Source organism: Candidatus Omnitrophota bacterium, from assembly GCA_028707125.1.
GTDB lineage: Bacteria > Omnitrophota > Gorgyraeia > Gygaellales > JAQTUX01 > JAQTUX01.
Genome location: JAQTUX010000001.1, coordinates 1,043,132 through 1,100,802 on the forward strand (window position 1 = coordinate 1,043,132; position 57,671 = coordinate 1,100,802).

Genomic DNA, 57,671 nt, shown 5'->3' on the forward strand with positions numbered 1-57,671 from the left:
CCCAGGAATTATTCGGCCGGCAGGATAAGAACCTCAAGATAATCGAGCATGAGCTTAACGCCGTGATCAGCGCGAGGGACGATACCGTCAAGATCAAAGGGTCTAAGAAAAACGTGGACAAGGCCTGTTCTGTTATAGAAGGCCTGTTGGCCCTGGTCCGCGAAGGCCGCGGCTTAGACAAAGAGGACATACATTTTCTACTAAGGTCTTTTAAGAACCCTTCCGCGCGGAGAAAAACGGCGCATTTATCTCCGGTAGAAATAGGCGCGTCCCTTAAAGGGCGGGTGATCGGGCCTAAAACAGAGGGGCAGCGGGAGTATGTTGAGGCGATAAGAAGATACGACCTCGTATTCGGAATGGGGCCTGCCGGCACAGGCAAAACATATCTGGCAATGACAATGGCTGTTGATTCATTCAAGAAAGGCGAAGTAAACCGTATAATACTCACGCGCCCCGCCCTGGAAGCAGGAGAAAAGCTGGGGTTTTTACCGGGGGATATGGTCGAAAAGATATCGCCGTATCTCAGGCCGTTATATGACGCGCTTTATGACATGATGGACGCGGAAAAGATCGAAAAATACATTGAAACCGGCACCATAGAGGTGGCGCCCCTGGCTTACATGCGCGGCAGAACGCTCAATGACGCGTTTATCATACTGGATGAGGCGCAGAACTGCACGGTAGAACAGTTAAAGATGTTCCTGACGCGTTTAGGTTTTGATTCCAAGGCGGTTATTACTGCCGACCCTACGCAGAGCGACCTGCCCGGAGGAAAACCCATAGGGCTGCTGAAGGCGCAGGAAATATTGAAGGACATAGAGGATATTAAATTTATCTATTTCAGCGGAGCCGACGTAGTCAGGCATGAACTGGTACAAAAGATCATAGAGGCATATGAAAAAGCGGGCGCTAAAGAATAAGTTGTTGCTTTTGCTGTGGGTCGCGTTGTGCGTCTTCGGCGTATTCGCGCTGGATATAGAATCCTATTCCCTGTTGGCGCTCATCGCGCTGGCGGTTTATCTTACGGCGCTGACAGCCGGGCCCGCGCATAAAAGGCCGAGGCCGCTGCACCTTATATTCATTTTCGTGCTCTTTCTTTCCGCTGCCAAGCTCATCCTCAGCAATAACCTGCCTGTTTTTTACATACCCGTCTGCGCGGTGTCTTTTCTGGTCACCGTGCTTTTCAACGACCTGCTGCTTTCGCTTATCATGACGCTGCTTTGCGGGCTCTTTGCCGGGATAATAGCCGGCAACAGCCTGCCGCTAAGCACGTTATTTATTACAGGGGGATGTTTGGCGACATTGCTGGTGTGGAAGGCGCACAGGCGTTCGCAAATCATAAGCAGCGGGCTTATCGTCGGCCTGATCCAGGTTGTCTCGCTGTTTATTATAGACAAATTTAAATTCTATACCTTTGCGCGTTACAACTACCTTGTGCTTAACGGCTTGTTTTCCTCTATCTTTGTGGTAGGAGCCCTGCCGATATTTGAATACCTGTTCAAGGTGGTCACCAACATTAGCCTTCTGGAACTTACCGACTTTAACCATCCGCTGCTGAAAAGAATGGTGCTTGAGGCGCCCGGCACCTATCACCACAGTTTGATAGTGGGCAATCTATCTGAGGCGGCGGCTGAGGCGATAGGCGCCAACCCGCTTCTGGCCCGCGTCGGGGCGTATTATCACGACATAGGCAAAATAGAAAAAGCGGAATATTTCAGCGAAAACCAGCTTCCCGATGCCAGCAAGCATGAATCGCTCGCCCCCTCCATGAGCAAAATGATAATCATGAACCATGTTAAAGAGGGTGTTGACCTGGCAAGGCGCTACAAACTTAACCAAGCCATTGTGGATTTCATACCTCAGCATCACGGCACAAGCCTCGTATATTATTTCTACAAGAAGGCGATGGAGGGCATTGAAGGAGGAGAGGCCGTAGAAGAGGAGGTATTCCGTTATCCCGGGCCGAAACCACAGACCAAAGAGGCGGCGATCGTCCTCCTGGCTGATTCGGTAGAGGCGGCAACACGCGCGCTGTCGGAGCCCACGCCGACAAAGATAAAAGAAATAGTGCGCAAGATCATAAACAACAAGTTCATTGACGGCCAGCTGGATGAATGCGACCTGACCCTTAGAGACATGGAAAAAATAGCGGACGTATCCACTCATATTCTCGGCGGTATTTATCACGCGCGCGTAGCGTATCCTGAAGAGCATGAAGGTGCACATAAAAAACAGCCAAGGGCGGCTGCCCATCACCAGGGAAGCGATAAAAAAGACAGCCGCCAGGGTCTTTAAAGATAAGGGCCTCAACAGCAGGCATATTGAGCTGTCGCTTGATTTTGTGGGAAGGAAAGAAATAAGGCGCCTCAACAGGCGGTATTTTCATAAAGATTCCCTTACCGACGTCATATCCTTTCCCATACAGCCGCCGCCGGGCATATTGGGCGACGTGGTCATATGCGTTGATACGGCACGCCTTAACGCGCTGGAATTTAAGACTTCATTCAAATACGAAATATGCCTTTACATAGTCCACGGCATACTGCACCTTCTTGGTTACGACGATATGAGCGCGGCTGACAGAAAAAAAATGCGTGCGAAAGAAAAGGCCATACTGGGATCATTGCGATACCTATGTCCATCCACAAAACAGACGCGGTAATCCTCAGCAGGGTGCCGGTAAGGGAAACCAGCCTGATAACCACCCTGTTTACCAGGGACTTCGGCAAAATAAAAGGCCAGCTTAAAGGCATGCACGCTGAACACGGGAAGTTCGCCTCTACGCTGCAGTCATTCTCCCTCAACCAGATCGTTTTCTACAAAAGCAGGCATTCCGAATTCAACCTCATCAGCCAGTGCGACTTGAGCGATAATTTCAATAATATAAGGATGGGCCTTGAGGCGACCTACGCGGCATATTTCCTGATCGAATTGACCAATACGCTTATGCAGAATGAAGACGCTCATCCGGATATATTTGATTTCCTTGTGGAATGCCTCAGGGTTATGGATAATGGATCGCAGCCGCAGAAAATATCGGTCATTTTCCAGATAAAGATGCTTAACATCTGCGGGTTCAAACCGCACTTTGACTCCTGCGTCTCTTGCCTTACGGCATTGGATGACAGGGCGTTTTTCAGCCTTTCAATGGGCGGCATGCTCTGCCGTAAATGCCTGCACAGAGACGCTGAGGCGAGGCCGATATATAAAGGCACTATATCCACCATCCTGCATATTGAGAAAAACGGCCTGCAGGACAACCTGAGGATCACGCTGACAGGCAAGGTCAAAGAAGAGCTTTCGCTGATGCTGAGGTCGTTCCTTGATTTCCACCTGGACAGGGAATTACGTTCCAGAAGATTTATTGAACAAGGGGTGATGGCATGAAAATAGTAATAGTGGGGCCGGGGGCTATAGGCAGCCTGTTTGCCGCGCATCTGGCCAGGAAGAATACGGACGCGGAAGTAACGCTCTTTGATAAATCGCCTGAAAGGGCGGAGGCCTTAAGAAAAAGCGGCATATCCGTTGAAGGGGTATCGGGAAAATGGCAGATAAAGACCACTGTTGAAACAGACCTTAGGGCGTTCGAGGGCTGCGAGCTGGTGATGCTCTGCGTAAAATCATACGACACAAAACCGGCCATAGAAAAGATCAAGAGGGCGATACCGGAAAGCGCTTATGTCCTTACGCTGCAGAACGGCGTAGGCAATATAGAGAATATCTCCGAGGCAATAGGCCAGGAGAGGGTGATCGCGGGCATTACAAATGAGGGCGCCACGCTTATAGAGGCCGGCCGCGTAAGGCACGCGGGCAGGGGAGAGACGGTCATCGGCAAACCAGACGGAAAAATACCGGTAGAAATGCGCAGGATACGCGAGCTATTCAACGCCTCGGGGCTGGAAACCAGGATAAGCAGGGATATACACGGCCTTATCTGGTCAAAACTGATCATCAACGCCGGCATAAACGCCCTTACGGGAATAACGCGGCTTGCCAATGGAAAACTGCTTGAGTTTGAGGGCTCAAGGAATATATTAAGGGACGCTGTTACTGAAGCCGTAAAGGTAGCGAAACGCAAGCGCATAAAGCTCGCCTATGATGACCCGTTGGCAAAGGTGGAATCCGTATGCGAATCCACCGCTGCTAATATCTCTTCAATGCTCCAGGATATATTAAGAAAAAAGAAAACAGAGGTGGATTATATAAACGGCGTCATCGTAAGGCAGGCCCAGAGCATGGGGATCCCCTCGCCTGTAAACAGAATGCTGCTGGATCTGATCAAGACCATAGAATCCAGTTATGAGTACATGGTTGCATGAAAAGATCATCCATTATACTCATCTCACTCGGCATATCACTTTCTCTTATATCATATTTCTCTTTAATTCGCCGCGTACAGACGTCGTCATTTATTCTGAAAGCGAATAACACGCGAGATGCCGGCCTTAAAGAGGCGAACGTCCTTCTCAAAAAGAGAATGGATAACGAAGCGGAACTGATCTTCCTGGACATACTGCGACAGGAACCCGGCAATATAGACGCCTCCTGGGGCGCCGCGGAAGTCATGAGAAGAAGATATCAACTCGGCAGATCCAGGGAGATCCTGCAGGACATACTGGACAAAAACCCTTTTTACAATAAGGCAAAGATAAGCCTGGCTTATATCCTGTCTAAAGACGGGGACGCGGGCAAGGCGCTTAAAATGATCAGGTCGGTCATAGATTCAAGCGCCAAAAACATTACAGACGCCTCTGACCTTGCCATGGCCTATATGCTGCTGGGTAGTATAAACGCGGAGCGTTCCGCGAAAGGCGGGCTGTTTGGCAAGGTAAATTACGGGCTTAAGATAAGAGCCAATTTTGAACGCGCGAATGCCCTCGCGCCCGACCTGCCTGAAGTACACCTTGGGTTAGGCACATTTTACCTGCGCGCTCCGAAACTATTCGGCGGCAATATCGCAAAGGCGGTCAGAGAATTGAAAACAGCTGTGGAGATCGCGCCTGGTTTCGCCACGCCCTATGCCCGCCTGGCAGAGGCATATATTAAGTCAGGAGATGAAGAAAAATATAAAGAATATCTGCAAAAGGCCCTGGCGCTTGACCCGGAGAATGAAGTGGCTTTGGATTTGATAAAAGAGACAGATGAACAATAAATTAATAGCGGAGATATTCTACAACATCGCCAAGATACTGGAGATCAAAGGCGGCAACCCGTTCAGGATACGCGCCTACGAAAGGGCGGCGATGAACATTGAAAACCTGAGTGAAGATATAACCTCCTATATCAACGAGGATAAACTGCGGACAATAGAAGGCATAGGCAAAGACCTGGCAGAAAAGATAAAAGAGATAGCGCGGACAGGTGGGCTAAAGGAATATGAAAAGTTAAAAAAGGCCGTGCCGGAAGGCGTAGTTGACCTTATGAACATTCCGGGGCTGGGGCCGAAGACCGTAAAGATGCTCTACGATAAACTAAAAATAAAGAGTATCAGCCAGCTTAAGCAGGCCATAGCAAAAGGTAAACTCAGCGGCCTGGAAAAGATAAGGGAAAAGACCATAGAAAACATAAAACAGGGGATAGGCATCGTGGAAAGAGGGAGGGAACGGATGCCGCTTTCCGAGGCCGGCATGCTTACGGACGAGATATTGAATTCCCTTAAAGGCATACGCGCGATAAAGAAAATAAGCGCCTGCGGCAGCTTAAGAAGGCAGAAAGAAACCATAGGCGATATAGACATACTGGCCGCGGCCGCGAAAAGAGACGAGCCGCGAGTGCTGGATAGATTTACAAAAATACCCCAGGTAAAAAAAATCATAGCCAAAGGCGGCACAAAGTCATCCATACTTATAAAGGACGACCGGCAGGTCGACCTGAGGGTAGTTGAGGAAAGATCCTGGGGGGCGGCCCTGGTTTATTTCACCGGCTCAAAAAACTTCAATGTAAAATTAAGGCAGATGGCTATAAGAAAAGGCCTGAAGATAAATGAATACGGCGTATTCAGGGAAAACAGGTATATATGTGGCAGGGAAGAAAAGGACGTGTTTGCTCAACTCGGCATGCCTTATATTGTCCCGGAGCTGAGGGAAGACATGGGTGAGATTGAATTAGCCATGAAGGGCAGATTGCCTGATCTGATCAGCGCCGGTGACATAAAAGGCGACCTGCATACGCATTCCGCTTATTCCGATGGACAGAATTCCATACTGGAAATGACAGAGGCCGCCAGGGATAAGGGGTATTCCTATATCGCCGTTACAGACCATTCTCAGGGGCTCAAGGTCGCCGGCGGGCTTTCCGCGGCGGAACTTAAAAAGAAGAAAAATGAGATAGATAAACTCAACTCAAGGATTAAAGGCATAAGGATACTTTTCGGCGCGGAGGTTGACATTGATTCGGAGGGCGGTCTGGACTACAGAGACGACATCCTGGCTCAGTTTGACGTTGTAGTGGCTGCCATACATACGGGGTTTAAACAATCGCGACAACAGTTTACTAAAAGAATAATAAAGGCCTGCCGGAATAAAAACGCGCACATCATAGCCCATCCTTTCGGAAGGTTGTGGGGCGTGCGCGAGCCGTACCCGCTGGATTTCGAGAAGGTGCTTGAGGCGGCGTCCGACACAAACACGCATCTGGAGATAAACTCATTCCCTTCCCGGCTTGATCTAAACGATATGAACGCTCGGCTGGCCAGGCAATCAGGCGTGAAGCTGTCCATAGCCACCGACGCGCATGGCATACACCAGCTTGACGCCATGAGGTTCGGACTGGCAGTGGCGCGCAGGGGATGGCTGGAAAAGAAAGATGTCATAAATACGCTGCCGCTTGAGGGACTGTTGAGGATATTGAAAAAATAGAAAAATCAAAGCGCTAACCTATCTAAAAAGCAGGAGGTAAAATGGAAGACAAGGCGATAGGCATCTTAAATGAAAAGATCAAGAAAGAGAACGCGTTCTTAAACCCTTTAATCTCAGAGATAGAAAAGGTCATAGTCGGGCAAAAATATATGCTGGAACGCCTGTTCATAGGGCTTCTTTCGGGAGGCCATATATTGATCGAAGGCGTTCCCGGGCTGGCCAAGACACTGACGGCTAAGGTGCTCGCCCAATCCATCAACACGAAATTCCAGCGTATACAGTTCACGCCTGACTTGCTGCCCGCCGATCTGATCGGCACCCTTATCTATAACTTCAGGGATAATGCCTTCATCACAAAAAAGGGGCCGATATTTGCCAATATCATACTTGCCGATGAAATAAACAGAGCCCCGGCAAAGGTGCAGAGCGCCCTTCTTGAAGCCATGCAGGAAAGACAGGTCACCATCGGCGAAAACACCTTTAAACTGGATGAACCGTTTATAGTTCTGGCAACGCAGAACCCCATAGAGCAGGAAGGGACATACCCGCTGCCGGAAGCTCAGGTGGACAGGTTTATGCTGAAATTGAAACTCACATATCCGGATAAGGAAGAGGAGCGCAAAATATTAAAAAGGATGAGTTATACCGAACAAGGTATCCGCGTCAATCCGGTCATAGACGCCGGGCAGATAATGAGATCAAGGAAGGTGGTGGATGAGATCTATGTGGACGACAAGGTACAGCAGTATATAATCGACGTCGTGTTCGCCACCAGATACCCCAAGAATTATAAATTAGACGCGCTCGCCGGGCTTATACAATACGGCGCCTCGCCGCGCGCGAGCATCTACCTGACACTCGCGGCCAAGGCATACGCGTTCATACAGGGAAGGGGATTTGTCACCCCTCATGACGTAAAATCAATAGGCATGGACGTTTTAAGGCACCGGATAATCATAAGTTATGAAGCGGAAGCCGAAGACATGTCCTCGGAGGATATCATTAAAAAGATATTTGAAGAAATCGAGGTGCCTTAAACACAATGATCCCGAAAGAAGTCCTTAAACAGATAAAACGAATACAAATAACGACCTCCCATCTGGTCGCCGATATGTTTGCCGGCCAGTATGAAAGCGTTTTCAAAGGGCAGGGCATAGAATTCTCGGAAGTAAGAGAGTACCAGCCCGGAGACGACATAAGGAGCATAGATTGGAACGTGACGGCCCGAGCCGGCGCTCCTTACGTAAAAAAATTCGCGGAAGAGCGCCAGCTTACGTTAATGCTTCTTCTCGACGTATCCGGCTCCAGCCGTTTCGGGACAACACAAAGGTTTAAATCGGAGCTGGCTGCCGAGGTCTGTTCTGTCCTGGCATTCTCCGCCATACAGAATAACGACAGGGTGGGGCTGATCATTTTTACCGACCGCATAGAAAAATTTATCCCTCCTAAAAAAGGCGTCAGGCATGTACTGAGGGTCATAAGGGAGGCGCTTTACTTCAGGCCAAACGGCAGCGGCACAAATATTTCGCTCGCCCTGGAATATTTAAACAAGGTGACCAGAAAGCACACGATCTCGTTTATCATTTCCGATTTCTTTGATAAGGAATTCAAGAGGCCGTTGTTTGCCGCGAATAAAAGGCACGACTGCGTGGCGATAACGATCAACGACCACAGAGAAACAGATCTGCCCGATGCCGGCATAATAAACTTAAGCGACGCGGAGACCGGCAAACAGATCTACCTGGACACCTCAAGTCCGGAATTAAGAGGCGTATATCATGAAGAATCCCTGGGCCGCGTATCCAAACGCGACAAGATGTTCGCCTCTATAAATATGGACTCCGTGAACCTGATGGCGGGAGAATCGTATGTCAAGCCGCTCATAAAGTTTTTCCGCGTCAGGCAAAAAAGAATACATTGACAATGAAGACCAGGCGAAGACCGCTGTATTATTTTTCAGGCATACTTACCTTACTGCTGTTTACCTCGCACCTGATCTCCTCGGTAAAACCGGCCAGGATGCGGGCAAATATAGATAAGACCAATATTCACATAGGAGACATCGTCCAATATAGAATAACCATTGAATCGGGGAAGGCGCTTGAAGTTGAATTCCCCGATCTTTCCGCGGCCATGCCCGGTTTTGAAATAAAGCGTAGGGTATCTAAGGCCAGCCCGTTTCTCTTTTTCGCGCCGAAACGCTACTCAGCGGTCTATACCGCTTCTACTTTTTCGGTATCAGATTCCATGGTAGGCCCCATGGAAGTAAAATACAGGAGAAAAGGCGGCAAGGAATGGAAGGTGTTTAATACCCCCCAATTCATCCTTAAGGTAGAATCCCTTCTTAAAGACAACCCTCAGGATATAAAGGATATCAAGCCGCCGATAGAAGGCGCTGTCATAGCTAAAGCTATGCTGAGAAACTCCGCGGTAACAGCGGTAATAGCGTTAGTTATGATCTTAGCGGCCGGGCTCTTCTGTACTATCAGGAAGGTTATGAGGCGGCAGCCAAAAAGAGAGATCCCGCTATATGAAACCATACAGGCCGAACTCAAGAAGATCAGATCCAGCGGCCTGATCGAACAGGGAAAAACGAAAGAATATTACCTGGGGATCTCCAACTGCCTGAGGAAATACCTGGAAAAACGCCTGAGTTTACCCGCGCCTGAGATGACGACCGAAGAATTCCTTCATAACCTGCAGAATATTTCTGTAGTTCTTATGCCCGAACAAAAGAAACTCTTGGAAGAGTTTTTGAGGCATTGCGATATGGTAAAATTCGCGAAATACGAGCCTTCTCAATCCGAAGCAGAGGCCACTTTTCAATCGGCGTATAAGCTGATTGAAGAGATGCAATAATTCAAAATGAGATTTCAGAATCCTATATATCTTTTTCTCTTACTGCTGGTCCCGTTATTCGTTTATCTTTGCAGGCGGCGCACGCAAGCGGGCCTGACCTTTTCCAACATAGAGATCTTTGGGGGGCTGCAGCGGACGTTTAAACAGCGGCTCGCTAAAAACATCCCGTTGATGCGCGCGTTATCCTTAGCCCTTTTAATAGCGGCCCTGGCAAGGCCTCAGACGGCTACTTCTGAATCTACGGTAAAAAGCAAGGGCATAGACATCATACTCGCGCTGGATATTTCAACCAGTATGCTGGCAGAAGATTTTACCCTTGATGGAGAAAGGCAGAGCCGGCTGGACGTAATAAAACAGGTAGCCGATAATTTTATCAACCTGAGAGAAAAAGACAGGATAGGCATAGTGGCCTTCGCGGGCAGGGCATACACGGTATCGCCGCTCACCCTGGACCATTCCTGGCTGCTGACCAACCTTAACAGAGTTGAGATCGGGCTTATTGAAGACGGCACAGCCATAGGTTCAGCGATCGCCTCTTCAATAAACCGCTTAAAGGACTCGACGGCAAAATCCAGGATAATAATCCTGCTTACCGACGGCATTAACAATACGGGCAAGATAACCCCTGCCGGGGCAGCCGGTATCGCCGGCAGGCTGAAGATCAAAATTTATACCATAGGCGCCGGTTCAAAAGGGCTGGTGCCTTATCCGGTAAGTAACGTATCGGGTAAAAAGATCTACCAGCCCATACAGATCGACATTGATGAAGACACCCTGAGGGAGATAGCCATTGTCACCAGGGCCAAATATTACAGGGCGACAGACACAGATACGTTGAAAAAGATATTCTCAGATATCAATAAACTGGAGCAGGCGCCGCTTGAGGAAACGGCCTATAAACATTATAATGAACTCTCGGCGCACTTTATAGCAGCGGGCTTTATATTGCTTTTACTTGAAGTACTGCTGTCCAACACGATATTGGCAAGAATACCTTAAACATAAATGATCAAATTCGCCAATCCATATTTTTTCATTGTTCTCGCCTGCTACGCGGCGATCATATTTTTCCTGCTCTGGTCTGCCAGGATACGCAAAAGGCGGCTTAAGGCGTTTGCCGACAAAAACCTTCTCGACAGGCTGCTGTCGGAATTAGACGGCAAGAAACGGCGGTTGAAGATGTCCCTGTTGGCCGCCGGCGTATTCTTATGCCTGTTTTCCTTCTTGCGCCCTCAGTGGGGATTCTATTGGAAGACCGTTGAAAAAGAAGGGCTGGATATACTCGTGGCCATAGATACATCTAAGAGCATGCTGGCTGAAGACATAAAGCCAAACCGGCTGGAGCGGACCAAGCTGGCAGTAAGAGACCTGCTGAAATATTTTGATCAAGACAGGATAGGGTTGATCGCTTTCTCAGGCAGCGCGTTCACCATTTGCCCCTTAACGCTGGATTACTACGGTTTTGTCTTAAGCCTGAACGAGATCGACACGTCCATAATCCCCCTGGGGGGCACTTCGCTGTCGGGCGCGATAGAGGAGGCGCTCAGGGGAATGCAGTATTCGCAAGGCCCCCACAAGACCCTGATGCTCATTACCGATGGAGAAGATAATACGGGGGGAGCCTTAGAGGCCGCGGAAAAGGCTAAAGATGCCGGGCTTAAGGTATTCTGTATAGGCATAGGCACTCCGGAAGGCGAAATAATCCCTGTAACAGACGAACAGGGCCGCAAGACCTTTCTGAGAAATAAAGAGGGGAACGTAGTAAAGACGCGGCTGGATGAAGAGGCATTAAAGAGGATCGCCTTGATCACCGAAGGCGCGTATATCAGGGCAACCCCTACGGATTTCGGCCTGGAAGGCATTTACAAACAACAGATAAGCAAAACCGGTGAAAGAAAATTAAGCAGCTATAAAAAGAAGGAGTTCATTGAGCGTTTCCAGTTCCTACTGGGGATAGCAGTGTTATTCCTGGCCCTGGAGCCGCTGATCTCGGAAAAAAAGAAAACGCTATGAGGAAAACGATATTGTCCATAATCCTGTTTGCCGCCTCACAGATACCGGCATACCCGTCGCTTTCAGGCAAGATAAACGAAGCCAATAAACTCTATGATGAGAATAAGCGCGAAGAGGCGCTCGCGATATATAGCAAAATATTAGCCAGGCTTCCTGATTCAGGAATAGCAAATTTTAATATGGGCGCGCTGCTTTACAAAGGCGCCAGATACGAAGACGCCCTGCGGTTCACTTCCAAATGTATTAAACTTTTCAGAGATAATATTCGCGCCTCAATGGTAAATTACAATCTTGGCTGCGTAAAGTACAGGATGTCTCAAGGGTCCGAAGATACCGCGCGGGAAAACGCCCTTAATCTCTTGAAAGAATCGCTAAATTATTATAAACTGGCTATAAAAGCGGATCCCCGGGATTTAGACGCCAAGTATAACTATGAATATGTATTATTAAAAATAAAGAAGCTGGAAGAAGAATTGAACAAGCAGGAACCCGAAGAAGAAGAAACGAAGCAAGAGGAAGAAAAACGGGAAACTCAGGAAGAAAGTAAAGAAGAGGGGCCGGAGGAAGATAAGAAGGACGCGGAAGAAGAACAAAAGCAAGAACAGGAAGAGAAAAAGGAAGAAGAGAAGAAAGAAGAACAAAAGCAGGAAGAAGAAAAGAAGCAAGAGCAGGAGAAACAGGAAATAATGGAAGTAGAAAAAGACGAGCCTCCGGAACAAACGCTGGAAATAATGCTTGAAATCAATAAAGAGGATGAAGAGAACAGGAAGAAGAACCGGGAATTTATTACTGAACCCCGGGCGCTTCCAGAGCCGGAATATGACTGGTAAATCAAGAAGGGCCCTTATTGTAATATTTATTATTTGCGCTCTTTCATTTACGGCATTTGCCGAAGATGTCAATGTAGAGTTGTCTCTTGACAGAAACAGGATATCCCTGAACGACGCGGCGCGCCTTAAATTTACTTTTTATAACGTTAAAAACGCCCCTATACCCCAGTTGAATAAAATAGGGGAATTTGACGTATCGTACTTAGGGCCTACCACGACTATGTCTGTGATCAACGGCAAGGTTTCAAATTCAATATCGCATACATTCATATTAAAACCAGGAAAGGTAGGCAAATTTGACATCGGCCCGTTCTCATTTAACTTTAATAACAGGGATTATATGACAAATAAGGTTGAAATAGAGATCATGAGCGGCCCGGTAGAGCTTGGGCAAAATGAAGAAGGCGCTGCCGGGCCGGAACTTGGCAACAGGGCATTTCTTACTCTTACGATAGGAAAGAACAGGATGTACCTCAATGAGATCGTACCGGCTACAATAAGGTTGTATCTCAATGGTATCTCCGCCAGGGATATTCAGTACCCGGAGTTTGATTCGGAGTTCTTATCCATAGGGCAATTTCAGGAGCCGCGCCAGTATCAAGAGAACATATCTGGAGCGGTATACGATGTCATAGAATTCGCAACCTCTTTATTCGCCACGAAGACAGGCGAGCTTAAATTGGGGCCGGCGGAACTGCGGTGTAACGTGCTCGCGCTGAGAAAAAGGGCGGGCAGCGAAGGGTTTCCCTTCGTCTTCAATGACCCGTTTTTTGAAGATTTCTTCAGCGACTACGTAAAGTATCCGCTGACCTTGAGATCGGAAGAAATAGGCGTAAGCGTGCTCGCGCTGCCTGAAGAAGGCAGGCCGCAGGATTTCAGCGGCGCCATCGGGGACTTTAAATTCAATATGGAGGCGTCTCCTTTAACCCTCAACGCGGGCGACCCTGTCAGCTTAAAGATGGAAATCTCAGGGCAAGGGAATCTTAATTCGGTATTAAGCCCCAGATTGTCCGGCAGCGAAGGGTTTAAGGTATATGACCCTCTGTCTAAAACCGAAGACGGCAAAAAGGTCTTTGAGCAGATATTAATACCCTTGAATGACTCAATAAACAAGATCCCTCAAGCAAATTTCAGCTATTTTGATCCTGATTCCGAAAAATACCTGACGCTTGCTCAGGGGCCGTTGGACATAAAGGTAAACAAGCCGCCCGAAGAAAAGGCAACATTGGCCCTGGGCAAGACGGACTTTTTCTCCGCGGAATCACTGAAAGAACGGCTTGGTGAAGATATAATATATATCAAGGATGAGGCGCCGGATTTAAGGCCTAAAAGGCGGAAGGCCGCCTACAATGATAAGCCCGGATCATTCATCGCGATCATCCTACCCGCGTTAGCGCTTATATTCCTGGGCGCCTATGCCAGAAGAAGGCGTAAGATCAGGACAGATGCCGGATACGGGCGTTTTATCCAGGCATACGCGAAGGCCTGGAATGGGCTTAAGAAAGCGGGGGCGCTTATATCAGAGCATACCCGGGAAGGATTTTACGGGGCCATTTGTAAAACAATGAGGGATTATATCGGGGACAGGTTTCATATACCATCTGCCGGTATAACGCTGCATGAAATAGACGGCCTGGTAAAACAGGGGCGGCTTAACCGCGGTATCTCCGCGGACATAAAAGAGGTATTTTCTGAATGCGACACAATGAGGTATTGGGCGCAGAGCAGTTCTTCCGTAGAGGAGATGCGTAATATACTGATAAAGGCGCGGCAGATCATCAAGCGCATAGAAAGAAGCAGGTCACGTTAATGCGAAAACTATTACTAACGGTATTTTTATCAATTATTTTTTTGCGGCCGCTGTATGCCCAAAAAGACCCGCACATATCTTTTCGTTTCGCCAATAATCTCTATAGCGAAGCCCGTTATGAAGAGGCGGCAAAAGAATACGAAAGCATCCTGTCTGACGGCTTCGAAGGGGGCAGCCTCTATTATAATCTCGGCAACGCTTATTTCAAGGCGGGCGAACTCGGCAAGGCGATCCTGAGCTATAAGAAAGCCCAGCGCTTTATCCCCCGCGACGCGGACCTTAACGCGAATCTAAATGTGGCGCTGTCGGCAGCGGGCCTGACCCCTGTTGAGGCAGGCGGCGTCAAACGCGTATCGTTATTGTTTAACGACGGGGAACTGGCGGCGTGGCTCTATTTATCATATCTGGCGCTTATCCTCGTCCTCTGCGTCCGGCTGTTTGTCAACAACAGCGGAAACCTCAAGAAGGCCATGAATTATTTAATGGGGCTGGCCTGCCTGGTCCTGTTATCAATTTCGGCCTTGTTCCTGTCTAACATCCACAATACGCGGGTCGTAAAAAAGGCGATCGTATTGAAGGCCGGGGTAGAATGCAGGTTCGCGCCGCAAGAGAACGCGACCGTATTTTTTGAGCTCGGCGAAGGGGAAGACGTGATCGTATACGGCGCAGACGGGGACTGGACAAAGGTGGAAAGATTTGACGGAAAGGTCGGATGGGCGCAGTCGCGGACCCTGGGTTTGATCTAAAGAAAAACAGACATCTAAAGGAGAAGAAATGAACGTGAAGGAGATCACATCACTTAAGGGCAGGCGCAAGATCACAATGCTCACCGCCTATGACTATCCGATCGCCTCTTTAGTGGACAGGGCTGGGATTGACATGATATTGGTGGGCGATTCTCTGGCAAATGTCGTGCTTGGCCTTGATTCCACGACAAAGGTAGGCATGATTGAGATGATCCATCACGCCAAGGCAGTGAGGCGGGCGGTAAAAAACGCCATGGTGATCGGCGATATGCCGTACGAATCCTATCAGGTCAACCCTGAAGAATCGGCCAGGAACGCGCGAAGGTTTATTGATGATGCCGGCTGCGACGCGGTAAAATTAGAATGGTTTGATGATTGCCCTGAGGTAACCGCGAAGATAGCCGGATCCGGCATAGATGTAATGGGGCACATAGGCCTTACCCCCCAGACAGCGGATAAATTAGGCGGCTTTAAGGTCCAGGGTAAAGACGCTCAAGCAGCCAAACGCCTGATCGAACAGGCAAAGGAACTTGAGGGCCTGGGCTGTTTCGCGGTGGTCCTTGAGTGCGTGCCGGATAAGATCGCGGAACTCATAACAAAAGAAGTAAAGATCCCCACGATAGGCATAGGCGCGGGCAGCCATTGCGACGGCCAGGTGCTGGTCATAAACGACATGCTTGGGCTGTTTGAACGCTACACGCCTAAGTTCGTCAAAAAGTACGCCGACCTTTCGCCGATGATCCTGGAGGCGGTAAAGAATTATAAAGAGGATGTCCTGGCAGGCAGATTCCCGGCTCCCGAGCATACCTTCGCGATAAAAAAAGAAGAACTGGAAAAGTTATAGGATAACCCTTGACTTTTTGGCCAATATGAGTTAAAAATGGAAAACAACCCCACGGGTAAAATCATATGCATGATAATCTAATGGACAAGATCGTCTCGCTGTGTAAACGGCGCGGGTTCATCTTCCAGGGCTCGGAGATCTACGGAGGGCTGGCTAATACCTGGGACTACGGGCCGCTGGGCGCGGAGTTAAAGCGCAATATCAAAGACGCCTGGTGGCGCGCGAACGTCTATGAACGCGGCGATATGGTAGGGCTGGACGCGGCAATCCTGATGCACCCTAAGGTATGGGAGGCATCAGGCCACACGCAGAATTTCTCCGACCTTGCCGTTGACTGCAAGAACTGCAAGAAACGCTGGCGCGCCGACCAGATCAAAGGCGAGTGCCCGGAATGCGGCAGCAGGGGATTGACTGACGCCAGGGCATTCAATCTGATGTTCAAGACATTCCAGGGGCCGATCGAGGACGAGGCTAACCTGGTTTATCTTCGCCCGGAAACAGCCCAAGGCATCTTCGTAAACTTCCCGAACGTGTTGGATACCGCCCGCAAGAAACTTCCTTTCGGTATCGCGCAGACAGGCAAGGCATTCCGCAATGAGATCACTCCTGGGAACCTCACTTTCCGCACCCGCGAATTTGAGCAGATGGAGATTGAATATTTTGTCAGGCCGGAAGAGGCAGCAAAATATTACGACTATTGGGTAAATGAAAGGTTTAACTGGTATACCGGCTTGGGTTTAAAAAAAGAAAACCTGCGCGTCAGGCCTCATAGTAAAGATGAACTGGCGCACTATGCCAGGAGTTGTTCGGATATTGAATATCAATTTCCCTTTGGGTGGTCCGAGTTAGAGGGGATCGCCAACAGGGGGGATTTTGACTTAGTTCAACACAGCAAAGTTTCCGGTAAAGAAATGGCATATTTTGATGATACCACAAAAGAAAAGTTCACCCCTTATATCATTGAACCTTCCGGCGGCGTAGACAGGGCGGCGTTGGCGTTCCTGGTCGACGCTTATTATGAAGAAAAGGTAAAAGGAGAAACAAGGGCGGTCTTGAAGTTTTCGAAGGCGCTGGCGCCTGTAAAAGCGGCGGTCCTGCCTTTATTGAAGAACCGTCCGGAGATCGTGGAGTTAGCCAGGAAGACCTACGAGGGGCTGCGAAAAAATCTTGCCTGCGTTTACGACGACACGGCAGCCATCGGCAAACTTTACCGCAGGCAGGATGAGGTCGGCACATTGTATTGCGTTACGGTCGACGTGCAGTCGCTTGAGGACAGGCAGGTGACTGTCCGCGACAGGGATACGATGAAGCAGGACAGGATACCTTTGGAAACGTTGGAAAAATATTTTGGAGAAAAATTACGATAGTATAGCAGCAATAGAAAGGAGGAGTTTTCAGTAATGGCAAAAAAATATGTTTACAGCTTCGGCGGAGGCAAGGCAGACGGTAACGAAAGCATGAAGAATCTTCTGGGTGGCAAAGGCGCCAACCTGGCGGAAATGGCGGGGCATAAGGATCTGCGCCTGCCTGTGCCGCCCGGATTCACCCTCACTACGGATGTCTGCGCCTATTATTATGAGAATAAACGGACTTATCCTAAGGACCTCAAAGAAGAGGTCAATAAGGCATTAAAGAGGGTGGAGGACTTGATGTCCAGGAAGTTCGGCGACTCGGTAAATCCCCTGTTGGTCTCCGTGCGCTCCGGCGCGCGCAAGTCAATGCCCGGGATGATGGAAACGGTATTGAATGTGGGCCTGACAGAGAAGACCATCCCCGGCCTGATAAAACAAAGCGGCAACGAGCGTTTTGTTTATGATGCCTACCGCCGGCTGATCACGATGTATTCCGATGTGGTTATGGAAAAGGCCGCCGGCGTTGAACCGGAAAATGACACAGCGGGAATCCGCAAACAATTAGAAAAGATAATGACGGAAATGAAACGCGATAAAGGCGCGAAGAGCGATACGGAACTGACTGCCGAGGACTTAAAGAAATTGTGCGCCCTATATAAAGCCAGGATCAAAGAGGTATTGAAAAAGGAGTTTCCCGATGAGCCATATGCCCAGCTCTGGGGCGGCATCAGCGCGGTATTCGCTTCCTGGAACGGCAAGCGCGCGGTAAGCTACCGCAGGATAGAGAATATCCCCGATGAATGGGGGACGGCGGTAAACGTGCAGACAATGGTCTTCGGCAATATGGGCAATGATTCGGCCACCGGGGTCGCCTTTACCCGCAATCCCGGCAACGGCGAAAATAAATTCTACGGCGAGTACCTGATCAACGCGCAGGGAGAAGATGTGGTCGCCGGGATCCGCACGCCGGCTCCCATAAACGCGTATTCTCAAAGCGAACACAATAAGGACCTGGTCACACTGGAAAAGGCGATGCCCAAAATTTACAAGGAACTTTTTGATATTCAGAACCGCCTGGAAAAACATTACCGCGATATGCAGGACATAGAATTCACCATTGAAAAAGGCCGCCTGTTCATGTTGCAGTGCCGCGTAGGCAAGCGCAACGGCCCTGCCGCGGTAAGAATGGCGATGGATATGATAAAGGAGAAGCTGATCACCAAAGAAATGGCCGTAAGCAGAGTAGCGCCGGCTCAACTTGATGAATTGCTGCATCCTATTATTGACCCCAAACAAGAACTGAATCATAAGCCAATTGCCAAAGGTCTGCCTGCAGGACCGGGAGGCGCATCAGGCATGATCGTATTTAACGCGGATGATGCCGTGGAATGGGCGAAACAAGGCAAAAAGGTGATCCTGGCCAGGGAAGAGACCAATCCTGAAGACGTTGAAGGGATGCGCGCGGCGCAGGCAATACTGACGGCAAGAGGCGGCATGACCTCTCACGCGGCGCTGGTTGCCCGCGGCTGGGGCAAATGCTGCATAGTCGGATGCGGCGCGCTGCATATAGACGCCGGCAATAAAACCATTGCCGCCGCCGATAAAACGCTGAAAGAAGGCGACTGGATCACGCTTAACGGGACAAAAGGCAACGTATATGAAGGCCAGCTGAAGATGATGGACGCCTCTGAGGAGAACGAACTGCTTTTTGGATTCCTCAAGATCTGCGATTCGTTCCGCAAACTCAATATCCGCACAAACGCCGACACTCCGGAAGACGCCAGAAAGGCGCGCCTGTTCGGCGCCGAAGGCATCGGGCTGTTCAGGACAGAGCACATGTTTTACGGCAAGGGCTCGGAACAGCCGCTTTTCCTTTTGCGCAAGATGATCATTTCAAAGACGCCGGAAGAAAGAAAAAGCGCCCTTAACGAACTCTATCCTTTTGTGAAATCGGATATCAAAGGGACCCTTGAGGCGATGAAGGGCCTGCCTGTGACCATCCGCCTGCTTGACCCGCCGCTGCATGAATTTGTGCCGCGCGACGAAGGCCAGCAGAAAGAACTCGCGGAAAGCTTAGGCATAAACCATGGAGAATTCAAAAAACGCGCCGACGCCCTGCACGAAAACAACCCGATGATGGGCCACCGCGGCGTGCGTCTGGGAGTTACTTATCCTGAAGTGACTGAAATGCAGGTGCGCGCGATCCTTGAGTCCGCCGCGGAGCTGATAAAGGCCGGCCTTAAGGTTGAGCCGGAGATCATGATCCCGGTCGTATGCGCGGTCAAGGAGCTCGTTGACCAGTTGAATATAGCAAAACGCGTATATCAGGAGACATTAAAAAAATATTCCCTGAAAAAGATCCCTCATATGTTCGGCACGATGATAGAGATCCCGCGCGCCAGCCTTGTCGCGGACAAGATAGCAGAGGTCGCGGAATTCTTTTCATTCGGGACCAATGACCTTACGCAAATGGGATTTGGCTTCTCGCGCGACGATATCGGCGGTTTCCTGCCTGACTACCTGCAAAAGGGAATACTGGCCGATGACCCATTCCAGACCATAGACCAGGAAGGCATAGGCCAGCTGATCCAGATCGGTATTCAGCGCGGAAGAAAGACGCGCAAGGATCTAAAGGTCGGGATCTGCGGCGAACACGGAGGCGAACCAAAATCAGTGGAGTTCTGCCATAAAGCGGGTATGAACTACGTGTCTTGTTCGCCCTTCCGCGTGCCGATCGCGCGCCTGGCCGCGGCGCAGGCAGCCTTAAAGGATAAAAAATAATGGAAGCTATACGCAATTACCTGAAGCAGGTCCGGCGCATACCGCTGTTGACCGCCAAGGAAGAAATAGACCTGATCAAACGCATCAAGAAAGGCGACAACAAAGCGCGCCAGAAAATGATACGCTCAAACCTGCGGCTGGTCATTAATATAGCCAAACGCTATATGCACCTGGGCATGCCGCTGATGGACCTTATAGAAGAAGGCAATATGGGCCTGATGAAGGCGGTTGAGAAATTTGACCCTCGGAAGGGATTCCGTTTCTCAACCTACGCTGCCTGGTGGATCAAACAAGGCATAACCCGCGCGGTAGCCGAGCAGGTAAAAACTATCAGGATGCCGCTTTATATGAATGAGCTTATCGTCAAATGGAAGAAAACAAAGGAGCAGATGGCGCATAAGTTAAAACGCGTACCCTCGGACGAAGAAACAGCCAAAAAACTCAAGGTTTCACGAGACAGGATGGACCAGATCACCTTCTGGCTCTCCGCGACCACCTCCTCTCTTGAGGCCCCGATAGGAGAAGAGGACGGCGGCGAAGTCATGGATATGATAGAAGACGAAAAGGCGGTATTACCCGATGTGGAAATAGAACGGTTCTTAAACAAGGAGCGCCTTGGCTCTCTTCTCGAGGTAATGAACAAAAGGGAGAAGGCGATCCTTGACCTCAGGTTTGGAATGGCCGACGGCGTGCCGCATACGCTGGCAGAGGTCGCCGGGAAGCTGAAACTGTCCCGCGAAAGGATAAGGCAGATAGAAGAATCGGCGCTTGGCAAACTTAAAAAATTTATCGAACTGCAGGACGAGGAGGCCGAATGAAAACCATGGCAAAAAAAGACCTGGCTGATCATGTGCGCAGCATTCCGGACTTTCCCAAAAAAGGCATATTGTTCAGAGACATCACTACGGTATTGCAGGACGCGGCAGCGTTTAAACAAGCGGTAGAAATGATAACCTGTGAATACGCCGATAAAAAAATTGACAAGATCGTCGCGGTGGAAGCGCGCGGCTTCATACTGGGAGGCGCCATAGCGCACTGTCTTAATGCCGGGTTTGTGCCGGTGAGGAAAAAAGGCAAGCTGCCGTGGAAAACACAAAGCGTTACCTATGAATTAGAATACGGCACAGATACCCTTGAAATACATGAGGACGCTATCAAAGCAGGCGAGAGGATACTCATAGTGGACGACCTGCTGGCAACCGGCGGCACCGTGGCAGCGGTAACAAATCTGGTCAACCAGTTCAAGGGTAAGATCATAGGTATAGCGTTCCTTATAGAATTAGTTGATTTAAAGGGCAGGGACAAGCTCAAGGGCTATCCCATACATTCTTTGATAGAGTTTGAAGGCGAGTAGCGAACGACGGCTCTTTAACAACTGTCCTGCGAAGCAGGACATCGAATATTGCCGGTATGAATTGTTGTTAAAGAGCCAAAGTGGGGTTTGGGGAGAAAAACTTTCTCCCCAAAGCACTACTGTAACAATGACGGAAGGGGGTAACAGCCCCGTCATTTACCGCAGGGGCGTCATAGGGGGAAACCTATGGTTTCCCCATTGAGGAGCGAAGCGTCCTACGATACCGAGATAAGCATTGACACAACTGAAACTATACGATAGGTTAAAGAAGTATTGAATAACCTATAGCGAAGCGACGCCCCTGTAGCTCATAAGGATAGAGCAGTGGTTTCCTAAACCATGTGGGCAGGTTCGATTCCTGCCAGGGGCACTTTTATACATATATGTACGACCTACATACCCATTCATTATTAAGCGACGGCGTATTGCTTCCTTCGGAGTTGGCGCGCCGCTACGAAGAAAAGGGATATAAGGCAATAGCGATCACCGACCATTGCGACTATTCCAACGTTGATTTTGTGATCTCAGCAATAACAAATTTCTGCGGGCATTGGCCGAAGAAAGGGCACATTAAGGTCCTGCCGGGAATAGAGCTTACCCATTTGCCCGTTGAGCAGTATAAACCTTTAGCCGCGTACGCCAGGTCAAAAGGCATAAAGGTAATAGTGGCTCACGGAGAAAGCATTGCCGAGCCGGTTGCCAGGGGCACAAACCGCGCCGCGATAGAGGCGGGGGTCAACATACTGGCCCATCCCGGGCTGGTCACCGATAAAGAGGCAAGGATGGCAAAACAAAAGGGCGTCCTGCTTGAGATCACCGCGAGAAAAGGCCACAATCAGACAAACCAGATAGTCCTGGAGCAGGCGCTTGAGAACGGCGCGCGGTTGATCATTAATACAGACAGCCATATGCCGGAAGACATACTGGATATAAAGGAATTTAAAAACGTCGGCTTAAAAAGCGGGTTGACTTCAAAACAATATAAGGCGGTCATGAAGAATACCGCGGAATTTATAAAGGAGGTATTATGAAAAAGGGGCTGTCTTTCTGCCTGATAATATCCCTGTTGATCGTGCTTTCCGGCTGCGCGCCTGCCTACCGAAAAAATACCAGGGCATCACAATCATACATTGAACCATCGTTGCTGCGGAAATTTCCCGACATACCCGTGCCCTCCGGTTTCAAACCCGAAGCAGAAAGCTCATACGCGTTTATGAATTCAGCTATACGGGTGGGGCTGCTTAAGTATGCCGGCAAAGGCGAAGTTGACAGCGTTATAAACTTCTATAAAGAACAGATGCCATTATATAACTGGGGCCTCCTGAATATCATTGAATACGGCATAAGCGTGCTTAGTTTTGAGAAAGATGCCGAAGTATGCTCCGTAAACATTGAACAGGCCGGCAGGCGCTGCCGGATCGCCATCGCGGTCAATCCTAAATCCAGCCAATCAATAAAGACAAGGGCGGGGGGCGATGATAAAGAAGAGCCGCCAAAGATACAAAAGACGCAAAAAAGTCCTTGACAACAAATGGGTTATGTGATAAAAAATACACAAAGCGGTAGCAGCGTGATTATACCACCAGAGATAATTTAAATTTCAGGCGGAAAGGGGGCGAAACAAATAAGGCCTTAAGTTATTAGAACCTGGTGATATATTATATATACGGAACATTCTAGGAAACAAACCCTAGTTGATATAGTAAGACAAATTTTAATTTAAAAGGAGGCAAGTAAATGGGAAAGCGCTTAATTTTGATCTGCGCCTTGGTATTCGCGGTCGCGTTTTGCGCGGCAGCATATGCTGAAGTGCAGAGCGTAAAAGTAGGCGGCGATCTTACCATTATGGGTATAGGCCGCAAATTAGATCCGGGAGGAGATACCAGCGAACAGGACAAAGAGAAATCGTTTGCCAGTATCGCCAGGATACAGTTAGATGCAGACCTTACGGACAACGTCGCGACAACCGTGCGTTTACTGAATGAAAGGTATTGGGATAACGAAACGCACAACGGCGCTGGTACTTCTGACGCCTCAACAACTGATATAGCGTTGGATCTAGCGTACGTAACGTTAAAGGAATTTATGGACCTTCCTTTGACATTGTCTGTGGGCCGCCAGGAGATCCATCTTGGCAGCGAAATGATCATGGGTGATGTGGACACAAACAACGCGGTAAGCACAGCCAGCGCGTTCAGCGGCCGCGATCCTGACTTAAGCGCTCGCAAGGCATTTGACGCGATACGCGCTACCTTGGATTATAACCCGCTGACCGTTGACCTCGTTGTCGCGAAGATAGATGAAAACACCATCGCGGAGAGCGATGATGATGACCTCTATGCCGCTTACGCTAGCTACAACGTAGGCGATAAATATGACAGCATAGTGGATCTGTATTATTTCTTACAGCGCGAGGCACTTAACCAATTTACAGCTGAGACGGGTTTCAAAAATCGCACTGTGAATGTAATAGGTTCGCGCGTTGTAACCCATCCAATTGAAAACCTGACCTATAGCTTGGAAGGCGCGTATCAGTTTGGCAATTGGCATAACGGCACCGTCAATCATTCAGCCAATCTAAAGGCATGGGCGTTAGAGACAGGGGCTACCTACGTCTGGAAAGACGCGAATTATACCCCTGCCTTGACAATGCTTTATGCTTACTTCAGCGGTGATGACGACGATGCCGCTTTCAGCGATAATGACAGGTATAGGATGTGGCAGCCAATGTATGAAAACCAGAACTTTGGCCATATCGCCGGCGCGTTGTTAGCTCAGCAGAATATTCACATTCTAGGCGGTAAATTGTCTGTGGCGCCGATGGAAGACCTGACCTTAAGCGGTGAATATTATGCCTTCTGGTGGGCCAAAGCGTATGGTGATAAAGTAGCGGGCGTATCAGACAGCATCGCCGCAACAGCCACAACCAGCACTAGGCTCTATATGACGAATAAGAGTTTTGCGGCGCAAGAAGTTGATCTTAAAGCCACCTATAATTATACCGAAGATGTTGAATTATCATTATTAGGCGGCGTGCTTGTTCCCGGCGGCTCATTTGACAAGGGCAGCGACAGCACAGTAGGAGAATTAATAGCTTCAATGAAAGTAACATTCTAACGAATCATATGTAAACAAAAAACCCTCCGGGTTTTCAAAATCCGGAGGGTTTTTTGTTTGTCTGCTCTTTGAGATACGTTCGGCGACGCCTTATCTTACCAAGTCGCCTCAGTATCAACACCGAGATGCATACAAGGGTGTTGACACATAACCCCTTTTATGATATAAAGATATCAATTATCCAATCTTATGTACGAATATTTAGCCAAGACATATTTCGAACCCGCGGAAAAAACAAAACCAACAGGAAAGAGGCGAAGGTTTTTCTTTTTATCGGCGGCTATCCTCCTGGGGCCGGCTTTAATTTTACTTGCCATAGCAGCCAACAGGAATATTCCGGCCCCGCGGCCGGCTAAAAACTTTAACCTTGTGCTCATACCGGACTCAATAAAATTAAACTACAATTTCAACGTTGCCGGCAAGATCGAAAGCTTTGACTATGGCTTGAACAATTTAAACGCGGGTGAATTTGATTTCATTCAATTCAACGTAAAGAAGTCGGATTACAACAACAGTGTCAACCTGAGGGTGGAGGTCATAAATACTTTAAAGGAAAGGTCTGAAATATATATAAGCGGCGTACCATCCCGATGGAAAACGGTATCACTGCCGTTGAGGTCTTTTAATAAGATAACCGACTGGGGGAGCCTGAGCAACTTGATATTCTCAATTGAAGAATGGAATGTATTAAAAAAACAGGGGCAGGTCTATATAGATGACGTCAAACTCACAAAAGGCAAGGGAGGGGGAGAAATTTGATGCGTATAATATCTATATCCAACCAGAAGGGAGGCTGCGGTAAAACGACCACGGCGGTAAACCTGGCCGCGTCTTTGGCGCAGAACGGCAAGCGCATACTGCTTATAGACCTTGACCCGCAGGCGCACGCCACATCAGGGCTCAACATCAATAACGAATTAAGCGTGTATAATGTGCTCTCAAAGATAGCCAATAAGAAGGCGCGTTTTGAGGATATCATCGTAAAGGTATCCAACCTTTTTGACCTGGCCCCTTCAAATATGTTATTGGGCACCCTCGAGCAGGAACTGGCTGATGAAATCGGCAGGGAATCGCGCCTCTTTGACTGCCTCAAGAAAGTCACCCACGGTTATGACTATGTGCTTATTGACTGCCCTCCCAACCTGGGAATACTCACGATCAACGCCATAAGGGCGAGTGAAAAGATCATCATACCCGTTGAGGCAAGCCGCTTTTCGCTGGAAGGCCTCAACCACCTGATCAAGATCATAAACCTTGTAAATGAGCGCCTGGAGCACAATGTAACGTTTTCCGTGCTGGTCACCATATTTGATTCGCGCCTGAGGCACTCCTTCCAGATGCTTAACAGGATAAGAAGCCAATTCAAAAAAAGCATGTTCAATACCATCGTACACACAAACGTAAAGCTCAAAGAATCTCAGGCGGAGGGCAAACATATATTTGACTACGACAAGTATTCGCGCGGGGCCAAGGACTATTTCAGCCTTTCGCGGGAGATCATAAGCATAGAAGAATCGGCAGGCCAGGGGATACGGGAGAAAGACGCCGCTGAAGAGATACCTCTTGCCGGGCCCAGGAAAGCCACGTTTCTCCTGCGCGCGCCGGAAGCAAAGGTGGTCAACGTAGTGGGCGACTTCAATAACTGGCTCATAGACGACAACAGTAAATTGTTTAAAAGAGGCGACGTCTGGGAAAGGAACTTCTATATTAAGCCGGGAAACTACAAATACAGATTCGTAGTTGACGGTAAAAGATGGCTGGAAGACCCTGAGAACCCCCAGACCCTGGTCAATCCCTTTGGAGAACTGGATTCCATATTAAAACATGAATAAAGGCGGCGGCAACATAAAGCAAGACAGGATATTCGCCCTGTTATCGTATCTCTGGATATTATGCATAGTGCCTCTTCTGCTTGAAAAGGAGGACAGATTTGTGCTGGGGCACGCGAAGCAGGGGCTGGTACTGTTTATTGCCGAGACCATCGCCTTCATACTCAAGATCTTTCCCTTTTTCAGCCAACACATCTGGAATATGTGCCTGATGATCTTCACTGCCGTATCTCTGTACGGCATCTTTGCCGCCTTATCCGGCAGGCCTGCCAGGATAGCGATCGTATCCGGCCTGGCAGAAAAAATACATATTTAACCAGGGAGGGGTATATGGCGGTCAAAAGAAAACCATCCGGAAAAAAAGGGGTAAAGGCCCGGAAGCCCCGCGGACAAAAGAAGCCCGTCAAGAAGGCCGTAAGGAAACCAACGAAAAGGACACCGGCTAGAAAAAAGCTAAAGATCGAAGGTGATCTCATAGGTAAAGTCACTCACTACTTTCCGCACGTGAACGCCGCCGTATTAAAACTGTTAAAGCCGCTTTCAGTAGGAGATACCATTAAGATAAAGGGCCATACCACCGATTTTACTCAGGCCGTTGAAACCATGCAGATAGACCACGCGCCTCAACAGTCGGCTGGAAAAGGCGATGAGATCGGGTTAGGCGTGCGGCAAAGAGTCAGGAGAAAAGACAAGGTATATAAAATATAAGGGAGAACCATGAAATACACCTGCCAGATATGCAACAGAGAGATAAGCGATAAGATCGGCCTTACGCACATTAAGGCCGAAGAGTATATACTGGATCTGATCAAGAAAGACCATCCTGAGTGGAATCATAAAAAAGACATATGCAAGAAGTGCGTTGACTACTACCGTAACCTGATCAAGAAGGCGAAGATATAATTCAATATACAGATGCAGCGAACCCGGACCTCAGAGTTTCTATCTCTGGTTGAGGTAGAAAACTACGAAGATATTTACAGCAAAGACATCCAGGACGGCCTGTATTTCGGCATGCCGCTGGAATGCGTCATTGAAACAGAAAAACGCCTTCGCTCCAGTCCCGAACGCTCCATCGCCTATTTTTCAATGGAGTACGGCTTGGGCTCGAGTTTCTATAACTCATTTAAAACCGCCCGCGGCATACACCCTAATAACAGCAACCAGGAACATGAGGTCTTTTCAAATTTCAGGCTGGCCGACTACTTCTTTACCTTCCAGATAGAAAGCATAATGGACCTTCCTCTGTATAGCGGCGGCCTGGGCGTGCTCGCGGGGGATACCCTGAAAACAATGGCGGACTACAAACTCCCCGTAGTCGCGCTGGGAATGCTCTGGAACACCGGCTACTTCAGGCAGAGATTCTGGTTCAAATACGGACAAATGCCTGAGGCAATACACTGGGACCCTGCTTCTTATCCCGGGCTCATACCGCTTAAGAACAGGGTGAAGATCAAGCTTAAATCGGAAACCATAGAGTTAAAGCTATGGAAATACTACTGTTACAGCTACAGACATGATTATGCCATACCTTTAATACTGTTGGATTCCTGCCTGGAATCAAATACGGAAAAACTCAAATGCCTTACAGACCAGCTCTACAGAAGCGATGATGTATGGATTAAAATAATGCAGCGGGTGATCCTGGGCATGGGCGGTGTGGCGGCGTTAGAAGAACTGGGATACAACATTGGCACATACCATATGAATGAAGGCCATGCCGTATTCGCGTTTTTGGCCAAGGCAAGAGGGCTGGGAGACAAAGACATTGAGGGCCTCAAACAACACTTTGCTTATACCTGCCATACTCCGGTTGAGGCCGGGCATGACAGATTCTCCACAGGCGACCTCGGCAGGATACTGCCCAAAGAAGATATGGAAATAGCGCAAGAATTCGGCAGGGAGGGCGAAGGCGCCGTAAACCTGACGTTATTGGCGATGAACGTCTCATCCAGAATAAATGCCGTATCAAAGGCGCATCAGAAAGTAACGCACCTGCAGTTTCCCGCGTACCGGGATACGATAGGGTTTGTGACAAACGGCGTGCACACGCACACCTGGATATCGGACAGTTTTATGCAGCTATTTGAGGATTTTCGCGATACCTTCGGCGACATAAAGGCCAACCCCATGGCTTTAGCCAAGGCAAGCGATCTGAGAAAAGAACCCGGATTCAGGGAGGCGTTATGGCAGGCGCATCAAGTCAATAAATCGCGGCTCTGCGGGATGCTCTACAAATGGGGCTTGAATAAAGACCTCTTTACCATATGCTGGGCGCGCAGGGTAGCCGCGTATAAAAGGCCGAGCATGATACTGCAGGATGTAAACCGCCTGCTTGAGATCGCCGGGAAATACGGCCCGATCCAGATAATCTTTGCCGGTAAAGCGCACCCAATGGACAATATGGGATTTACCTATATAAATGAGATGCTGGATAAGGTAGACGGGCTCAACGAAGAATACGACATGCTTAAGATCATAATGCTGGAAAACTACGAGACATTCCTGGCAAAGACGCTTACCTCAGGGGTAGACGTATGGCTCAACAACCCTCTCCCGCCGTTTGAGGCATCCGGCACAAGCGGTATGAAAGCGATCTTGAACGGCGTAATACAGATGACTACGCTGGACGGCTGGGTAGTAGAAGCGGAAGATAAAGGCATAGGGAAGATCTTCGGCTACAGGAACAAAGAAGGCCATATAGGCGGCGAGCATAACCTCCATATGGAAGACGACGCCCGCCAGCTATATAAAGCGCTTGAGGAAACAGTCGCTTTATATTACCGGACTAACGCGCAAGGCAAAGTTGACGCCTCTTCTCCCTGGATAGACATGATGATAAACTGCATAGCCGCGGGAGCCGATTTCAATACCTACAGGATGCTTGATGAGTATAAAGAGAAAATATGGCAGATCAAGTGAGGACATAAGTTATGGAGCCCCATAACTGGCGTGCTCATTGAAAGGAGGGATGTATGGCGGCAAAAGGAAAGAAGGGGGGATCCAAGATATCCAAAGACCTGTCCAATCTCTGGAAAGACGTCCGCAGGGAATTCAACGCCTTATCAGGCAAGGCGAACAGATTAATGGCAAGGGGTGAGAAATACCTTAAACGCGTGCCTGCCGAAGCCAGGGAAAAGTCGGATGCGCTGGTCATGAGGGCAAAGCGCGAACAACTGTACTATAATTTAGGTAAGGCGGTAGCGAACAGGGATACGCGTAAAATAATGCTCCTGCGCAACAAGATATCTACGCTTAGCAGGAAAATCAACGTATAACAGCGCTCTATGCGCCTATATGATAAAGACCTGAGGGTAGAGTTCTATAAAAGCGGCGGCCCCGGCGGCCAGCATAAGAATAAAAGGCAAACAGCAGTAAGGATAACCCATCTGCCGACCGGGATCTCCGCGGTTGCCGCGGAAGAACGCTCTCAAGCGCAAAACAGGAATATGGCAATCGCGCGCCTGAGAGGCAAATTAAAGGCGCTGATATCAAAAAGAAAGCCCAGAATACCCACCAGGACACCGGCTGCCGTAAAACAAAGGGTAAAACAGAGAAAGATCCTGAGGTCTGAAAAGAAAAAATCCAGGGCAAAGGTAGTTATTTCTGGTCCCTACTCAGAATAAATACAGGGTTATTTTGAGTAGGGACTCATAATAAACCACTCGTTAAATATAAGTAAGTTTGAGTAAATGGACCCGCGCGGAAGGCCTAAAAAGTATAAAATAGTGCGAAATGACCCCCATATCTGGCGCTTCAGCCCCAGAGGAAAGGCAGGGAGGCCGGAAGAGATCGACCTTAAGATCGAAGAATTTGAGGCATTCCGGCTGTCTGATAATGACGGCCTTAAACAGGCCCAGGCAGCCGAATTAATGCGCATATCCCAGCAAACCTTCAGCCGGCTTCTTAAGAAGGCAAGGACAACCCTGGCAGACGCCCTTGTAAACGGCAAGATAATCAAAATACAGGGTGGCTGCTATGTATTAAGTACCCGCCAGAACAATAACCACAACAATCACGAGAAGCACGAAGCACCCAGGACCCAAGACAGAATCCCAGAATAACGCTTACCACGCCGGCTCAAACCTCCGGGAGTCCCTTAGAAACCCCTCAATTCAGCATACCCCAACTTCCTATAATATATCTTATGTTAACTTGAGCCAGCAACAAAAACATAATCTAACTAATTGTGCAATAAAGAGTTAGATATAATAAGTTTTTTCCTGTGGATAACGAATATTTCATTTACTTTGACTTACTTATATTTAACTGGGGATAGATTAACCTGTTCTACTCTAATGGCTTATAAGTAAGGCGAGGATTTACTTATATTTACGCTGACTTACTTTACCCGAAGTTCCTTAGATTTGATTAGGTTGCGGAGAGTTCCCGCAGAAAAATACCGGCCCTTTCGGAAAACCTGTTTGCGGGATAATTACTGAGTATTTGGCGGTATAACAACCGCGCTTTCTCATTTCTGCCGTAAAGATGGTAATTTCTGGCCTTATAGAGCATTCTGGCGGCCGGATCCTTGATCTTTGGCGCTGTCATGCCCAAATAGGCGTCCTGGTACACGACGGCAAACGCCCTGCCGAATATCCGGGCATATTTATTCGCGATCAAGTCAAAAAGGTGCTTTTCAGAGAGAAAATCATCGGAACGCACCGGCGCGTGCCGGATGGGATAAAGATACGCGGGAGAACCTGTCTCAGCGGTGATCTCTTCTAATGTAACTGCCTCCCCCCTATCGTTACGGTAAATAAGGTTGTGCAGCGGGTCAACAACCCCCCATTTACCTCTATAATATACTTCGGCTACTGTGTGGGGTGAGCTTGACACATCATCATTCACCATAAGGAACGCGTAGCGGCCGGATATGCCTTTCGCGGCCAGCAGCTTGCATAAAACCTTTGCCTGATAATCGCACCACCCCACCCCCTCTACCAGATAGTCAAAGGGCTTCCCCGCGTATGGCCTGCTATCGCTGAAATAATGTCCCAGGCGCGACCTCGTATAATCAACGGCGGACTGAATCGTGCCCTCCAATGAAGCTGATGACGGCAGTTCCTTCATTGCTATTACCTGAAATGAAACCTCGTGGTAGGCATGCCTGCCCAGGGAAGAATTCGCGAACAATAAAGAAATCAGCGGCGACAAGAGTATTACTGACGCCGCCGCTATAAGGAAAATGGTGAAAATTCTCAATAAAACGCGCATGCCTACTTGACCTGTTTAGTTGAAGCCGACCGTATCAGCCGACAGACCACCGCCTTTTCTTTCTTTCTCAGGCCGGTAAACTCGACGCCTACCATATTATTCCTTACCCATGCCACCCTTACGGGCAAATAAAGATATTCCTTTGACCCGGGCGCTTTCAGGCCTATCTTAAGCTGCTTCTTCATTCCAAGATCAAAAGCGCTTCTGCCGGCCAGGCGCAGCCCGCCTTCGGATATGTCTACCGTGTAAGCCGAGACCCTGTCCTCATAGGGGATGATCTTTATACTGGACCTGTAATTAAACCTCTTGAATTTCCTTACCTCAAGGCCCAGGCGCATGCTCATAATGTGTAAACATGAGATCTGCCTGACAGCAGGGCTGTCTGTATCTGAAGGAGTTGAGATCTGTATGTTTATAAAAAAGTTCTTAAGCCGGTATGACTCTAATAACCGCTTGATCTCCAGATTAAGCAAAGTATGCATGCCGCTTATTTTCGCCTCGGTCGCCTGGGGCGCTATAATGCTGAATTCAGCTCCGGGGCCTTCGTGGCTGAACACCGGGCATTGCAATTTGCCCAAAACAGCGTCAAGTTTCCGCGTGAACTCCCGGGAGGGGGCCTTTATCCTTTTCAGGAATTTACCGTAGTTAACTATGGCCAGGTGGATCAGATAAAACTGCTCGTTTTTTTCCAGCAAGCCGTTTATGTTCTCCCTCATTTGTCCAGGGAGCGGGCTTGCGCTGTAAAACAGCGGTAGCGTAAAATAGAACTTACTGCCTACGCCTAACCGGGATTCTATCTCTATTTCTCCCCCGTGCCTCTGCACCAGTTCCTTTACTATATAAAGCCCCAGCCCTACGCCTTTTTTCTCTGAGGCAGGTGTCCGGGATACCTGCACGAACTTCGCGCACAGCCGGGGTATATCCTGCTCGGCAATGCCTACACCCGTATCCAGCACCCCTACTCTGACCCTTGCCTGCAGCAGTTCCACCTCTACGCTTACCCTCCCCCCTTCTTCCGTGAACTTTATCGCGTTGTTAATAAGGTTGGATAGGGCCTGGTTGACCCTTTCGGCGTCAATAAACAGGTTTATCTGCCCGGCAGGGATGTTATAACGCAGGGTTATCTTTTTCTGCCGCGCTAATTTCCGGAAATGCGCCGAACTATCATTGATTATGCCGCATAGATCAGCCAGCGAATAATGCAGGGAAAACGCCCCTCTTTCAATCCTGGAGATATCAAGCAGCTCGCTTATGATCTTGTTCAACCGCTCTATATTATTCCTGCCGGTAGTAAGGATATCCCTCTGCTTATCGTTGAGTATGCCCCCGACATTATCCAGGATAAGCATTACCGATTCCTTGATGATCGCTAAGGGTGTCCTGAGCTCATGAGAAACGGCGGAGACAAATTCCGATTTCATCCTGTTCATTTCCTCTAACGACTCAAGGCGCTTCTCAATCTGTTCCTTCTCTTTCTGCAGGCGTTCCAGGTGGAAACGCCGAGTTATATCCCTGGTGATACCCATAAGGCCGATGATATTGCCTTTCTCGTCATGCCTGGGTATCTTGGTGGTGGAGACATAATTGTCAATGCCGTCAGGCCTCGTTGACCTCTCGATCTTGTCAATGATGGGCTTGCCTGTGCTCATCACATATTCATCGTCCCTGGCCATTATCTCGGCGCGTTCCTTCGGGAAAAAATCAAAGTCGGTCTTGCCGGCGACTTCATCCGGCTTAAGCCCCAGGCCCTTGGCGTGGGCTTCGTTCACCAGGATAAGCCGCCCCTTTCTGTCTTTAATATAGACGACGTCGGGAATATGATTTATAAGTTCCAAAAGGATGCTCTCGTGATACCTGTCGGTTTTCGCCTTCATCAATGCCTCCCGGAAAATGATATTATCAAAACCGCGCAGGACAACGCCAGGCAGTAGTAGGCAAATAAATGCAATTTCGCCTTATTGAGCATGAGCGCAAGCGCCTTTAACGCCAATAAGCCGCTGAAGAAAGCGGCGATAATACCCAAATACATGGCAGGAGACAGTGTTAAGGCGTCTGTCCCTGCCTCAAGCAGGAACGCGCCGATGACTGCCGGTATGGATGCCAGGAATGAATATCTGAATGCTCCCTGCCTGCTGAATCCCAAGAACAGCAATACGCCTATGGTAAGCCCTGAACGCGACAATCCGGGGATGATCGCAAAGCCCTGCGCTATGCCTAATATCAGAGAGTCCGATATACCTATATCCTTCAGGCCCTTGACGCCATATAGATATTTCTTTAAGCGAAAAAGCACGAGCGAAGTAAGCAATAACCCGAAAGAAACCCAAACAAGCGAATTAAACAAGGACTCAAAGAACTGCTTGCCCGCGAAGGCTACCAGGCCCGTGGCCAACGTGGTAACGGCAATATTCCTTGCCGTCTTGATGCTTTTTAAGGCCGCCAGGATATCTTTGAAAAAATAGACCAGTAAGGAAATGACCGTGCCAAGATGCAGCGCTGCCGCGACCTTCACAATTCCGCTTGTCGCGCCTAATGCCTTCTGGGCAATAACTAAATGGCCGGAACTGCTTACAGGCAGGAATTCCGTCAGGCCCTGCAATACGCCTAAAAAAATAAATTTAATTGCTTCTACCATCTTAGCTTAACCTTTTCCTTTCTTACTTCCTGGATTGTAATTCTTTTAGGACTTCGTCAATCTGAACTGATATCTTTTTCAACATCTGTAAACTCTCCTGCTGCAGCCGCTCCTGGCGGTCATACGCCTCCTTAACGGCGCCGGCGACCTTCATCATATTGCCCATTTCCTTAAAATCAAACATGCCTCCCCCTCCCTATTCGGTATTACGCTTTATATTCACACCCGCGAATCTCTGCAAGCCTCCTGATTCCTGCGCCCAGCCGTTATGCAGGCCGCGCTTCTCCATCGCGCGCCTGGCCTGTTCGTACTCTTCCAGAGCAGGCCTTCTGTTTATTTCAGGGAATTCCTCAGCATTATAACAGGGAAAATACTGGCTCATCAAACTAATATAAACATCCTGCGATAATTCCTCTGATATGAACCTGAATATTTCCTCGCTGCCGGCCTGGCCCTGCGGCAGGACAAGGTGCCTGATGATCATGCCGCGCTGAATAATACCCTCTTCGTCAAATACGCCTACCCCTACTTGACGGAACATCTCCTTTACGGCAGAGCGGTTGATCAAAGGATAGTCCGGAGCAGAGGAATACTTTAAGGCCGCCTTGTCATCGGCGTATCTCATATCCGGAAGATAGATATCAATGATGCCGTCCAACAATTCTATCATCTCGCTGAACTCGTAACCGCTGCTGTTATAGACAAGCGGGATATTCAATCCCTCCTCAATCGCGACTGTTAACGCGGACAAGATCTGCGGCAGGACATGTGTAGGCGTGACAAAATTTATATTATGGCAGCCCAATTTCTGCAAATATAGCATATATTTGGCTAACTTCCGCGGCTCTGCCTCGCTGCCCCGCGCTGACTGGCTGAACTCATAATTCTGGCAATAGGCGCATCTTAGATTACAGCCGGAGAAGAATATAGTACCTGACCCGCGGCTTCCGGATATTGCCGGCTCTTCTCCTCTGTGCGGCATATAACTGAATACACGCGCGTTAAGCCCTGTCCGGCAGAACCCCGTCTCATTCCTGAGACGGTTAACCTTGCATCCGCGCGGGCATATCCGGCAGCTCTTTAGCAGGGACGCTGCCTGCTTAGCCGCCTTTTTTAACTGCTTGAGGTTGTCCAGGTATGACGGCTGCGCCATTCGGCCTTTTCACTTTGTGGATCTCCGCTTTTATATTCTCTATCCTCTCCTCAACAGCAGGGTGCGAACTTAACAAGGTAATGTGGTAGCCGCGGCCATCCTGCTTAAGGAGCTTATTGAAAAAAGAGATCATCGCCTCGGGCTTATAGCCGGACCTGTAGGCATATCTTACAGACAACTTATCCGCCTCCCTTTCGTCCTGTCTACTGTAGCCCAGCGTGATCAGGTTCTGCATTATATTTAAGGCGTTACTCAACGCGGCCGCATTTACGTTACGCAACGCGAGCGAGACCAATAGTTGATAACCCAGGCCGGCCTGCAGCCTTTTAACGGCGTGCTTTGCCGCGACATGTCCCACTTCATGCGCGATCACGCAGGCAAGTTCATCATCCGTCGCCGCTTCCATGAGCCCGGAGTTGACGTATAAAAACCCCCCGGGCAAGGCAAAGGCATTCAAATCCTTGCTCTCTACTACCTTGAAATGGTAGGACAGGTCTTTCCTGTCCGATACATTCACCACCTTCCTGCCTACTCTCTCCAACCTTCCTGTTACCGCGGCGTCTTTTATCAGTTTCAGTCCAAACGACATCTTCTTATCCAAAACACTCCCTAAGGCTACTTCTTGCGGAGTGTTGATCAATATCAACTCTTTTCTTTCGGTCGCCGGATTATATACGGTTATGCAACCTGAAAGCAGAATACATAAGATAAAAAAACTTTTTAACGCGGATTCTCGCAGATTCAATTTGCGGAAATCCGCGTTAAACATTTTTCTCACCCTTAATCTGCCCTCTATAAATCTCTCTTATCTTATTGAATACATCAATGTATTCTTTACTCCTGTAATCCGGGTATGTCCATTCCATTGGAGAGAAACTATCCTTCTTGTAACAGAGTGTTACCTCCGCGAAGATGCCCCGCCCGATGTAGATCCTATGGCTGTAATCCTTGGTCGTTGCCAGGACCAACCTTGACATATCAAGGCAGCCGGGATCGATATTGACCTGCCGCCTGGAATTTATGGCAAACCTTGCTTCCAGCTTATTGGTAAACGCCTTTATCCCGCACAGCCCGCCGGGGTCGATCAATCTCGAAAAGCTGATAAACCGCCTCTTAAGGCCGCCTCCCATCTCAAGCCGGTAATAATCGGTAAAGTTGAAATCAATAACGCCGCTTTCAAAATCCATAGCGGAGAACCTTTTGCAAAGAAGCGCTTTCGTTGAAGAAAGCGCTTCTTCCTGAGAAAAAATTATACCGCAAACCAACTTGACTTTAGGGATTAGGGCAGGTTTCCCCATTTGATCCGAGGACTCCCGGGCTAAGTATAGAAAGTAAGATGCGGGGTGGCCTCTACTGTTGTATCATTTAAGTGCCCTGCGACATACCTGGCTATCTTCTGGGTATCCGGTCCGGATATTTCATTAAAGAAGACGGCTATATTGTAGCCGCCCCTTCTGCTCTCTTCGGTCCTGACAACCACACCCTGACAGCGCACCTTTTTCGTTACCGTCCTGTTCTTTTCCTTTATCGGCAAAAGGATCATAATGTTCAATTTAGTCATCGGCTCTATATACTTATCCACATGGCAATAAGCGCCTGACTGGCTTATATTGATCGTCTCGGTGACGGAATCAAAATCCCTGCCCTTGATTTTAAGCGCCAGCTGCTTGTCTATACGCGGATGCCTGCGCCGCTCTATAGAATCGCGTTTCATTTCTTCTCTTCCTGCTTGTCTTCAGCCGGCTGGGGCTGAGGCGCTGCCGCTTCCTTTTCCTTTGCCTCTTCCTTCTGCTTGGCCTTAAAGCTTTTATAGCACTTCCTTGAACAATAATAAATGCCGTCTTTATAATACCTTCTCACTTTTTTCAGCGGCTTGTTGCATGATTTACAGTTCTTTTGGGCCTCCTTAACCTCTTCAACCACGCTGTTTTCTCCTTTTTTAATGAGCACACGACTTACGGAGTAGTCGCTACGCTCCTAACGACGTAAGTCGTTGTGCGAATTAAACCCTTGACATCTTGGATGCGTCATCCGTGATGTCAAGGGTCAAGTTCAGTCACAAACTTATGTTCGCTGTCGCTCCATAAGTTTGGACTTCACTTGACCTTTCTAGCTGTTTAGCAGTATAAATTCCCTCAAATTCGATCTTTCTTTAACGTTCATGCCTATAAACTGTATACCGGAGTTATACCTGTCGGCATGGGGCAAACGCTGCGACCAGACCACTTGCCCGGAGGCGTATATGATCTCACTATTCAGATTAAGCTCCAAACATATTGGAGTGCAAGGCGTTAGGTAATTTTCAAATGCCGCCCTCACGCCTCCTTCGCTTATGTCAAGGGTGGTGCTTTTACCGTGAGAAGAACAATTGCTTATCTTGTAGCTTATAGCCACCTTTGAGGGGATACGCGTCCATCTCCTTTTCTCAATAAGTGAACTATCCATTATAGAGTGAGTTTAACACAGAGTTATCAAGGTGTCAATACCTTATCGCGCGCGGTAGTGGGCGTTTATTCTTTTTGCTCAGTCGCCTCTTGCAGCCTGTCCATAAATTCCTTGACGGTATGCGTGCGGCTGATAATCTTCTGCGCGACATCAGGAGGAATAGGATGCGGGCCCATGGGGTCGAGGGCATCGCCCACAATCATATTTATAATATGTATATCATTGCCGATATAGTGCATAAACATATCCCCGACCATAGGGTGCATCGGGATCTTTTCCTTGAAGTCCGGGAAGTGTGGATCCTTATCCGAAGCCGAGACTATCTTGCTCACGACCGCCTTTATATTCTTGGTATAAGACAGGATTTTCTCCGCTTCCTTCATGGGTATTTTCTTATTATCTTTAAGATAGTATTGACAGAGCAGGTTTATGGCGGTTATATCGTCCCCTATGCGGTTATAGAACAAATCCCAGATTTCATGGTCAATGGTGATTTTTTCTCTTTCTATCCGTTCGTAACACTCTTTTTCGTTGGGCATTGGATTGGCCATATATCACCCCTTTTAAAGTTTGTGCTTTTCCCGCGCCTCATTGATTACCCTGTCTATATCTTCTATGTCCAGCGGCTTCAGGAGATAGGCAAACGCGCCTAATTGTTTGGACGCATCCACTTTATCCCTCTCGGTTATGCGGGTTACCATAATGCAAATGGCATTGTTATCTATCTTCTTTATCCTTTTCAATGTTTCGACTCCGTCAATGGGAGATAAAGGCATATGCACGTCAATCAGGGTGATCTCCGGCCTTTCTTTCTCGAAGATCTCCACCCCTTTTAGTCCGTCGACTGCCCCGAATACGGCATATCCCCTCTTCTTATAAATCTTCTGAGTGTAATCGACTATGCCTTCTTCATCGTCGATTACCAGGAATTTTAAGGATTTCTGTTTATTCATAGCTCCCCCTTTTTAGAATAACCTCTTGCCTTTTGACTTTTCTTCGCGCAAGCCCGTCTGCTTCAGTTCCTCATCGGTAATATCTTTGGCAACCGGCAATTCTATAAACAATGCTGCCCCCTTGTTCTCTCCTTCTGACTCTGCCCAAATTCTGCCCTTATGCCGGTCTATTATCTTCTTTGCGTTATACAGACCCATGCCCGTGCCTTCTGTCGAGGCCTTTGTAGTAGTAAAGGATGAGAAAATTATGGGTAATATGTGTTTCTTAATGCCGTAGCCGGTATCCAAAAAGGATATTTTTATTGTATCACGGTCGGCTAATTCTGCCCTGATATTAATCGTTTTCTCTTTGGCGTATTTCATCGCATGCATCGCGTTATTGGCAAATATCACCAATACCTGCATAAGTTCTGCCTTCTCTCCGCGCACGTAAGGCAGGTCATCCGTTATATCCTGCGTAAGGCGGATATTCTCAACCTTCAACTGCGGGGCCATAAGATACTGGAAGCTGGTTATCACGTCTTCTATCTTTAGGGGAGCGAGTTTCCCGGTTGAGACCTGGCCGAATTCCCTTATAGCCTTAACCATCTTTGACACGCGCTCTGCCGCCTCCTTCATAAGATACAGGGACCTGCCCATCTCTTCCCTTTCCTCTTTAGGCAGCCGGCCCTCCTCCATCAGGGAATCCTCCATAAATGCCACATGCCCCCTTATGACCTGCATAGGATTGTCTATCTCATGGGCCAAGGAATACGAGTAGGTATCCATTTCTTGAAGCCGCGCCTTGCGCTGCCTGTCCTCTATTTCCCTCCAGAAGATACAGTTCTCAATGGCCAAAGACATTGAATAGGAAAGCGTCTCAAACACGAGCATATCATCGGTAGTATACATCTGGCCTCTGTGTTTTGGGCCCAGCACAAGGAAGCCCAATAAATTGTCTTCCATAAAACAGGGAATCAGCAGGCCGAAATTAAGGGAAAGGTCCTCCACAGCGCCTATTTCTTCCTGCAGCAGCGGCCTCTTCTGCCTGCCAAGCTCACCCACCAGGCCTGAATCCACGGATACGAATTCCTTCAATCCCAGCCCTTCGCCTCCGCGATGGCAGCACTTGAGATGATAGCTGTTATGCAGCTCATCTTTCAGATATACAGCAGCGTAGGGGATCTTAACGGTATCCACAACGGTTGAAACAATGGTATTAAGCAATTTATCCAGGTCCCTGATTCTGGTCATTGTCTCAGAGAGTTTGCGAAGGGCGTTTTGATACTTCCTCTGTTCTTTTAAGATAGCGTTTTCCGCCCGCCGGCGCAGGTAGGCGTAGATAAACGGGCCGGAGGTAGCAAGCAAAACTGCCAAAGTGGTAGAGAATAGCCATGACTTTGTAGTATATCCAAGCCAGAAAGGAACTCCCAAGACTAAAGCATAGACAATAGCAAATATACTGGCGCGGGTAACAATAATACGCACATCAAGAAAGCGATAGCGAATAATAGAATAGGTAGCAATAATACAATATGCTGAGATAGCAAAATTACTATAAGGATAGATTCTAGACCCAAAAGCCGGCAAGAAATTTATTGCTCCACCGATAAATCCGATTGCTGTTGAAAGTAATAAATAAAGAAGCTGATTTCTTTTAATTCCGCGAGACTGTCGATATGATTTGAAAAGATTGTAGTAAGCATAACCTAATATTAACATCCAGGTTAAATAAAGAAGCGGATACGCTGATCCTGTGGCAACCGGGTAATAAAAAGATCTGAACATAAATTCCAATTTGGTAAAAAATCCGGCAATGGTAGCGGCCGCTGCCAGCAAACATAATACATACGCAGCAATAAGAATGTTTTTAGAGCGAAGTCCGCATAAAACATAAACAACATGGAAGAATAAAACAGAAGTAAATATAACTCCTGCCAGACCAAACTTAAAGAAAGTTACCGCTAACGCTTCTGTCCTCGTCTGGGTTACTAAAAATCCTCCTATTCCCCATATAAGGACTGCGGTATTAAACAAAATCCACAACCAATGAAGAAATGATCTCTTGCTATAAATCAAAACAATAGCAATCACACCAACACAGGCAACAATGAGTAATAAACAGGATATCGAAAAAGGATTGAATATCATATTATTTTAAACTTTCTTTTTAAGATCTGATTTGCTACCCGCTCTCCACCCAATATTACGCCTGTGATGCCTCCTCCAAGCTGTGTCCATGCGCTGGATAAGTAAACATTATCAATCGGAGTTCTTGTTTTGAAACGACTTAGCCCGCTTTGAGAGACGATTCTGCTCCACCCATATAATGCCCCTTTATAATTGCCGGTATATCTTTCCATTGTAAGCGGCGTTGCAATAGACATTTCTTCAATATATGAAGATAAATCGGGTATAATCTTCTCTGTTCTCTTAATTAAAATGTCTGCCAATCGTCGTTTTTCTTCTCTGTACTGTTCCTTTGATAATTTTTTCCAAAAGTCATATCCCGCAAGCGTAATAATACCCATTATAAATTTACCGGTCGGAGCAATATCCGGCTGGAGATTAGAGTATAAAGTTATGACATATGGAACAGTGTCCATTTTGTTATCTTCTATATCCTTGTATTGAGTATCTAAATCATAGCTTGGGTTATAAAATATTTCATAATCTGTAAAACCTTTATTTCTTAAATCTACATTCAAACCTAAATAAATCTGAAAAGCAGAAATGGATGGCTCCATACCACCGATTCTTTTTATGGTTCTTTCAGGAAGATATTCTTTACCGATTAAGTTAAAAAATGTTTTAGTTGAGTCAACATTTGAAATGATTATATCTCCGAAAAATTCTTCCTTATCCTTCGCCCTGACTCCTTGGGCGACATTATCTCTTAGAAGTATCTTTTCTGCCTCTTTGTTTAAAATTATCCTGCCGCCTTCCTCTTTAATTGCTTCGCAAAGACCGTTTGAAAGAGATTGACTCCCGTTCTTAATATAGCATCCGCCATTATGCAAATAATCATGCCAGGCATAAGCTAAATAGAAAGACGGCAGCATGCTCGGCGGCAAACCAACATATTCCCAAAGTTGTGAAACCACGGCCTTCAAACGGCTATCCCTTAAAAAATTATCTAATAATTTCTGAAATGGCTTATTTGCATAGAGGAATAATTTTGGAAATTTTATGGGAAAATAAAGCATTTCAATGCTGGGAGGAAGATCGTTAGCATATAGAAATTTCACCACCTCATGATATATTTTGGATATTTCATTGGATAATTTTCTTAGACCGATATGCTCTGAAGGGAATGCCTTTATTAAGTCATTTAAATATTGCTGGGGATTATTCTGGGATATCCGTAAGTCAAAATCAGGGAATATTGAACGATAAAGATACGCCGATTTTAGGAAGCTGATTTTACCTATAACGCCACATCTCTTAAGTACTTTATAGGTAGCACCCTCTTTATCACAGCCACAAATCAAATGTAGCGATGCATCAAATTTAAAATCACCCCTTCTAAAATCCGCCGCATACCCACCGGCAACCGGGTTTTTCTCAAGCACGAGCACTTTCCTGCCGCTTTTTGCAAGCAGGGCAGCGGCAGTGAGACCGCCTATGCCTGCGCCTATGACGATGACGTCATACTTATTTTTCATTCCTTCTTTGGTTTAACTGCAAACGCGCCGCTGGTTTTAGCCACTACCGTATCCCCTACCATTGCTATTGTCTCTATTATGCCGCTGGTATCAAGGATTTTTACGCTCTTGGCCTCTATAGTAAGTGTGTCACCGGGATACACAGGAGAAAGGAGCTCTGTATTGACCTTTACCAGATAGTAATCAGGATGGGTATTTGCGATTTGTGGTTTTGCAGTGTAGTAAAGTATGAGGGATGCCTGGGCCATTGCCTCAATAATCAATGCGCCCGGCATTATGGGCTTGTTGGGGAAGTGGCCTTCAAAGTATTTTTCTTTTGGATCAATATATTTTTTAGCCACGATGCGCCTGCCTTCGTCTATCTCAACAACCTCATCAATAAACAGAAACGGCTCTCTGTGGGGCAGTATGCTTTTGATTTTCTCTTTATCCATCCTGCCATACCCTGATTGCTTTAGGTTCCTGGCGAGTTCAATTACTTTATTCAGAGTTCTGGCCTTTGGGATTTCTGTTTCCGGCACAGTTATCTTAAATCTCCTCTCCAGCGCCGCGACTATCTCAAGACCCTTCATTGAGTCAACCTCAAGGTCGGCAAAATCCTTGTCGGGATCAATTTTATCTGCAGGAATCTCAATAATCTCTGATACAAGTTCGGCTATTTCGTTTTCAAATTTAGCAGGCATAGCATCGTCTCCATACTTCTATATTATATTTTCTTCTCAAGATAATCCACGACATCTTTAATGATAGACATCTTCTCTGCATCTTCATCAGGAATCTCCATACCGAATTCCTGCTCTATGGACATAAGCAGCTCAATGCCTTTCAGGGAATCCATGGACAAATCCTTGTTGAAGTTTAAATCCGGTGTTATTGTATTGGGGTCACTGATCTTGAATTCCTCTGCCACTACCTTCTGTATGCGCAGGAAAATCTCCCGGCGCTTTGATTCCCTGGCGCCATCCTGCTCTTTACGCTTCTTCCTGAAAATGGCCATGACCCTGTTCTCCTTTTGGGTCAATTTTCTATACTACTCTCATTAATAATGTCTATCAAGGAGTAATTTTCCCTATCTATCTTATAGCATATCATCTGGTAAATCCGTCCTGTATTGTTCTTTAATTTCTTTAACTTTATCCCTACCCGTAAAAGTGTCATATCTATAAATCTCGTCGAACTGAATGTCTTTATTGAAATTATCTACGACGGACTCGTACCCAGCTACTAGGGAATACTGTTTACCTTTATCATTTTCCCAATCGATAAAAATATAAGCCCTGTACTTCTTCTCGTTACTCATTGTGAGGCAACGGCTCAGAGGCATGGGGACTGTCCCCGGACTTCGCGTTTAGCATTAAATGCAGCTGTCCCGTTTTTTTAGCGAAGGTTTAATCATTTATCAGTAAACACTATTGCTGTACCTGTTTCGTACATCCCCATTTGTTTTATATCTATGACTGCATCTGCCCCAACCTCTCGCGCTTTTTTTATCATATCTCTTTCATCGCTAATACGGTGAGGAGTACCACCAGTCCCAAAAAAGCTAGCGCATTTACTTATTTTAATAATACCGATTTCTTTATAGGGTCTATCGGGTTTAATTGTAGAAAATAGCGAAATCTCCTCTTTCTCAGTTTTAGGAGGATATTCAGCTTCTGTAAACTTTGTAAATCTTACTGAAGAAGAACCATACATAAGATAATTACACCCATTAATGGATACCGCTAGCGCTAATAAGGCAATAACCTTTTTCATGCTTCCCTCCTCAAGCATATCCTGATTACCTGTTTTCTATCCTTACGCCGCATTTGAGGCAAAGGTTAACTTAGCTTAGTCAGCCCAATCCTTGCATATTAAAGTCGCCTGCTCTAAGACAGTATCAGTGGCTCTTTTCTGTTTATCAGGTGGATAGCCGTATTTCCTTAAAACCCTTTTTACCATAACTCTCAATTTGGCCTGGATGCTTTCTCTCAATGTCCAGTCTATGGCTAAGTTGTTGCGGACGGTCCGCACAAGTTCTCTGGCAATCGTCCTTAGCGTCTCATCCCCTAAAACCTTCACTGCGCTGTCGTTGACTTCAAGCGCGTCGTAAAAGGCAAGCTCATCCTCAGTTAACCCTAAATCATCACCGCGCCTGCCGGCCTCACGCACCTCTTTAGCAAGCTCAATGAGTTCCTCAATGATCCTTGCTGAATCAAGAGCCTTGTTCTGATACTTTCTTATGGATCTCTCCAGCATCTCAGCAAAAGACCTGCCTTGAATGAGGTTTTTCTTTGATCTGAGCCTGATTTCATCGCTTAATAATCTCTTCAATAATTCAAAGGCGAGATTCTTATGAGGCATACCACGCACCTCTGCTAAGAACTCATCGCTTAGAATAGAGACATCCGGTTTCTTAATGCCGGCTGCCTCAAAGATGTCCACCACCCTATCAGAGGTAATCGCCTTGGATACAATCTGTTTGATCGCGGAATCAAGCTGTTCATCGGTCTTGCCTGCTCCGGTGTGGAATTTAGCCAGCCGCGATCTTACTGCCTGAAAAAACGCTATATCATCTCGGATCTTAAGCGCGTCAGTATGGGGAACGGCCAATGCAAAGGCCTGAGATAGCTGGGTGACAAATCCCAGAAATCTCTCCTTTCCGCCCTTCTGCTTTAAAAGATGCTCTTCGGCAAGCGCCATAATAGACATCTTATCCCGCGCAGAAGCAGTGAAGAATCGCTTATAATTAAACCCGTGAAACATATTTGATACCACCTCAAACTTCTCACGCATCAGCGCCACAGCCTCTTCCTGTTCAAAGGTGGGCTTGCCTTTGCCGCCGCTTTCGGTATAGTCAGCAAGCGCTCTCTTTAAATCATCGGCAATGCCTAAGTAGTCAACAACAAGGCCGCCGGGCTTGTCCTTAAATACTCTGTTGACCCTGGCAATCGCCTGCATCAGCCCGTGGCCGCGCATAGGCTTATCAATATACATCGTATGAAGGCAGGGAACGTCAAAGCCCGTAAGCCACATATCCCTGACAATAGCCAGCCGCAAGGGATCGGCCGCGTCCTTCATGCGGTCACCAAGAGAGCGCCTTTTGGGCTTTGTCCTGATATGCTCTTGCCAGTTAACAGGGTCGGCAGCAGAGCCGGTCATAATCACCTTCATAAACCCCTTATCATCATCCTTGTGGTACCACTCCGGCCTGAGTTTCTTAATCTCATTATGCAGCTCAATACAGATACGCCTGCTCATACAAACCACCATTGTCTTGCCGTCAAGCGCTTGAAGGCGTTCCTCAAAATGACTGACAATATCTTTGGCGATCCGGCCTATGCGCTTTTTGCTTCCCACAATCGCCTCAAGCCGGGCCCATCTTGTCTTGAGTTTCTCTTTTCTTTGAACCTCTTCGCCTTCGGTTGCCTCTTCAAATGAAGGATCAATCATCGGCCTTTCTGCGGATTTAAGCTCAAGCCGGACAAGGCGGCTCTCGTAGTAGATTCTTACCGTAGCGCCGTCTTTTACCGCCTGCTCAACATCATAAATATCAATATAATTGCCGAAAACCGCCCTTGTATTGCGGTCTGTAAGCTCTATGGGCGTGCCGGTAAAGCCGATAAAAGAGGCATTAGGCAGGGCATCGCGCATATGCCTGGCAAAACCGTCAATAAAATCGTATTGGCTCCTGTGCGCCTCATCGGCGATAACCACTATATTCTTTCTATCGGAAAGCCCAGGAAAGGCATCGCCCTTATCCTCCGGTAAAAACTTCTGCACAGTGGTAAAGACGATACCGCCTGAAGAAACCTTTAAAAGCTCCCTCAGCTTGCTTCTTGAAGTTGCCTGAACCGGCTTCTGTCTCAATAAATCCTGGCATCTGCTAAAGGTGCCGAAAAGCTGATCGTCTAAATCATTGCGGTCGGTCAATACGACGATGGTGGGATTATCCATAGCCAAGACAAGCTTGCCGGTATAGAAAGCCATAATCAGGCTCTTGCCTGAGCCCTGGGTATGCCAGACAACACCGCAACGCTTATCGCCCTTGGCTGCCTTCAATGTCTCTTCAACTGCCTTATTGACCGCGTGGTATTGGTGGTAGGCGGCGATCTTCTTATTCAACTTATGCTGCTCTTCCTCAAAGACGATAAAATGCCTGATTAAATCAAGGAAGATACGTTTATCAAACATTCCGCGCAGTAATACCTCAATTTGCGGAACAGCCGTAGGTTCTTTTTTCTTCCCTTCGATGGTCTTCCAGGGAAGAAAGCGTTCCCATTCAGAGGTTATGCTCCCTGCTACTGCCTCAATGCCGTCGCTTGCCACAAGGACTTCATTAAAATGAAAAAGTGCTGGAATTTCGGCCTGATAGGTATCAAATTGCTTAAAGGCAGTAAAACAGGAGGCATTTTCATCGGCGGGATTTTTAAGCTCAATTACAGCCAAAGGCAGACCATTGACAAATAAAACAATATCCGGCCTGCGGTTATGATTGTTTTCGATAACGGTAAACTGATTAACCGCAAGAAATTCATTGTTCTGCGGCTTGTTAAAGTCAAAAAGCCAGACCTTATCCCCGATAACCCTGCCGCCTTTGCGATATTCAACATCCACACCCTCAACCAGCATCTTGTGAAAATGCTGGTTATTCACCACAAGGCTGGGACTTTCAAGGCGTAGCAGTTTCTTAATGGCCTCGTCTTTTGCTTCATCGGGAATAGAAGAATTAATCTTTTGAATAGCGTCCTGTAACCGATCAATAAGAACAACCTCGGAATAATCCTTGCGCTCAGGTCTTTCGCCGTCCGGCGCAATATCGGGGCCGTAAAGGACTTTGTAGCCAAGATTAGAGAGAATATCTAAGGCGACTTCTTCAACTGAGGATTCGGTGAGGATATGAGCCATATCAATTAAGCATTTTACAACAAATATTATTTCTTCTTGGCAAAATGTCGCTTTATCTTTCCATCTAGTTCAGCGGTACGCACGCCCATAGGTATATCTGCTTTATTGGTACCTATATTTTTCCGACAGAACTTTACAAAATCATCAAAAGATTTATCGAAAATCGAATAAAACTCCTTATCTTCCTTAAGGGTCTTTAAAATCCGTTCTGATGCTGATATTAACAATGCTCTATCATAATTACCACCGATTATACAATGAAGATAAAAACAACCAATGTGGAATTTACCATACGACAACAACATATTTTTATACGGATCTACAATGCTTTTATTACGCTGCAGATATCTAATATTTTTATTTAAACGCACATCAATTTCGACTGGAATACGATAAAGCCTATAATCAACCACGCGTTCTTTCTCGGAAGGAAACACCTCATCATATTTCACTTTAAAAAGTCGCTTAGGATGGCTCTTTGCTTGAGAAGGCATATCTAAAATATATGATAAATATAGCTGAAATAACTTTTGGATACTCACAACATTTCGTTTACCTTGATTACGATAGAAATTTGTACGTCGCTCGTAATAAATACCGAAATCGAGCAAGTATCTTTCTATGTTCTTCTGAATGTCTTCACCAGCCCGCAGAGAAAAAGTTTTAATAGGCGTTTGGGAATTGGTGGCCTCCGTTATTTTAAAAATTAAATCTCGGTCCTTTGTGGCGATAATCTTAACAAGCACATGTGCCCCATCTTTTAATAATCTTAGCTGTTTAGATTCATCCAAATTTTCTCCTCGTTCAGTTCTTTCTCTATTATTTAAAGCAATATATAGAGCATTTGCTGTTTGGCAGCCATTTACAACCTGACAACCATATAATTTCAATCGATTATTTGGCATTTCATCGACATGGCGACAAATAATAGTCATACCATTATTTAAGCCCCAAAAATACTTAGAATCATCCTCGCTCGAACATGTATCAATTATCTTAGTATTTAGTTCGTTGCGTTGATAATAATCCCTAATATTAGCTTCAAATAAAGCCCCTTGCCACACTTTAACCAAATTTGCGATTTGACTACTCTTTATAATACAAATATATCCTGTTAAACTCCTATTTGCTTCAATTGGAGTGATATATTTTAAATTTGCAACATATTCAACCGATTCAATGATCTCATCACCCTTATCTTGTAAATCAACTAATTCTTGTGCGCCTATCAATTTAATATCAACATTGGCATAACCTGCGGTTTTTAAGATTTGTTCTATTTCCTGAATATGTGGGGACAATACCGGATCGTCCAGAACAGTATCTTTTACTCCAGAAAAGATAAAATAAACAATGACTTTAACTTGGTCTGGAGAATAACGAGTATAAATTTCTTCACGAACAGAAGCGATATCTATGGTACGCTGATAAAGATATGAATTAAGATTGTCTTGTATTTCATTCCGAATAAATGATTTTTGAATGCCATCCTTCATCTTTAATATAGAATCCAAATCAAGGCCGCTCCGTTTGAATTGAAAAAGATGAAAAATAAATTTTGAATCTTCATTACATTCAGAAAGATCTTCTATTGAATTAAGTATTCTTCGATTAGCTGTAAGATATAACGCGTCCACCCCATAATCATGCCCTACCTTACGATAAGAACTATCTGTAATACCCTCTTCAATCTCTACCAGTTGCAATTCTTTAAAAACTTGCTCTAATGAATATAGCATAAATTCCGAACCACGCTTTACATCATTATCTAAACCATCTGTAAAATCGCGATAAGAATCCGAAAGTGCGTTTACACGGTTATCGAGCAATGTAAAAATACTCATAATCTCCCTCCATCCTTATACAGATCACCCTTATCTTTCCTGACATCAGCTTTAGCAAAAGAGAATCGCACGCCTAAACAACTTTATTGATCACATTGATACCATTTCTCGCTCGAGATCTTCAATTCCCCAAGAGCCCCACGAATCGGCCTCTTTATTAAATTCATTCCACTCTTTGTCTAAGATCTCAACTCCTTCCGGAGAAACTAATGGTTTATCAATAAATTCAAGATGATCATATTGAGGAACTGGCAAAAAACCACCACTTCCTCCGAACAGTATATACACATTAATGAAGTCAACGACTTGACAAATTACTTTATGTGCTTTCCATAGATATCCTAGCGTGATTGAAACCTGATCGGCGTTATCATATTTTCTACTTTCCGGGGTAGCCGCGTGAGCTATATTTTTGTCCACATGAGCCTTTATATCATCAGTAGCTGATTTAATTTTCTTAATAAGGTAACTAAAAATTTCTTTGCGAATATAATCATTGGGCGTTCGCTGATTCTCTTTAATTCCGGATAAAGCATCTATCTGCTCATGCCGCATCCTCAAGAGCTGACTATCTAATTCACGTGGCAAGAAAAAAGCGCCCGAACCACTCCGCAACTTCTCCAACCTATAAGCTGACGCACGCTGCTCTACAGCCTCATAATCATACTCCCTGTCTTCAGCTAGAAATAAATATCTTCGGGTCATTAAAGAAGTCTTTGCTCTCATATCGTTTAATAATGATACCAAAGAAAATGCCCCCTTCTTCCCAGTAAGTGGATGCGGATCAATTAGGCGTCTGATAGCCAGAAATTGGCTGTCGAAAAAACATTCATCAATAAAATAATGCAATGTTCCATTAATTTCTTTATTACCCTGATGATTATCTGGCGCAATTTTTCTAGCACAATTAATCAGTCTAAAAACCGCAGCATTCCAAATCATCTGATAAACCTGATGAATAATTGAGTTGCGATCGTTTAATGCAAAGCACTCAACCCATAAATCACGTCTTAGTTTAAATTTATTGAATTGCGCATCACAAACCATATTAATTCTTAATAGAATCGACCCGTATCTTTCCTGACATCAGCCTTGGCAAAAGGGAATCGCGAACTTCAGTTAACCTGCGATTTTCCTCTTCATTTTTGCGAATCATTGCTTCAATAGAATTAATAACTATGTCAAACTGTTGCATAATAGCATCGGCTGGAATTACCACGTCGATCTTATGAAATTCTTTCTTATTTAAGCATCCAAAAACCGTTCCTTCCGAGTTAAACCGGTCCCATAAATCCTTTCTCGTAACAAGAAAATAGAAAAGAAACCCGTTTGAATAATTTTTCATTCTTAGAGCCGCAACTCCACGTCCAATTGCGCACTTTCCCAATGTAATATTAAGAGCTCCGACAGGAGCGCGCACACTTATAAGAATGTCTTTGGCTTCTGCTATTCTTGTTGGAGCGGTACAATAAACCCTTGGCGTAGGGAAGCGAAAGCCAAAATCTCTGTTTCCCTGATAGAAAACCGCACCTTCTCCAGATTCATTATAAGTTTCACCTGGCGGCGATTGCCCCATGACAATATCGCAAATATCAATCAACTTTCCCTTAAGCCATCCTTGCGGTAAACCATCAACAAATTTAGCCTTTTCGTATCCCGGAAACTCGAAATCCACAAACCACCGCTTGAAAATCGCCTGGGCGATGGATCCAAGGGTTTTATTCATCCGGCGGTTAAGCTCGATTTTTGCGTCAAGGTCGGAGAGGATTTTAGTAATAGCCCTCCGCTCCTCATCATTTTTTACCCATGGGAATTTTATCTTATTTAAGTTTTCTTGACTCAATTTAGGCTGAACAGCACCAGTAATAAACGCATTAATAGTAGTATTTTTTAATTGGTAATAAAGAAACAAGGTATTGCCATAGGAATCGCTTTGCAGAACATGAGCATGATTACTCACCCAAAACTTCCCGCGTGGCAATTGAAGCATTGGCTTAAAACCGTCGCAGGTAACTGTTCCGTCTTCGGCAATAAGAAGATAATCTCCATCGTATTTATAGTCATTAACATAATCTATTATTCCAGCAGCACCATAATAAGGATACTGCCCCTTACTTTTTGACCTTTCAGCAGAGCTTAATGGTTTTCTTTTATTGTCAAAATTAGAAGCGACATCAGGGATTGTAACCATTTCCCAATCTTCAGGAATCATCCCGATTTCAGTCTCTTTGAGTTTTGTTTTTTGTTTCATCTGTTATTTTCTAAAAATATGTCCATTAGTTCTTTTAAGGTTTTATATCCATACTCCACAGCAAACCGATCCCTTTCACGCTCTGGGTCTTTTGTACCGTGAAATAAATTATTTCTGATACTGCACCAAAATTCAACCATGTTCCCCCAATCACTGAGCGAATGAATAACCCCCTTTATTTCTTGTCGCTCTTCCGGAGACATCTCATCAAGGTTATTTTTTGAGCAATTCCACCACTTTATTTCTTCTACAGAATTGAGGTCCCGAGAAGCATTGCCGAGCCTCAGTTTATCTAGTTCTTGCTTAATATGCTCCCAATCCTTTCTCAGAAACTTTCTTGATTTTATGCGTTCTAAATATTTCTTTCTTATATCTTTAGCTTGCTTAAGCTTTTGAATAGCTTGCCTGTCTGAATCATTGCTTAAATATTTTTGAGTCTTCAAATATGCAATAAATGCTAGATATTCAAATACAAATTTAGAAAAATAGTCTTCTTCACTTGCTTTCGCATGCCAATTCTTTATTAATTGCTCATAGCTCATATCCCAAACCTTCCAAGTTTTTCTTTATTTCTTGCTCAAGCTCTTTTGATTTCTTGAATTGAAAATAAAGCTCAGATGTAAGCCTTTGCATTTTCTTTTCAAAAAGCTCATCATCCTCTTCAACCTCTTCGGTTCCGACATATCTGCCCGGAGTCAAAATATGCCCGTGTTTCTGTATCTCATCGAGCTTAACTGCCTTGCAGAATCCTCTAACATCTTTATATTTCCCGCCTTCGCCTCTCCAAGCGTGATAGGTTAAGGCAATCTTTTTTATTTCCTCATCGGTTAATTCACGATGGCGCCTGTCAATCATCGCCCCCATATTCCTGGCATCAATAAAGAGAATTTCTCCGCGCCTGTCTCTAAACTTATGGTTCTTCTTATCGCGGGAGACAAACCAGAGGCATACGGGAATCATGGTGTTATAAAAAAGCTGCGAAGGTAACGATATCATGCAGTCCACAAGGTTTGCCTCTATGATATTCTTTCGGATTTCGCCTTCACCAGAGGTATTAGAAGACATAGAGCCATTGGCTAAAACAAACCCTGCTGTGCCGCTTGGAGAAAGATGATGAATGAAATGCTGCACCCAGGCAAAGTTGGCATTCCCTGCAGGAGGCACTCCATATTTCCAGCGCGCATCTTCTCGCAGAAGCTCGCCTTTCCAATCGCTGTCATTGAAAGGCGGATTGGCGATAACAAAGTCGGCCTTCAGGTCCTTGTGGGCGTCATTCAAAAAGCTGCCTTCATTATTCCAGGTAATATGCGCATCTATGCCGCGGATGGCAAGGTTCATCTTACATAGACGCCAGGTTGTCTGGTTGGATTCCTGTCCGTAGACCGCGATATCTCCGATGCGTCCGCCGTGCGCCTGCACAAACTTCTCGCTCTGAACAAACATACCGCCTGAGCCGCAGCAGGGATCAAATACCCTGCCTTTATACGGCTCGAGCATTTCAACCAACAGCTTAACAATGCAGCGCGCAGTATAAAATTGGCCGCCCTTCTTACCTTCGGCATCGGCAAATTGGCCGAGAAAATACTCATATACACGGCCTAAAATGTCCTTACTGCGGCCCTCTTTATCGCCAAGCACTATGGTCCCTATCAAATCAATTAGTTCGCCAAGGCGCTGCTTATCAAGGGATGACCGGGCATAATTCTTAGGAAGCACTCCTCTAAGAGAAGAATTCCCTTTCTCAACCGCATCCATAGCATCATCAATAATCTTGCCTATGGTTGGCTGTTTGGCATTCTTCTGCAGATAATCCCAGCGCGCCTTTTTAGGAACATAAAAGACATTCTCGGCCCTGTATTCATCGGGATCATTCAATGTTTCATACCGCGCCTGCGGCTCGGCAAGATAATATTCGCCCTTACTATCAGACAGTTCTTTCTCTAAATCATTGTAATGTTCCTCAAAGGCATCAGAGATGTATTTCAAGAAAATAAGCCCCAGGACAACATGCTTATACTCGGCAGCGTCCATATTATTACGGAGCTTATCCGCGGCCTGCCACAGCTTTGCCTCAAAGCCAAGATTGGCTCCGTTGTCTTTCTTCTTTTTAACCATTATCGCTTCCTCCCTATGACCGCCAAACTTAAAAGCCGGGACATCTCCTCCCCGGCATAAGCGTTTTATAAGTGTCTGGGCGTCATCTTCATCTCTGCCATATAGTTACATATTATAGCACCCCTATATTTGTGAGCAATTATTTTCTTATGAGGGGGAGCATCCTGTAAACATTGGCTTTCCTGTCGGAATAATCAGGGGGTGTTGGCTTGTCTCTGGTGATTTCAATGAGCCCGTTTGACTCTAATTCCAAGAGACCTAATGAGATAGTCGTATCGCTTATGCCGTAGAGCTTGGACATATCTTCCTGGCTGCGGAACCAGAAAGGGTATTTTGTAGAGCGGGATGCTTCATACAGGCAAACAAGATACATATACTTTGCCCGCATAGAGAGTTTGTCGGAGTATCCCTGATGCCAATATTCAAAGGGAATTGTTATTGGGGCGGAGAGCGCGGCGGTATCGGACTTTAGTGTGACTTTGCCTTTCCTGTAGTCTATAAGGCCGCAGCGCCTGAGGCGTTTCAGTAAACGGTGCACCCTCTCATAGAAGTAGTGGTGTTCATTGCGATAGGTGCCCGGTTTCTTTGGAGCTTGGTATTTCATATCTTTGGCTATAGAGTCGTAATCAAGGTCAAAGGATGACTGGTCTCTCTCTTGCCGGAGTTTATGTAACAGTAGATAAATGTCAAATTGTCTGTCTGCCTGGGCTTTAATGAGACGGCGGCCTAACTTAGGGGAAAGAAGAAAACTGCTTGAAACAGCTACGCCTTCTGCGGAAGGCAGGAATAGATCTTTATCCTGAAGAGGGATATCGTTAATCTGCTCCTTCAAGGCAATGGCGTCTTCGGGAGAGTCCTTAAAATAGGTGGCCTCATAGTTATCTTCAATGGCCGCCTTTGACCAGTTGGCGCTGCCTACGAATACATATCTGTCATCAATAACGGCTGCCTTTGTATGCAAAAGATGCTCAGGCGTATCAAAGTATACGGCTATGTTGTTTTCCTTTAGCTTTTCATAGGCAAGGCGGTTCTCCTTTAGCTTTGAGTCCTCCAAGATGACCTTTATCGCTACTTTACGCTGTTTCGCGGCTATGAGATCATTAAGCAGCTCGTTAACCGGGTTGGCCTGGTCATCAGGGCCTATTATGATAAAGTAGATCGCTATGGTAATTGAGGTCTTGGACTCGGATAGGTATTTATGCAGGTATTGGTGGTAGGAGCTGCCGAAAAGGATTTCCGCAGAGCTGATCTGGCCGCAAAATACAAAATAAGCCAATGCAGCCAGAGATATATAGTTGACTCTTAGCTTATTTATGTTTCTCACCTTGGCTTGATTATACTATAAAAACTCCGGAAAGAGCAAAAAATTATAATGGCCTTTTAATTAGCGAAAAATTGAGTATAATATAGATATGTACTGCGATTTCTTCAATCTAAAGGAAAGGCCATTTAACGTTACCGCTGACCCCTCCTTCTTTTTCTCTGCCAGGCACCACAAGGAGGCCCTGGCGCATTTGATCTACGGCATAAAGGAAAGAAAGGGGGTGATACTTATCACAGGCGAGGTGGGCACGGGAAAGACCACCCTTTGCAGGGCGCTGTTAAACATCCTGGATGACAATACCAAGACGGCGTTCGTGATCAATCCGTCATTCTCCGGGAACGAACTGCTCAAGGCAATAACCGGCGATTTCGGCATACCTGTCACAAAAAATACAAATCTATCCTATATCTGGGCGCTGAATAAATTCCTTATAAATGAATCCGGCAAAGGTAAAAACGTCGTGCTGGTAATAGACGAGTCGCAAAACTTAAACCCTGAAGACCTGGAATTGGTACGCCTGCTCTCCAATCTTGAGACAGAGAAGGACAAGCTGCTGCAGATCATACTGATCGGGCAGCCGGAGTTGAACGCGCTGCTTGACCTGCATGTCCTGCGGCAGCTGAAACAGAGGATAGCGGTGCATTACCACCTGAACCCCATGGATAAAGAAGAGACAAGGCAATACATACTTCACAGGGTAAAGGTCGCCTCCAGGGAAAAATGCGTTCTGGCGTTTGATGACGGCGCCGTAGAGATGATCTACGAATTCTCGCGGGGCGTGCCTCGCTTGATCAATATTGCCTGCGACAGGGCGCTGTTGGCGGCATTTAACCGCAGCAACCCGAGGATCCACCCGGACCTGACAAAAGAAGCGATAAAAGAACTGCAGTTTATACCATGAGTATAATATACGAAGCGTTAAAAAAGACCCAGGCGCAAACACACTTCATCCCCAAACCAGCCGTAAGGCGCCGCCGCCTCCCTGCCGCCGCGGTATTAATATTGCCTGTCGCCGCTATTGTTGCCGCGGGAATATTCCTGAAGATCAAGCGTCAGCCGCGTAACGATGAAATGATCTTAGCGCGCACAGAACAGGCGCAGAGCATCGAAGAGGCGCCGGCCGCTGAACAGGCAGATGCCGGCCCCGCAATATCAGGCCAGCGTGAGCAGGACCCTGCCTCCCTGCCGCCGCCCGCGCCGGAATTCAATCTCAGCGGGATCCTTTATTCCGAAGACGAAAAATGGGCGATCGTTAACGGTTTGACCTTGCACGAAGAAGACACTGTAGAGGGACGAAAGATACTGGAGATCCACCCTGATGAAGTGGTGCTGGAATACGGCGGGGAAATAACTATAGTAAAATATAATAAGTAGCGGGGCCGGATCTACTTCCGCAGCGCTTTCAATGAATCCCGTATAACACGTTCAGGGATGTTTTCGCGCACTAACGCCTTCCCGATACCCTTTATCAAAACGAACCTGTTGACCTTGCCTGAGAATTTTTTATCGTGCGCCTGCGCCCGCATGATCGGCTCTACGCCTATACCCGTGATCCTGGACGGCAGCCCCATAGCTTTTATAAGGCCGGCTATTCTTTTGTGGTCCTGGCTGCTGAGCAGGCCCAATCGCCTGCTGATATCAGCTTCGGCAGCCATGCCCAACGCGAGCGCCTCGCCGTGCCCGTATAAGCTGTATCTGCCTGCCTGTTCGATCGCGTGGGCCACGGTGTGACCGAAATTCAATATCGTGCGCAGGCCCTTCTTCTCCCTCTCATCCCTGGAAACTATCCCCGCCTTAAGCGCGGCGCATCTTCTGACAACCGGCTCCATTATGTTCCGGTCGCAGGAAAGCAGCTTCACATATTCTTTTTCAATGAGCCGGAATAAATCCTTGTCCATTATAAGGCCGTATTTAACCGCCTCTGAAAGCCCCGCGCGTATCTGCCTGGCCGGTAATTCCCGCAATAACGCAATATCGCTGATCACGGCTATGGGCTGATAAAACGCGCCGCAAAGATTCTTGCCTGAAACAAGGTCAATTCCGGTCTTGCCGCCAATACTGGAATCAACCTGCGAAAGCAGGGTCGTAGGGACCTGGACATAAGGGATACCTCTCTTATACACGGCCGCGACGAAACCGGTCAGGTCGCCTATTACTCCCCCTCCCAGCGCCACAAGGAATATCCGCCTATGCACATCCATACGGGCGATCTTTTCGACCAGGGCCCAGGCACACTTTATGGACTTCGCGGTTTCTGAATCAGGGACTTCAATGATCTTTACCGATATACCGGAAGATCCCAGGGAGCCGCGGATACCGGAAGAGAATCTGTTTTTTAGAAAACGGTTGGTTACGATCAAGGCGTCCGTGCCGGGATCCAGGCGGCGCAATATACCGCCCGCCCTGGCGATCACGCCGCTGCCGATGTGTATATCGTAGGAACGCTCGCCCAGGTCAACTTTAATATTCTTCATATGCCGAATATCCTTATTATGGCATTGACCGCCGGCAGCAGTATCCTGCCGAACAGCCCGGCAAACAGCAGAAACAACAGGACAAACATACCTATCGGTTCCAGCGCCGCGTAAGCCATAGAGATCCTGGAAGGCAAGATACCCATTAAGACCCTGGATCCGTCAAGAGGAGGTATAGGTATAAGATTGAATACGGCAAGCAGAAGGTTAATGTACACTGCCAGCCTCAAAAAATATAGCGCCTTTAAACTCAAAACAGGGGTAAATCTTATAACTAAAGCAAGCAATAAGGCGATCATAAAGTTTACGGCGCATCCGGAAAGCCCTACCCAGATCA

At 46.9% G+C, this 57,671-nt stretch carries 60 protein-coding genes and 1 tRNA gene (2 of these 61 running past the window's edge); 35 read left to right on the forward strand and 26 right to left on the reverse strand.

Features of this window, described 5'->3' with window-relative positions; translation table 11 throughout:
* The 33 genes from PHR44_05230 to PHR44_05390 all read left to right on the forward strand — a co-directional run.
* On the forward strand, nt 1–920 hold the 3' portion of the coding sequence (locus PHR44_05230) for a PhoH family protein (protein MDD4910063.1). The gene continues 37 nt to the left of window position 1, outside the view; the window shows 920 of its 957 coding nt (coding positions 38–957); its start codon lies beyond the left edge, outside the window; the stop codon is at nt 918–920.
* Nucleotides 895–2,295, forward strand: coding sequence for an HDIG domain-containing protein (locus tag PHR44_05235; protein ID MDD4910064.1), 1,401 nt, complete (start codon nt 895–897; stop codon nt 2,293–2,295). Before PHR44_05230 ends, PHR44_05235 begins: the two co-directional genes overlap by 26 nt.
* Nucleotides 2,213–2,662 carry an rRNA maturation RNase YbeY gene (gene ybeY / locus PHR44_05240; protein MDD4910065.1) on the forward strand — a complete coding sequence of 150 codons (450 nt, stop codon included), beginning with the start codon at nt 2,213–2,215 and terminating at the stop codon, nt 2,660–2,662. The genes PHR44_05235 and ybeY overlap by 83 nt, the downstream gene beginning before the upstream one ends.
* Nucleotides 2,635–3,387: a DNA repair protein RecO gene (gene recO, locus PHR44_05245; protein MDD4910066.1), complete on the forward strand. Its 753-nt coding sequence runs from the start codon at nt 2,635–2,637 to the stop codon at nt 3,385–3,387. The genes ybeY and recO overlap by 28 nt, the downstream gene beginning before the upstream one ends.
* Nucleotides 3,384–4,319, forward strand: a complete 936-nt coding sequence (locus PHR44_05250) for a 2-dehydropantoate 2-reductase (protein ID MDD4910067.1) — start codon at nt 3,384–3,386, stop codon at nt 4,317–4,319. The genes recO and PHR44_05250 overlap by 4 nt, the downstream gene beginning before the upstream one ends.
* Before the next feature lie 158 nt (nt 4,320–4,477).
* Complete coding sequence (locus tag PHR44_05255) at nt 4,478–5,152, forward strand: TRAP transporter TatT component family protein (GenBank protein ID MDD4910068.1); 675 nt, start codon at nt 4,478–4,480, stop codon at nt 5,150–5,152.
* On the forward strand, nt 5,142–6,857 hold the full coding sequence (gene polX, locus PHR44_05260; GenBank protein MDD4910069.1) for a DNA polymerase/3'-5' exonuclease PolX: 1,716 nt from the start codon (nt 5,142–5,144) through the stop codon (nt 6,855–6,857). Before PHR44_05255 ends, polX begins: the two co-directional genes overlap by 11 nt.
* A gap of 41 nt (nt 6,858–6,898) precedes the next feature.
* Entirely contained in the window at nt 6,899–7,894 is a 996-nt protein-coding gene (locus PHR44_05265; protein ID MDD4910070.1) for a MoxR family ATPase, read from the forward strand.
* A gap of 5 nt (nt 7,895–7,899) precedes the next feature.
* Complete coding sequence (locus PHR44_05270; protein MDD4910071.1) at nt 7,900–8,778, forward strand: DUF58 domain-containing protein; 879 nt, start codon at nt 7,900–7,902, stop codon at nt 8,776–8,778.
* A 2-nt stretch (nt 8,779–8,780) separates the two neighbouring features.
* Nucleotides 8,781–9,716, forward strand: a complete 936-nt coding sequence (locus PHR44_05275; GenBank protein MDD4910072.1) for a hypothetical protein — start codon at nt 8,781–8,783, stop codon at nt 9,714–9,716.
* A 6-nt stretch (nt 9,717–9,722) separates the two neighbouring features.
* The gene (locus PHR44_05280; GenBank protein MDD4910073.1) at nt 9,723–10,715 is read left to right on the forward strand and encodes a VWA domain-containing protein; all 993 of its coding nucleotides are present in this window, start codon (nt 9,723–9,725) and stop codon (nt 10,713–10,715) included.
* Between the two features lie 6 nt (nt 10,716–10,721).
* Nucleotides 10,722–11,729 (forward strand): VWA domain-containing protein, encoded by a 1,008-nt coding sequence (locus PHR44_05285; protein ID MDD4910074.1) that lies wholly within the window; start codon nt 10,722–10,724, stop codon nt 11,727–11,729.
* Complete coding sequence (locus PHR44_05290; GenBank protein MDD4910075.1) at nt 11,726–12,559, forward strand: hypothetical protein; 834 nt, start codon at nt 11,726–11,728, stop codon at nt 12,557–12,559. The genes PHR44_05285 and PHR44_05290 overlap by 4 nt, the downstream gene beginning before the upstream one ends.
* Entirely contained in the window at nt 12,549–14,369 is a 1,821-nt protein-coding gene (locus tag PHR44_05295; GenBank protein MDD4910076.1) for a BatD family protein, read from the forward strand. Before PHR44_05290 ends, PHR44_05295 begins: the two co-directional genes overlap by 11 nt.
* On the forward strand, nt 14,369–15,115 hold the full coding sequence (locus PHR44_05300; GenBank protein ID MDD4910077.1) for a tetratricopeptide repeat protein: 747 nt from the start codon (nt 14,369–14,371) through the stop codon (nt 15,113–15,115). The genes PHR44_05295 and PHR44_05300 overlap by 1 nt, the downstream gene beginning before the upstream one ends.
* A 28-nt stretch (nt 15,116–15,143) precedes the next feature.
* Entirely contained in the window at nt 15,144–15,959 is an 816-nt protein-coding gene (panB, locus tag PHR44_05305; protein MDD4910078.1) for a 3-methyl-2-oxobutanoate hydroxymethyltransferase, read from the forward strand.
* Nucleotides 15,960–16,024: 65 nt separating this feature from the next.
* Nucleotides 16,025–17,326, forward strand: a complete 1,302-nt coding sequence (locus PHR44_05310) for a glycine--tRNA ligase (GenBank protein MDD4910079.1) — start codon at nt 16,025–16,027, stop codon at nt 17,324–17,326.
* A gap of 33 nt (nt 17,327–17,359) precedes the next feature.
* Nucleotides 17,360–20,092, forward strand: a complete 2,733-nt coding sequence (gene ppdK, locus PHR44_05315) for a pyruvate, phosphate dikinase (protein MDD4910080.1) — start codon at nt 17,360–17,362, stop codon at nt 20,090–20,092.
* On the forward strand, nt 20,092–20,910 hold the full coding sequence (locus PHR44_05320; protein MDD4910081.1) for an RNA polymerase sigma factor RpoD/SigA: 819 nt from the start codon (nt 20,092–20,094) through the stop codon (nt 20,908–20,910). Before ppdK ends, PHR44_05320 begins: the two co-directional genes overlap by 1 nt.
* Complete coding sequence (locus PHR44_05325) at nt 20,907–21,446, forward strand: adenine phosphoribosyltransferase (GenBank protein ID MDD4910082.1); 540 nt, start codon at nt 20,907–20,909, stop codon at nt 21,444–21,446. The genes PHR44_05320 and PHR44_05325 overlap by 4 nt, the downstream gene beginning before the upstream one ends.
* Before the next feature lie 297 nt (nt 21,447–21,743).
* Nucleotides 21,744–21,816 (forward strand) — tRNA-Arg (locus tag PHR44_05330).
* Between the two features lie 13 nt (nt 21,817–21,829).
* Nucleotides 21,830–22,477, forward strand: a complete 648-nt coding sequence (locus tag PHR44_05335) for a histidinol phosphate phosphatase domain-containing protein (GenBank protein MDD4910083.1) — start codon at nt 21,830–21,832, stop codon at nt 22,475–22,477.
* The gene (locus PHR44_05340; protein MDD4910084.1) at nt 22,474–22,971 is read left to right on the forward strand and encodes a hypothetical protein; all 498 of its coding nucleotides are present in this window, start codon (nt 22,474–22,476) and stop codon (nt 22,969–22,971) included. The genes PHR44_05335 and PHR44_05340 overlap by 4 nt, the downstream gene beginning before the upstream one ends.
* A 212-nt stretch (nt 22,972–23,183) precedes the next feature.
* Nucleotides 23,184–24,563, forward strand: coding sequence for an alginate export family protein (locus PHR44_05345; GenBank protein ID MDD4910085.1), 1,380 nt, complete (start codon nt 23,184–23,186; stop codon nt 24,561–24,563).
* A gap of 189 nt (nt 24,564–24,752) precedes the next feature.
* Nucleotides 24,753–25,322 (forward strand): hypothetical protein, encoded by a 570-nt coding sequence (locus PHR44_05350; protein ID MDD4910086.1) that lies wholly within the window; start codon nt 24,753–24,755, stop codon nt 25,320–25,322.
* Nucleotides 25,322–26,395, forward strand: coding sequence for an AAA family ATPase (locus PHR44_05355; protein MDD4910087.1), 1,074 nt, complete (start codon nt 25,322–25,324; stop codon nt 26,393–26,395). The genes PHR44_05350 and PHR44_05355 overlap by 1 nt, the downstream gene beginning before the upstream one ends.
* Entirely contained in the window at nt 26,388–26,708 is a 321-nt protein-coding gene (locus PHR44_05360; GenBank protein MDD4910088.1) for a hypothetical protein, read from the forward strand. The genes PHR44_05355 and PHR44_05360 overlap by 8 nt, the downstream gene beginning before the upstream one ends.
* Before the next feature lie 14 nt (nt 26,709–26,722).
* Complete coding sequence (locus PHR44_05365; protein ID MDD4910089.1) at nt 26,723–27,100, forward strand: hypothetical protein; 378 nt, start codon at nt 26,723–26,725, stop codon at nt 27,098–27,100.
* 9 nt (nt 27,101–27,109) lie between these two features.
* Complete coding sequence (locus PHR44_05370) at nt 27,110–27,295, forward strand: hypothetical protein (protein ID MDD4910090.1); 186 nt, start codon at nt 27,110–27,112, stop codon at nt 27,293–27,295.
* A 12-nt stretch (nt 27,296–27,307) separates the two neighbouring features.
* Nucleotides 27,308–29,314, forward strand: coding sequence for an alpha-glucan family phosphorylase (glgP, locus tag PHR44_05375; protein MDD4910091.1), 2,007 nt, complete (start codon nt 27,308–27,310; stop codon nt 29,312–29,314).
* Between the two features lie 53 nt (nt 29,315–29,367).
* The gene (locus tag PHR44_05380) at nt 29,368–29,670 is read left to right on the forward strand and encodes a hypothetical protein (GenBank protein ID MDD4910092.1); all 303 of its coding nucleotides are present in this window, start codon (nt 29,368–29,370) and stop codon (nt 29,668–29,670) included.
* Nucleotides 29,671–29,679: 9 nt separating this feature from the next.
* Nucleotides 29,680–30,018: a peptide chain release factor-like protein gene (locus tag PHR44_05385; GenBank protein MDD4910093.1), complete on the forward strand. Its 339-nt coding sequence runs from the start codon at nt 29,680–29,682 to the stop codon at nt 30,016–30,018.
* Nucleotides 30,019–30,084: 66 nt separating this feature from the next.
* The gene (locus PHR44_05390) at nt 30,085–30,456 is read left to right on the forward strand and encodes a DUF134 domain-containing protein (protein ID MDD4910094.1); all 372 of its coding nucleotides are present in this window, start codon (nt 30,085–30,087) and stop codon (nt 30,454–30,456) included.
* A gap of 307 nt (nt 30,457–30,763) precedes the next feature.
* Here PHR44_05390 and PHR44_05395 read toward each other — a convergent pair whose 3' ends face one another.
* The 24 genes from PHR44_05395 to PHR44_05510 all read right to left on the reverse strand — a co-directional run bounded on the left by PHR44_05395 (nt 30,764) and on the right by PHR44_05510 (nt 54,860).
* Nucleotides 30,764–31,609 (reverse strand): transglutaminase domain-containing protein, encoded by an 846-nt coding sequence (locus PHR44_05395; GenBank protein ID MDD4910095.1) that lies wholly within the window; start codon nt 31,607–31,609, stop codon nt 30,764–30,766.
* 2 nt (nt 31,610–31,611) lie between these two features.
* Nucleotides 31,612–33,483 (reverse strand): ATP-binding protein, encoded by a 1,872-nt coding sequence (locus tag PHR44_05400; GenBank protein MDD4910096.1) that lies wholly within the window; start codon nt 33,481–33,483, stop codon nt 31,612–31,614.
* A complete protein-coding gene (locus tag PHR44_05405) occupies nt 33,483–34,244 on the reverse strand; it encodes an undecaprenyl-diphosphate phosphatase (GenBank protein MDD4910097.1) in 762 nt (253 codons plus the stop codon). Before PHR44_05405 ends, PHR44_05400 begins: the two co-directional genes overlap by 1 nt.
* Before the next feature lie 22 nt (nt 34,245–34,266).
* Nucleotides 34,267–34,428 carry a hypothetical protein gene (locus PHR44_05410; protein ID MDD4910098.1) on the reverse strand — a complete coding sequence of 54 codons (162 nt, stop codon included), beginning with the start codon at nt 34,426–34,428 and terminating at the stop codon, nt 34,267–34,269.
* A 12-nt stretch (nt 34,429–34,440) separates the two neighbouring features.
* The gene (locus tag PHR44_05415) at nt 34,441–35,397 is read right to left on the reverse strand and encodes a radical SAM protein (GenBank protein MDD4910099.1); all 957 of its coding nucleotides are present in this window, start codon (nt 35,395–35,397) and stop codon (nt 34,441–34,443) included.
* Nucleotides 35,345–36,166, reverse strand: coding sequence for a M48 family metallopeptidase (locus PHR44_05420; GenBank protein MDD4910100.1), 822 nt, complete (start codon nt 36,164–36,166; stop codon nt 35,345–35,347). Before PHR44_05420 ends, PHR44_05415 begins: the two co-directional genes overlap by 53 nt.
* Complete coding sequence (locus PHR44_05425; protein ID MDD4910101.1) at nt 36,159–36,695, reverse strand: DUF4416 family protein; 537 nt, start codon at nt 36,693–36,695, stop codon at nt 36,159–36,161. The genes PHR44_05420 and PHR44_05425 overlap by 8 nt, the downstream gene beginning before the upstream one ends.
* 20 nt (nt 36,696–36,715) lie before the next feature.
* The gene (locus PHR44_05430) at nt 36,716–37,111 is read right to left on the reverse strand and encodes a PilZ domain-containing protein (protein ID MDD4910102.1); all 396 of its coding nucleotides are present in this window, start codon (nt 37,109–37,111) and stop codon (nt 36,716–36,718) included.
* Entirely contained in the window at nt 37,108–37,320 is a 213-nt protein-coding gene (locus PHR44_05435) for a hypothetical protein (GenBank protein MDD4910103.1), read from the reverse strand. Before PHR44_05435 ends, PHR44_05430 begins: the two co-directional genes overlap by 4 nt.
* Nucleotides 37,321–37,506: 186 nt before the next feature.
* On the reverse strand, nt 37,507–37,842 hold the full coding sequence (locus PHR44_05440) for a PilZ domain-containing protein (protein ID MDD4910104.1): 336 nt from the start codon (nt 37,840–37,842) through the stop codon (nt 37,507–37,509).
* A gap of 65 nt (nt 37,843–37,907) precedes the next feature.
* Complete coding sequence (locus PHR44_05445) at nt 37,908–38,393, reverse strand: hypothetical protein (GenBank protein MDD4910105.1); 486 nt, start codon at nt 38,391–38,393, stop codon at nt 37,908–37,910.
* A 12-nt stretch (nt 38,394–38,405) separates the two neighbouring features.
* Complete coding sequence (locus tag PHR44_05450; GenBank protein MDD4910106.1) at nt 38,406–38,795, reverse strand: response regulator; 390 nt, start codon at nt 38,793–38,795, stop codon at nt 38,406–38,408.
* Nucleotides 38,796–38,807: 12 nt separating this feature from the next.
* On the reverse strand, nt 38,808–40,028 hold the full coding sequence (locus PHR44_05455; protein MDD4910107.1) for a GAF domain-containing sensor histidine kinase: 1,221 nt from the start codon (nt 40,026–40,028) through the stop codon (nt 38,808–38,810).
* 893 nt (nt 40,029–40,921) lie between these two features.
* Nucleotides 40,922–42,439 carry an NAD(P)/FAD-dependent oxidoreductase gene (locus PHR44_05460; GenBank protein ID MDD4910108.1) on the reverse strand — a complete coding sequence of 506 codons (1,518 nt, stop codon included), beginning with the start codon at nt 42,437–42,439 and terminating at the stop codon, nt 40,922–40,924.
* Nucleotides 42,436–43,122, reverse strand: a complete 687-nt coding sequence (gene fabZ, locus PHR44_05465) for a 3-hydroxyacyl-ACP dehydratase FabZ (protein ID MDD4910109.1) — start codon at nt 43,120–43,122, stop codon at nt 42,436–42,438. Before fabZ ends, PHR44_05460 begins: the two co-directional genes overlap by 4 nt.
* 23 nt (nt 43,123–43,145) lie before the next feature.
* Nucleotides 43,146–43,436, reverse strand: coding sequence for an acyl carrier protein (gene acpP, locus PHR44_05470; protein MDD4910110.1), 291 nt, complete (start codon nt 43,434–43,436; stop codon nt 43,146–43,148).
* Between the two features lie 395 nt (nt 43,437–43,831).
* Entirely contained in the window at nt 43,832–44,194 is a 363-nt protein-coding gene (locus tag PHR44_05475; GenBank protein MDD4910111.1) for a hypothetical protein, read from the reverse strand.
* 75 nt (nt 44,195–44,269) lie between these two features.
* Nucleotides 44,270–47,326: a type I restriction endonuclease subunit R gene (locus tag PHR44_05480; protein MDD4910112.1), complete on the reverse strand. Its 3,057-nt coding sequence runs from the start codon at nt 47,324–47,326 to the stop codon at nt 44,270–44,272.
* Nucleotides 47,327–47,352: 26 nt separating this feature from the next.
* Nucleotides 47,353–49,170, reverse strand: coding sequence for an AIPR family protein (locus tag PHR44_05485; protein MDD4910113.1), 1,818 nt, complete (start codon nt 49,168–49,170; stop codon nt 47,353–47,355).
* Nucleotides 49,171–49,260: 90 nt separating this feature from the next.
* On the reverse strand, nt 49,261–50,217 hold the full coding sequence (locus PHR44_05490) for a hypothetical protein (GenBank protein MDD4910114.1): 957 nt from the start codon (nt 50,215–50,217) through the stop codon (nt 49,261–49,263).
* Between the two features lies 1 nt (nt 50,218).
* The gene (locus PHR44_05495) at nt 50,219–51,421 is read right to left on the reverse strand and encodes a restriction endonuclease subunit S (GenBank protein ID MDD4910115.1); all 1,203 of its coding nucleotides are present in this window, start codon (nt 51,419–51,421) and stop codon (nt 50,219–50,221) included.
* Entirely contained in the window at nt 51,418–51,963 is a 546-nt protein-coding gene (locus tag PHR44_05500) for a hypothetical protein (protein MDD4910116.1), read from the reverse strand. The genes PHR44_05495 and PHR44_05500 overlap by 4 nt, the downstream gene beginning before the upstream one ends.
* Nucleotides 51,953–53,536, reverse strand: coding sequence for a class I SAM-dependent DNA methyltransferase (locus PHR44_05505; GenBank protein ID MDD4910117.1), 1,584 nt, complete (start codon nt 53,534–53,536; stop codon nt 51,953–51,955). Before PHR44_05505 ends, PHR44_05500 begins: the two co-directional genes overlap by 11 nt.
* A 139-nt stretch (nt 53,537–53,675) precedes the next feature.
* Entirely contained in the window at nt 53,676–54,860 is a 1,185-nt protein-coding gene (locus tag PHR44_05510; GenBank protein MDD4910118.1) for a phospholipase D-like domain-containing protein, read from the reverse strand.
* Between the two features lie 88 nt (nt 54,861–54,948).
* Here PHR44_05510 and PHR44_05515 point away from each other — a divergent pair, with 88 nt between their 5' ends.
* Together PHR44_05515 and PHR44_05520 are read left to right on the forward strand one after the other, a co-directional pair.
* On the forward strand, nt 54,949–55,761 hold the full coding sequence (locus tag PHR44_05515; GenBank protein MDD4910119.1) for an AAA family ATPase: 813 nt from the start codon (nt 54,949–54,951) through the stop codon (nt 55,759–55,761).
* Nucleotides 55,758–56,234, forward strand: a complete 477-nt coding sequence (locus PHR44_05520; GenBank protein ID MDD4910120.1) for a general secretion pathway protein GspB — start codon at nt 55,758–55,760, stop codon at nt 56,232–56,234. The genes PHR44_05515 and PHR44_05520 overlap by 4 nt, the downstream gene beginning before the upstream one ends.
* An 11-nt stretch (nt 56,235–56,245) precedes the next feature.
* On the opposite strand, the gene aroB is transcribed toward PHR44_05520, so the two are convergent.
* Nucleotides 56,246–57,334: a 3-dehydroquinate synthase gene (aroB, locus tag PHR44_05525; GenBank protein ID MDD4910121.1), complete on the reverse strand. Its 1,089-nt coding sequence runs from the start codon at nt 57,332–57,334 to the stop codon at nt 56,246–56,248.
* Nucleotides 57,331–57,671: the 3' portion of a site-2 protease family protein gene (locus PHR44_05530; protein MDD4910122.1), read on the reverse strand. It continues 280 nt past the right edge of the window; 341 of the gene's 621 nt are visible here — the last part of the coding sequence; its start codon lies beyond the right edge, outside the window; it ends in the stop codon at nt 57,331–57,333. Before PHR44_05530 ends, aroB begins: the two co-directional genes overlap by 4 nt.

What these genes read in the sequence shown, in the direction of transcription:
- PHR44_05235 (MDD4910064.1), top strand. Translation starts at nt 895, where the DNA reads ATGAAAAAGCGGGCGCTAAAGAATAAGTTGTTGCTTTTGCTGTGGGTC.
- ybeY (MDD4910065.1), top strand. Translation starts at nt 2,213, where the DNA reads ATGAAGGTGCACATAAAAAACAGCCAAGGGCGGCTGCCCATCACCAGG.
- recO (MDD4910066.1), top strand. Translation starts at nt 2,635, where the DNA reads ATGTCCATCCACAAAACAGACGCGGTAATCCTCAGCAGGGTGCCGGTA.
- PHR44_05250 (MDD4910067.1), top strand. Translation starts at nt 3,384, where the DNA reads ATGAAAATAGTAATAGTGGGGCCGGGGGCTATAGGCAGCCTGTTTGCC.
- PHR44_05255 (MDD4910068.1), top strand. Translation starts at nt 4,478, where the DNA reads ATGGATAACGAAGCGGAACTGATCTTCCTGGACATACTGCGACAGGAA.
- polX (MDD4910069.1), top strand. Translation starts at nt 5,142, where the DNA reads ATGAACAATAAATTAATAGCGGAGATATTCTACAACATCGCCAAGATA.
- PHR44_05265 (MDD4910070.1), top strand. Translation starts at nt 6,899, where the DNA reads ATGGAAGACAAGGCGATAGGCATCTTAAATGAAAAGATCAAGAAAGAG.
- PHR44_05270 (MDD4910071.1), top strand. Translation starts at nt 7,900, where the DNA reads ATGATCCCGAAAGAAGTCCTTAAACAGATAAAACGAATACAAATAACG.
- PHR44_05275 (MDD4910072.1), top strand. Translation starts at nt 8,781, where the DNA reads ATGAAGACCAGGCGAAGACCGCTGTATTATTTTTCAGGCATACTTACC.
- PHR44_05280 (MDD4910073.1), top strand. Translation starts at nt 9,723, where the DNA reads ATGAGATTTCAGAATCCTATATATCTTTTTCTCTTACTGCTGGTCCCG.
- PHR44_05285 (MDD4910074.1), top strand. Translation starts at nt 10,722, where the DNA reads ATGATCAAATTCGCCAATCCATATTTTTTCATTGTTCTCGCCTGCTAC.
- PHR44_05290 (MDD4910075.1), top strand. Translation starts at nt 11,726, where the DNA reads ATGAGGAAAACGATATTGTCCATAATCCTGTTTGCCGCCTCACAGATA.
- PHR44_05295 (MDD4910076.1), top strand. Translation starts at nt 12,549, where the DNA reads ATGACTGGTAAATCAAGAAGGGCCCTTATTGTAATATTTATTATTTGC.
- PHR44_05300 (MDD4910077.1), top strand. Translation starts at nt 14,369, where the DNA reads ATGCGAAAACTATTACTAACGGTATTTTTATCAATTATTTTTTTGCGG.
- panB (MDD4910078.1), top strand. Translation starts at nt 15,144, where the DNA reads ATGAACGTGAAGGAGATCACATCACTTAAGGGCAGGCGCAAGATCACA.
- PHR44_05310 (MDD4910079.1), top strand. Translation starts at nt 16,025, where the DNA reads ATGCATGATAATCTAATGGACAAGATCGTCTCGCTGTGTAAACGGCGC.
- ppdK (MDD4910080.1), top strand. Translation starts at nt 17,360, where the DNA reads ATGGCAAAAAAATATGTTTACAGCTTCGGCGGAGGCAAGGCAGACGGT.
- PHR44_05320 (MDD4910081.1), top strand. Translation starts at nt 20,092, where the DNA reads ATGGAAGCTATACGCAATTACCTGAAGCAGGTCCGGCGCATACCGCTG.
- PHR44_05325 (MDD4910082.1), top strand. Translation starts at nt 20,907, where the DNA reads ATGAAAACCATGGCAAAAAAAGACCTGGCTGATCATGTGCGCAGCATT.
- PHR44_05335 (MDD4910083.1), top strand. Translation starts at nt 21,830, where the DNA reads ATGTACGACCTACATACCCATTCATTATTAAGCGACGGCGTATTGCTT.
- PHR44_05340 (MDD4910084.1), top strand. Translation starts at nt 22,474, where the DNA reads ATGAAAAAGGGGCTGTCTTTCTGCCTGATAATATCCCTGTTGATCGTG.
- PHR44_05345 (MDD4910085.1), top strand. Translation starts at nt 23,184, where the DNA reads ATGGGAAAGCGCTTAATTTTGATCTGCGCCTTGGTATTCGCGGTCGCG.
- PHR44_05350 (MDD4910086.1), top strand. Translation starts at nt 24,753, where the DNA reads ATGTACGAATATTTAGCCAAGACATATTTCGAACCCGCGGAAAAAACA.
- PHR44_05355 (MDD4910087.1), top strand. Translation starts at nt 25,322, where the DNA reads ATGCGTATAATATCTATATCCAACCAGAAGGGAGGCTGCGGTAAAACG.
- PHR44_05360 (MDD4910088.1), top strand. Translation starts at nt 26,388, where the DNA reads ATGAATAAAGGCGGCGGCAACATAAAGCAAGACAGGATATTCGCCCTG.
- PHR44_05365 (MDD4910089.1), top strand. Translation starts at nt 26,723, where the DNA reads ATGGCGGTCAAAAGAAAACCATCCGGAAAAAAAGGGGTAAAGGCCCGG.
- PHR44_05370 (MDD4910090.1), top strand. Translation starts at nt 27,110, where the DNA reads ATGAAATACACCTGCCAGATATGCAACAGAGAGATAAGCGATAAGATC.
- glgP (MDD4910091.1), top strand. Translation starts at nt 27,308, where the DNA reads ATGCAGCGAACCCGGACCTCAGAGTTTCTATCTCTGGTTGAGGTAGAA.
- PHR44_05380 (MDD4910092.1), top strand. Translation starts at nt 29,368, where the DNA reads ATGGCGGCAAAAGGAAAGAAGGGGGGATCCAAGATATCCAAAGACCTG.
- PHR44_05385 (MDD4910093.1), top strand. Translation starts at nt 29,680, where the DNA reads ATGCGCCTATATGATAAAGACCTGAGGGTAGAGTTCTATAAAAGCGGC.
- PHR44_05390 (MDD4910094.1), top strand. Translation starts at nt 30,085, where the DNA reads ATGGACCCGCGCGGAAGGCCTAAAAAGTATAAAATAGTGCGAAATGAC.
- PHR44_05395 (MDD4910095.1), bottom strand. Translation starts at nt 31,609, where the DNA reads ATGCGCGTTTTATTGAGAATTTTCACCATTTTCCTTATAGCGGCGGCG.
- PHR44_05400 (MDD4910096.1), bottom strand. Translation starts at nt 33,483, where the DNA reads ATGAAGGCGAAAACCGACAGGTATCACGAGAGCATCCTTTTGGAACTT.
- PHR44_05405 (MDD4910097.1), bottom strand. Translation starts at nt 34,244, where the DNA reads ATGGTAGAAGCAATTAAATTTATTTTTTTAGGCGTATTGCAGGGCCTG.
- PHR44_05410 (MDD4910098.1), bottom strand. Translation starts at nt 34,428, where the DNA reads ATGTTTGATTTTAAGGAAATGGGCAATATGATGAAGGTCGCCGGCGCC.
- PHR44_05415 (MDD4910099.1), bottom strand. Translation starts at nt 35,397, where the DNA reads ATGGCGCAGCCGTCATACCTGGACAACCTCAAGCAGTTAAAAAAGGCG.
- PHR44_05420 (MDD4910100.1), bottom strand. Translation starts at nt 36,166, where the DNA reads ATGTTTAACGCGGATTTCCGCAAATTGAATCTGCGAGAATCCGCGTTA.
- PHR44_05425 (MDD4910101.1), bottom strand. Translation starts at nt 36,695, where the DNA reads ATGGGGAAACCTGCCCTAATCCCTAAAGTCAAGTTGGTTTGCGGTATA.
- PHR44_05430 (MDD4910102.1), bottom strand. Translation starts at nt 37,111, where the DNA reads ATGAAACGCGATTCTATAGAGCGGCGCAGGCATCCGCGTATAGACAAG.
- PHR44_05440 (MDD4910104.1), bottom strand. Translation starts at nt 37,842, where the DNA reads ATGGATAGTTCACTTATTGAGAAAAGGAGATGGACGCGTATCCCCTCA.
- PHR44_05445 (MDD4910105.1), bottom strand. Translation starts at nt 38,393, where the DNA reads ATGGCCAATCCAATGCCCAACGAAAAAGAGTGTTACGAACGGATAGAA.
- PHR44_05450 (MDD4910106.1), bottom strand. Translation starts at nt 38,795, where the DNA reads ATGAATAAACAGAAATCCTTAAAATTCCTGGTAATCGACGATGAAGAA.
- PHR44_05455 (MDD4910107.1), bottom strand. Translation starts at nt 40,028, where the DNA reads ATGACCAGAATCAGGGACCTGGATAAATTGCTTAATACCATTGTTTCA.
- PHR44_05460 (MDD4910108.1), bottom strand. Translation starts at nt 42,439, where the DNA reads ATGAAAAATAAGTATGACGTCATCGTCATAGGCGCAGGCATAGGCGGT.
- fabZ (MDD4910109.1), bottom strand. Translation starts at nt 43,122, where the DNA reads ATGCCTGCTAAATTTGAAAACGAAATAGCCGAACTTGTATCAGAGATT.
- acpP (MDD4910110.1), bottom strand. Translation starts at nt 43,436, where the DNA reads ATGGCCATTTTCAGGAAGAAGCGTAAAGAGCAGGATGGCGCCAGGGAA.
- PHR44_05475 (MDD4910111.1), bottom strand. Translation starts at nt 44,194, where the DNA reads ATGAAAAAGGTTATTGCCTTATTAGCGCTAGCGGTATCCATTAATGGG.
- PHR44_05480 (MDD4910112.1), bottom strand. Translation starts at nt 47,326, where the DNA reads ATGGCTCATATCCTCACCGAATCCTCAGTTGAAGAAGTCGCCTTAGAT.
- PHR44_05485 (MDD4910113.1), bottom strand. Translation starts at nt 49,170, where the DNA reads ATGAGTATTTTTACATTGCTCGATAACCGTGTAAACGCACTTTCGGAT.
- PHR44_05490 (MDD4910114.1), bottom strand. Translation starts at nt 50,217, where the DNA reads ATGGTTTGTGATGCGCAATTCAATAAATTTAAACTAAGACGTGATTTA.
- PHR44_05495 (MDD4910115.1), bottom strand. Translation starts at nt 51,421, where the DNA reads ATGAAACAAAAAACAAAACTCAAAGAGACTGAAATCGGGATGATTCCT.
- PHR44_05500 (MDD4910116.1), bottom strand. Translation starts at nt 51,963, where the DNA reads ATGAGCTATGAGCAATTAATAAAGAATTGGCATGCGAAAGCAAGTGAA.
- PHR44_05505 (MDD4910117.1), bottom strand. Translation starts at nt 53,536, where the DNA reads ATGGTTAAAAAGAAGAAAGACAACGGAGCCAATCTTGGCTTTGAGGCA.
- PHR44_05515 (MDD4910119.1), top strand. Translation starts at nt 54,949, where the DNA reads ATGTACTGCGATTTCTTCAATCTAAAGGAAAGGCCATTTAACGTTACC.
- PHR44_05520 (MDD4910120.1), top strand. Translation starts at nt 55,758, where the DNA reads ATGAGTATAATATACGAAGCGTTAAAAAAGACCCAGGCGCAAACACAC.
- aroB (MDD4910121.1), bottom strand. Translation starts at nt 57,334, where the DNA reads ATGAAGAATATTAAAGTTGACCTGGGCGAGCGTTCCTACGATATACAC.